This is a genomic window from Streptomyces sp. YGL11-2 (assembly GCF_050054615.1).
Lineage (GTDB): Bacteria > Actinomycetota > Actinomycetes > Streptomycetales > Streptomycetaceae > Streptomyces.
In genome coordinates, this window is record NZ_JBNHIN010000001.1 from 110,989 (window position 1) to 168,659 (window position 57,671).

The 57,671-nt window shown below is 72.1% G+C and carries 49 protein-coding genes (1 of these 49 running past the window's edge); 20 read left to right on the forward strand and 29 right to left on the reverse strand.

The window, feature by feature from the left end; all coding sequences use genetic code 11:
- The first annotated feature begins 28 nt into the window (after window positions 1-28).
- Window positions 29-802 (forward strand): ABC transporter permease, encoded by a 774-nt coding sequence (locus ACO1BR_RS00570; protein ID WP_426793019.1) that lies wholly within the window; start codon window positions 29-31, stop codon window positions 800-802.
- A 147-nt stretch (window positions 803-949) separates the two neighbouring features.
- Entirely contained in the window at window positions 950-1,942 is a 993-nt protein-coding gene (locus ACO1BR_RS00575) for a COX15/CtaA family protein (protein ID WP_426793020.1), read from the forward strand.
- Between the two features lie 6 nt (window positions 1,943-1,948).
- Here the strand turns inward: ACO1BR_RS00575 and ACO1BR_RS00580 are convergent, their stop codons facing one another.
- The 3 genes from ACO1BR_RS00580 to ACO1BR_RS00590 form a co-directional block, all read right to left on the reverse strand.
- The gene (locus tag ACO1BR_RS00580; RefSeq protein WP_426793021.1) at window positions 1,949-2,992 is read right to left on the reverse strand and encodes an amidohydrolase; all 1,044 of its coding nucleotides are present in this window, start codon (window positions 2,990-2,992) and stop codon (window positions 1,949-1,951) included.
- 132 nt (window positions 2,993-3,124) lie between these two features.
- Window positions 3,125-3,511, reverse strand: coding sequence for a hypothetical protein (locus tag ACO1BR_RS00585; RefSeq protein ID WP_159504443.1), 387 nt, complete (start codon window positions 3,509-3,511; stop codon window positions 3,125-3,127).
- Window positions 3,512-3,570: 59 nt separating this feature from the next.
- Window positions 3,571-4,521, reverse strand: a complete 951-nt coding sequence (locus tag ACO1BR_RS00590) for a heme o synthase (protein WP_426793022.1) — start codon at window positions 4,519-4,521, stop codon at window positions 3,571-3,573.
- Window positions 4,522-5,008: 487 nt separating this feature from the next.
- On the opposite strand from ACO1BR_RS00590, the gene tkt reads away from it, so the two are divergent.
- From tkt to pgl, 5 genes are read left to right on the forward strand one after another with little or no spacing between them, the layout of a single operon-like run.
- The gene (tkt, locus tag ACO1BR_RS00595) at window positions 5,009-7,111 is read left to right on the forward strand and encodes a transketolase (protein ID WP_426793023.1); all 2,103 of its coding nucleotides are present in this window, start codon (window positions 5,009-5,011) and stop codon (window positions 7,109-7,111) included.
- Window positions 7,112-7,145: 34 nt separating this feature from the next.
- Window positions 7,146-8,264 carry a transaldolase gene (tal, locus tag ACO1BR_RS00600; protein ID WP_426793024.1) on the forward strand — a complete coding sequence of 373 codons (1,119 nt, stop codon included), beginning with the start codon at window positions 7,146-7,148 and terminating at the stop codon, window positions 8,262-8,264.
- Between the two features lie 6 nt (window positions 8,265-8,270).
- Entirely contained in the window at window positions 8,271-9,803 is a 1,533-nt protein-coding gene (gene zwf / locus ACO1BR_RS00605) for a glucose-6-phosphate dehydrogenase (RefSeq protein ID WP_426793025.1), read from the forward strand.
- A complete protein-coding gene (gene opcA / locus ACO1BR_RS00610) occupies window positions 9,800-10,864 on the forward strand; it encodes a glucose-6-phosphate dehydrogenase assembly protein OpcA (RefSeq protein WP_426793026.1) in 1,065 nt (354 codons plus the stop codon). Before zwf ends, opcA begins: the two co-directional genes overlap by 4 nt.
- Entirely contained in the window at window positions 10,861-11,643 is a 783-nt protein-coding gene (gene pgl / locus ACO1BR_RS00615; protein WP_426793027.1) for a 6-phosphogluconolactonase, read from the forward strand. Before opcA ends, pgl begins: the two co-directional genes overlap by 4 nt.
- 60 nt (window positions 11,644-11,703) lie before the next feature.
- On the opposite strand, the gene pgi is transcribed toward pgl, so the two are convergent.
- The 13 genes from pgi to ACO1BR_RS00680 all read right to left on the reverse strand — a co-directional run bounded on the left by pgi (window position 11,704) and on the right by ACO1BR_RS00680 (window position 26,134).
- The gene (pgi, locus tag ACO1BR_RS00620; protein ID WP_426793318.1) at window positions 11,704-13,359 is read right to left on the reverse strand and encodes a glucose-6-phosphate isomerase; all 1,656 of its coding nucleotides are present in this window, start codon (window positions 13,357-13,359) and stop codon (window positions 11,704-11,706) included.
- A gap of 57 nt (window positions 13,360-13,416) precedes the next feature.
- Window positions 13,417-14,691 (reverse strand): MFS transporter, encoded by a 1,275-nt coding sequence (locus ACO1BR_RS00625; protein ID WP_426793028.1) that lies wholly within the window; start codon window positions 14,689-14,691, stop codon window positions 13,417-13,419.
- 394 nt (window positions 14,692-15,085) lie between these two features.
- On the reverse strand, window positions 15,086-15,421 hold the full coding sequence (locus ACO1BR_RS00630; protein ID WP_016578660.1) for an RNA polymerase-binding protein RbpA: 336 nt from the start codon (window positions 15,419-15,421) through the stop codon (window positions 15,086-15,088).
- A 154-nt stretch (window positions 15,422-15,575) separates the two neighbouring features.
- Window positions 15,576-15,812 carry a preprotein translocase subunit SecG gene (gene secG, locus ACO1BR_RS00635; protein ID WP_159504435.1) on the reverse strand — a complete coding sequence of 79 codons (237 nt, stop codon included), beginning with the start codon at window positions 15,810-15,812 and terminating at the stop codon, window positions 15,576-15,578.
- A 142-nt stretch (window positions 15,813-15,954) separates the two neighbouring features.
- Complete coding sequence (tpiA, locus tag ACO1BR_RS00640; RefSeq protein ID WP_426793319.1) at window positions 15,955-16,710, reverse strand: triose-phosphate isomerase; 756 nt, start codon at window positions 16,708-16,710, stop codon at window positions 15,955-15,957.
- A gap of 39 nt (window positions 16,711-16,749) precedes the next feature.
- Window positions 16,750-17,961, reverse strand: a complete 1,212-nt coding sequence (locus ACO1BR_RS00645) for a phosphoglycerate kinase (RefSeq protein WP_426793029.1) — start codon at window positions 17,959-17,961, stop codon at window positions 16,750-16,752.
- A 127-nt stretch (window positions 17,962-18,088) separates the two neighbouring features.
- Window positions 18,089-19,093, reverse strand: a complete 1,005-nt coding sequence (gene gap / locus ACO1BR_RS00650; protein WP_426793030.1) for a type I glyceraldehyde-3-phosphate dehydrogenase — start codon at window positions 19,091-19,093, stop codon at window positions 18,089-18,091.
- A gap of 252 nt (window positions 19,094-19,345) precedes the next feature.
- Window positions 19,346-20,335: a DNA-binding protein WhiA gene (whiA, locus tag ACO1BR_RS00655; RefSeq protein ID WP_030282946.1), complete on the reverse strand. Its 990-nt coding sequence runs from the start codon at window positions 20,333-20,335 to the stop codon at window positions 19,346-19,348.
- The gene (locus ACO1BR_RS00660) at window positions 20,326-21,387 is read right to left on the reverse strand and encodes a gluconeogenesis factor YvcK family protein (protein WP_426793031.1); all 1,062 of its coding nucleotides are present in this window, start codon (window positions 21,385-21,387) and stop codon (window positions 20,326-20,328) included. The genes whiA and ACO1BR_RS00660 overlap by 10 nt, the downstream gene beginning before the upstream one ends.
- Window positions 21,384-22,274, reverse strand: a complete 891-nt coding sequence (rapZ, locus tag ACO1BR_RS00665; protein WP_159509878.1) for an RNase adapter RapZ — start codon at window positions 22,272-22,274, stop codon at window positions 21,384-21,386. Before rapZ ends, ACO1BR_RS00660 begins: the two co-directional genes overlap by 4 nt.
- Before the next feature lie 101 nt (window positions 22,275-22,375).
- Entirely contained in the window at window positions 22,376-24,484 is a 2,109-nt protein-coding gene (gene uvrC, locus ACO1BR_RS00670) for an excinuclease ABC subunit UvrC (protein WP_426793032.1), read from the reverse strand.
- Between the two features lie 185 nt (window positions 24,485-24,669).
- Entirely contained in the window at window positions 24,670-25,539 is an 870-nt protein-coding gene (locus ACO1BR_RS00675; protein WP_426793033.1) for a hypothetical protein, read from the reverse strand.
- 4 nt (window positions 25,540-25,543) lie between these two features.
- Window positions 25,544-26,134: a papain-like cysteine protease family protein gene (locus tag ACO1BR_RS00680; protein ID WP_426793034.1), complete on the reverse strand. Its 591-nt coding sequence runs from the start codon at window positions 26,132-26,134 to the stop codon at window positions 25,544-25,546.
- Window positions 26,135-26,373: 239 nt separating this feature from the next.
- Here ACO1BR_RS00680 and ACO1BR_RS00685 point away from each other — a divergent pair, with 239 nt between their 5' ends.
- On the forward strand, window positions 26,374-27,354 hold the full coding sequence (locus ACO1BR_RS00685) for a hypothetical protein (protein WP_426793035.1): 981 nt from the start codon (window positions 26,374-26,376) through the stop codon (window positions 27,352-27,354).
- A 27-nt stretch (window positions 27,355-27,381) separates the two neighbouring features.
- On the opposite strand, the gene ACO1BR_RS00690 is transcribed toward ACO1BR_RS00685, so the two are convergent.
- Window positions 27,382-27,795: a Rieske (2Fe-2S) protein gene (locus tag ACO1BR_RS00690; RefSeq protein ID WP_159504426.1), complete on the reverse strand. Its 414-nt coding sequence runs from the start codon at window positions 27,793-27,795 to the stop codon at window positions 27,382-27,384.
- A gap of 35 nt (window positions 27,796-27,830) precedes the next feature.
- A complete protein-coding gene (locus ACO1BR_RS00695) occupies window positions 27,831-28,061 on the reverse strand; it encodes a hypothetical protein (protein ID WP_426793036.1) in 231 nt (76 codons plus the stop codon).
- A gap of 159 nt (window positions 28,062-28,220) precedes the next feature.
- Between ACO1BR_RS00695 and ACO1BR_RS00700 the strand changes: the two genes are divergently transcribed.
- Both ACO1BR_RS00700 and ACO1BR_RS00705 read left to right on the forward strand, forming a co-directional pair.
- On the forward strand, window positions 28,221-29,282 hold the full coding sequence (locus ACO1BR_RS00700) for a LacI family DNA-binding transcriptional regulator (protein ID WP_426793037.1): 1,062 nt from the start codon (window positions 28,221-28,223) through the stop codon (window positions 29,280-29,282).
- Window positions 29,279-30,238 carry a carbohydrate kinase family protein gene (locus ACO1BR_RS00705; protein ID WP_426793038.1) on the forward strand — a complete coding sequence of 320 codons (960 nt, stop codon included), beginning with the start codon at window positions 29,279-29,281 and terminating at the stop codon, window positions 30,236-30,238. The genes ACO1BR_RS00700 and ACO1BR_RS00705 overlap by 4 nt, the downstream gene beginning before the upstream one ends.
- Before the next feature lie 86 nt (window positions 30,239-30,324).
- On the opposite strand, the gene uvrA is transcribed toward ACO1BR_RS00705, so the two are convergent.
- Window positions 30,325-33,366, reverse strand: a complete 3,042-nt coding sequence (uvrA, locus tag ACO1BR_RS00710; protein WP_426793039.1) for an excinuclease ABC subunit UvrA — start codon at window positions 33,364-33,366, stop codon at window positions 30,325-30,327.
- 243 nt (window positions 33,367-33,609) lie between these two features.
- Complete coding sequence (locus ACO1BR_RS00715) at window positions 33,610-34,344, reverse strand: TetR/AcrR family transcriptional regulator (RefSeq protein ID WP_426793040.1); 735 nt, start codon at window positions 34,342-34,344, stop codon at window positions 33,610-33,612.
- A gap of 77 nt (window positions 34,345-34,421) precedes the next feature.
- On the opposite strand from ACO1BR_RS00715, the gene ACO1BR_RS00720 reads away from it, so the two are divergent.
- The 3 genes from ACO1BR_RS00720 to ACO1BR_RS00730 all read left to right on the forward strand — a co-directional run bounded on the left by ACO1BR_RS00720 (window position 34,422) and on the right by ACO1BR_RS00730 (window position 37,599).
- Window positions 34,422-35,972, forward strand: a complete 1,551-nt coding sequence (locus ACO1BR_RS00720) for an FAD-dependent monooxygenase (RefSeq protein WP_426793041.1) — start codon at window positions 34,422-34,424, stop codon at window positions 35,970-35,972.
- A 222-nt stretch (window positions 35,973-36,194) separates the two neighbouring features.
- The gene (locus tag ACO1BR_RS00725) at window positions 36,195-36,932 is read left to right on the forward strand and encodes a maleylpyruvate isomerase family mycothiol-dependent enzyme (RefSeq protein ID WP_426793042.1); all 738 of its coding nucleotides are present in this window, start codon (window positions 36,195-36,197) and stop codon (window positions 36,930-36,932) included.
- A 10-nt stretch (window positions 36,933-36,942) separates the two neighbouring features.
- Complete coding sequence (locus tag ACO1BR_RS00730; RefSeq protein ID WP_426793043.1) at window positions 36,943-37,599, forward strand: MBL fold metallo-hydrolase; 657 nt, start codon at window positions 36,943-36,945, stop codon at window positions 37,597-37,599.
- A gap of 58 nt (window positions 37,600-37,657) precedes the next feature.
- Here ACO1BR_RS00730 and ACO1BR_RS00735 read toward each other — a convergent pair whose 3' ends face one another.
- Window positions 37,658-38,668 carry a TerC family protein gene (locus tag ACO1BR_RS00735; protein WP_426793044.1) on the reverse strand — a complete coding sequence of 337 codons (1,011 nt, stop codon included), beginning with the start codon at window positions 38,666-38,668 and terminating at the stop codon, window positions 37,658-37,660.
- 480 nt (window positions 38,669-39,148) lie between these two features.
- Window positions 39,149-41,290: an excinuclease ABC subunit UvrB gene (gene uvrB, locus ACO1BR_RS00740; RefSeq protein WP_426793045.1), complete on the reverse strand. Its 2,142-nt coding sequence runs from the start codon at window positions 41,288-41,290 to the stop codon at window positions 39,149-39,151.
- A gap of 535 nt (window positions 41,291-41,825) precedes the next feature.
- Here uvrB and ACO1BR_RS00745 point away from each other — a divergent pair.
- The 3 genes from ACO1BR_RS00745 to ACO1BR_RS00755 all read left to right on the forward strand — a co-directional run bounded on the left by ACO1BR_RS00745 (window position 41,826) and on the right by ACO1BR_RS00755 (window position 44,055).
- Complete coding sequence (locus ACO1BR_RS00745; RefSeq protein WP_426793046.1) at window positions 41,826-42,710, forward strand: glycerophosphodiester phosphodiesterase; 885 nt, start codon at window positions 41,826-41,828, stop codon at window positions 42,708-42,710.
- Between the two features lie 88 nt (window positions 42,711-42,798).
- A complete protein-coding gene (locus ACO1BR_RS00750) occupies window positions 42,799-43,398 on the forward strand; it encodes a methylated-DNA--[protein]-cysteine S-methyltransferase (RefSeq protein ID WP_426793047.1) in 600 nt (199 codons plus the stop codon).
- 114 nt (window positions 43,399-43,512) lie between these two features.
- Window positions 43,513-44,055, forward strand: a complete 543-nt coding sequence (locus ACO1BR_RS00755) for a DUF1697 domain-containing protein (protein ID WP_426793048.1) — start codon at window positions 43,513-43,515, stop codon at window positions 44,053-44,055.
- An 87-nt stretch (window positions 44,056-44,142) separates the two neighbouring features.
- Here the strand turns inward: ACO1BR_RS00755 and ACO1BR_RS00760 are convergent, their stop codons facing one another.
- Entirely contained in the window at window positions 44,143-44,535 is a 393-nt protein-coding gene (locus ACO1BR_RS00760) for a type II toxin-antitoxin system PemK/MazF family toxin (RefSeq protein WP_201305158.1), read from the reverse strand.
- Window positions 44,536-44,755: 220 nt separating this feature from the next.
- On the opposite strand from ACO1BR_RS00760, the gene ACO1BR_RS00765 reads away from it, so the two are divergent.
- On the forward strand, window positions 44,756-46,186 hold the full coding sequence (locus ACO1BR_RS00765; protein WP_426793049.1) for a WGR domain-containing protein: 1,431 nt from the start codon (window positions 44,756-44,758) through the stop codon (window positions 46,184-46,186).
- A 10-nt stretch (window positions 46,187-46,196) separates the two neighbouring features.
- Here ACO1BR_RS00765 and ACO1BR_RS00770 read toward each other — a convergent pair whose 3' ends face one another.
- The 4 genes from ACO1BR_RS00770 to ACO1BR_RS00785 form a co-directional block, all read right to left on the reverse strand.
- Entirely contained in the window at window positions 46,197-46,838 is a 642-nt protein-coding gene (locus tag ACO1BR_RS00770; protein ID WP_426793050.1) for a uridine kinase, read from the reverse strand.
- Window positions 46,839-46,879: 41 nt separating this feature from the next.
- On the reverse strand, window positions 46,880-47,329 hold the full coding sequence (locus tag ACO1BR_RS00775) for a hypothetical protein (protein WP_426793051.1): 450 nt from the start codon (window positions 47,327-47,329) through the stop codon (window positions 46,880-46,882).
- 99 nt (window positions 47,330-47,428) lie between these two features.
- Window positions 47,429-48,310, reverse strand: coding sequence for an IclR family transcriptional regulator domain-containing protein (locus ACO1BR_RS00780; protein WP_426793052.1), 882 nt, complete (start codon window positions 48,308-48,310; stop codon window positions 47,429-47,431).
- An 87-nt stretch (window positions 48,311-48,397) separates the two neighbouring features.
- Complete coding sequence (locus ACO1BR_RS00785) at window positions 48,398-49,342, reverse strand: quinone oxidoreductase family protein (protein ID WP_426793053.1); 945 nt, start codon at window positions 49,340-49,342, stop codon at window positions 48,398-48,400.
- An 848-nt stretch (window positions 49,343-50,190) separates the two neighbouring features.
- Between ACO1BR_RS00785 and ACO1BR_RS00790 the strand changes: the two genes are divergently transcribed.
- Window positions 50,191-51,846 (forward strand): FAD-dependent oxidoreductase, encoded by a 1,656-nt coding sequence (locus tag ACO1BR_RS00790; RefSeq protein WP_426793054.1) that lies wholly within the window; start codon window positions 50,191-50,193, stop codon window positions 51,844-51,846.
- Between the two features lie 300 nt (window positions 51,847-52,146).
- Window positions 52,147-53,871 carry a CDP-glycerol glycerophosphotransferase family protein gene (locus tag ACO1BR_RS00795; RefSeq protein WP_426793055.1) on the forward strand — a complete coding sequence of 575 codons (1,725 nt, stop codon included), beginning with the start codon at window positions 52,147-52,149 and terminating at the stop codon, window positions 53,869-53,871.
- A 141-nt stretch (window positions 53,872-54,012) separates the two neighbouring features.
- Here ACO1BR_RS00795 and ACO1BR_RS00800 read toward each other — a convergent pair whose 3' ends face one another.
- Entirely contained in the window at window positions 54,013-56,166 is a 2,154-nt protein-coding gene (locus tag ACO1BR_RS00800; protein ID WP_426793056.1) for an NB-ARC domain-containing protein, read from the reverse strand.
- A gap of 286 nt (window positions 56,167-56,452) precedes the next feature.
- Here ACO1BR_RS00800 and ACO1BR_RS00805 point away from each other — a divergent pair, with 286 nt between their 5' ends.
- Entirely contained in the window at window positions 56,453-57,529 is a 1,077-nt protein-coding gene (locus tag ACO1BR_RS00805) for an RNA ligase (ATP) (protein ID WP_426793057.1), read from the forward strand.
- 35 nt (window positions 57,530-57,564) lie between these two features.
- Here ACO1BR_RS00805 and ACO1BR_RS00810 read toward each other — a convergent pair whose 3' ends face one another.
- Window positions 57,565-57,671, reverse strand: the end of a protein-coding gene (locus tag ACO1BR_RS00810) for a helicase-associated domain-containing protein (RefSeq protein WP_426793058.1). Its footprint extends 1,825 nt past the window's final position; the window shows 107 of its 1,932 coding nt (coding positions 1,826-1,932); its start codon lies off the right edge, out of view; the stop codon is at window positions 57,565-57,567.

Below are 57,671 nucleotides of genomic sequence, written 5' to 3' on the forward strand. Positions count from 1 at the left end.
TGGAGCTCACGGGGAAGGAGCTGCGCGCATGACCGCCGGGACCGGAACGTTCGCCCCTCGGCCGGGTGCCGCCCCGCTGCCGCGGATGATCCGCGCACAGGCGGCCCTGGAGACCAGGATGCTGCTGCGCAACGGTGAGCAACTGCTGCTGACCGTCGTCATCCCGACGCTGCTGCTGGTGCTGTTCTCCGCCGTCGACATCATCGACACCGGGGCCGGGAAGTCGGTGGACTTCCTCGCGCCGGGCATCCTGGCGCTCGCCGTGCTGTCCACCGCCTTCACCGGCCAGGCCATCGCGACCGGCTTCGAGCGCCGCTACGGGGTCCTCAAGCGGCTGGGCGCCTCACCGCTCCCCCGCTGGGCGCTGATGGCGGCGAAGACCTGCGCGGTACTGGTCACCGAGGTCCTCCAGGTCGTCCTGCTGACGGTCGTCGCCTTCGCGCTGGGCTGGTCGCCGCACGGCAACCCCGTCTCCGTCGTCCTGCTGCTCCTGGTGGGCACCGCGGCGTTCTCGGGCCTGGGCCTGCTGATGGCCGGCACCCTCAAGGCGGAGGCCACCCTGGCCGCCGCCAACCTGGTCTTCCTGCTGCTCCTCGTGGGCGGCGGCGTCATCGTCCCCCTGGCGAAGTTCCCGGAGGCCGCACAGACGGTGCTGGGGCTGCTGCCGATCTCCGCGCTCTCCGACGGGCTGCGCACGGTGCTCCAGCACGGGGCCGGGATCCCCTGGGGAGACCTCGGCACCCTGGCCGTCTGGGCGGTACTGGGCCTGGGCGCCGCGGCGAAGTTCTTCCGTTGGGAGTAGGCCGCCCGCGGCCCGTCCCCGGCCGGAACCGCCGGACCGGGCCCGCCTACGCCCCCACCTCGGCGAACATCCTCCCCACCGCCGGCCGGACGCGGCAAACCGGACCCTCGTGAAAACACGCACAAGCCGTTGCCTACGATGGCACCCGTGCCGAACACGCTGAATCCCCTTGAGCTGATCGCCCGCCGCTGGCAGCCGTCCGCCCGCTTCGTCGAGCGCGCGGCACTCGCCACCGTCGTGATGGCCGTGGTCATCGTCGTGACCGGCGGTGCGGTCCGGCTGACCGAGTCCGGGCTGGGCTGCTCGACGTGGCCCCAGTGCACGCCGGACAGCCTCACCCCGACCGCCGAGATGGGCATCCACGGCCTCATCGAGTTCGGCAACCGCCTGCTGACCTACGTCCTGTGCGGCTTCATCGGGCTGTTCATCGTGGCGGCACGGGCCCGCGCACCGCGCCGCCGCCCGCTCACCCGGCTCGGCTGGGCGCAGTTCTGGATCGTGATGGGCAACGCGGTCTGGGGCGGCATCGTCGTGCTCACCGGCCTGAACCCGTACCTCGTCGCCGCGCACTTCCTGCTCACCAGCGCCCTGCTGACGGTCTGTGTCCTTTCCTGGCAGCGCGCCAAGGAGGGCGACGAGGAGCCGCGCGACCTGGTGTCCCCCGCGGTCCGGCAGCTCTCCTGGGTGCTGGTGGCGGCGGTGGCCGCACTGACGGTGATCGGCACGGTCGTCACCGGCACCGGACCGCACGCGGGCGATGCCCGCCAGGTCCACCGGATCCCGCTGAACTGGCAGGAGGTGACCCAGCTCCACGTCGACTTCGTCTACATCGTCGTCGGGCTGACCGTCGCCCTGTTCTTCACCCTGCGCGCGGTCAAGGCGCCGCAGGCCCCGCGCCGCGCCACCCTGGCCCTGTTCGCCGCCCTCGCCTTCCAGGGCGTCGTCGGCTACGTCCAGTACTTCCTGAGCCTGCCGACGCTGGTCGTCGGGCTGCACATGTTCGGCTCGACGCTGGTCTGGATCGCGGTGCTGCGGGTCTTCCTGACGCTGCGCGACCGTGGCTCGGTGCCCGCCGCGCCGGGCGCACTCGCCGACGGCGAGGCCGCACAGACCCTGCCGTCCGCCACCGCCGCGGCCTAGGAACACCTACGCCGCGGGGACCAGCCCGTAGACCCGCCGGGCGGTGCCCGAGCCGACCATCTCGGTGATCCGCCGCCCGTCCGAGGCGGCGCACAGCCCCTCGGCGGTCCACTCCCCCATGACGCGTGCCATGGCGCGTAAGAAGAACCGCGCGCCGGTGACGTAGAGCTCGGGCAGCCCGCGCGCTCCGGAGGAGAACAGCAGCTTGCCGAACGGGGCCTGGCCGAGGGCCTCTTCGGGGTCCGGCCCGGTGTCCGCGTAGACATGGGAGTGCACGGCGGCGAGCTGCGCGGCCCGCCGGTGGTGCGGGGCCTCGGGCAGTAGGACGAGATCCGAGCCGAGGCCGGCGGTGGCCCGCAGGAAGTCCGCCAGGGGCCGTGGATCGGGGCAGTGCAGCTGGACCGGAAGCCCGGTCGCCACCGCGCTCCACAGCAGGTGCCGGACGAGCGCCGGCTCCGCCAGCCGGTCCCCGGGGCGGCGCCCGCGCAGCCAGCGGTCGGCGGCGCGCCGCACCTCGCCGCCGTCCGGGGCGCGGCCCTCGCAGTACGTGGCGCCGGAGGCGAACGCGGTGGCGTGCTGGGCCGCGGCGTACAGGGCTTCCGCGGTGTAGCCGATGAAGGAGTCGACGCTGCCGGAGGTGTCGGCGACCTGCTCGGCGAGCGGTTCGAGCCGGACCACCTCGTGGGCGCGGGCCTCGGCGGCGGCGGACAGTTCGGCGGCCGAGGTCAGTTCGCTGCGGGCGCCGGTCTCCAGCAGGTACGTGCCGATGCCGGCGCCGCGGAGCAGCAGCCGGCCGGCGTGGAAGGCGCCCACCTCGCGCCGGCGGGCCAGATAGCGCACCGGCGGGCAGTGCGGCTCCAGGCCGAGCAGCGGGGGGCACCAGCGGCGTATCGCGAGGCCGGTGCGGGTGTCGAAGTAGCTGGTGCCCGCGGGCGCCGGGCCCTGGGCGCCGACCGCGGTGGCCAGGTGCGCCTCGAAGGACCCGAGGCCCAGTTCTCCGTGGACGGCGCCGTGGCTGTACTGGTCGACGAGCGGTGGCAGTCCCTCCATCCGCCCCTCCCAGCCGTCAGCCCGCCAGGCGTGGCCGAAGCGCCGCGCCTGGTGGGCTTAACGGGCGAGCGGGTGGTGAGGTAGCGGGCGGCGCGCCCCGGCGCACGGCACCGGGGGGCGTCCACGGGGGCGTCACGGGTTGGCCGGGCCGCCCACCTGGATGCCTGCCATCCGGGACCACTCGTACGGGCCGGTGCGGACCTTGGCGGCCAGCTCGCCGTCGAAGTCGTCCTGGAGCGTGATGCCGGCCAGGTCCGCGGCGCCCTTGGCGCTGTCGTAGCTGTCCGCCACGAGGTTGCCCCACTCGCCGTTGGCGCCGACCAGCGCGATGCGGGTGCGCCCGCGGCCGATGTGCGCGAGCTGGCCCTCGGCGCTGCCGCCGTGCGTCTTGGCGAAGGCGCGGATCTGCCCGGCGAGCTTGGCCGTCCGCTTGTCGGCCCGCGTGTCCGCCGTGGTCGCGGACGCCGCGCCGTCCGCCGCCTGCTCGTCCGCCTGCTGGGTGTCTGCCATGAACAGCATGCTACCCGCGGGTAATGGAACGAGGAAGGCTTGCCGGGAGTGACGCTCGGCGCAGGAACTCAGCGCAGGAACGGGTCCACGGCGACGGCGACGAACAGCAGCGAGACATAGGTGATGGACCAGTGGAACAGCCGCATCTCCTTGAGCTTGGCGCCCGTGATCCCGGCCTTGGCGCGGGACTGGAGGGCGTGCGCCTCACGGAGCCAGAACGCGCCGCAGGCGACCGCGACCGCGGTGTAGAACCAGCCGGTGTAGCCCAGCGGTTGGAGCAGCAGCGAGACGGCGACCATCACCCAGCTGTAGACGACGATCTGCCGGGCGACGACCTTGTTGCCCGCGACGGCCGGCAGCATCGGCACGCCGACCCGCTTGTAGTCGTCCGTGACCTTCATCGACAGCGGCCAGTAATGCGGCGGCGTCCAGAAGAAGATGACGAGGAAGAGGACGAACGAGGCCCAGGAGACGGAGTTGGTCACCGAGGACCAGCCGATGAAGACGGGCATGCAGCCCGCGATGCCGCCCCAGACGATGTTCTGCGACGTGCGCCGCTTGAGGATCATCGTGTAGACGACGACGTAGAAGAGCAGCGCCCCGAGGGACAGCATCGCCGACAGCGGGTTGACGAGGAACCAGAACCAGGCGGTGGAGCCGACCGCGAGGACGGTCGCGAAGACCAGGCACTCGCGCGGCGAGACCATGCCGGTGACCAGCGGGCGCTGGGAGGTGCGGTCCATCATCGCGTCGATGTCGCGGTCCAGGTACATGTTGTACGCGGCGGCGCCGCCGGCGGAGAGATAGCCGCCGACGCAGGTCGCCAGCACCAGCCACAGGTCCGGCACCCCGCGGGCCGCCAGGAACATCACCGGCACCGTGGTCATCAGCAGCAGCTCGATGACCCGCGGCTTGGTCAGCGCCACGAACGCCTTGAGCCGGGGGCCGAACGGCCGGTCACCGGGACTCCCGGGGACCTGAGAGAGCGCCCCCGCAGGACGGGATTCGACGGCCGTCACGCACACCCCTGGAAGTAACGTCAGCGGCGTGAGCCGCGGAGATAAGGCCAGCAAGCCCCGTCGGCGTGGTGACCCGGTGGGGCTTGCGCTTACCACGCCACTTTAGACGTTGGCCATACGGCGATCTTCGCGGGGGTGCCGTCGTGTTGGCCCGCCCGCCGCGGGGTGACGGCGGGTGGCTCCCGGAGGAATGTCCCAAGGATCCCCCGAGCTTTCCCCGGCCGTTCGCCCGGCTTTCGGGAGGCGAACGCGACGGCCGCCCGGCAGTCTGGTCGTATGGCGTCGCCCCCTGGCGCCGGGAATGCCTGAAGTGCCGATTCAGTTGCCCGAAGCGACAAGTTCTCGTGACCGCGGCCTACCCGACTGAGCGCCGTTTCCACCGACTGAGCGTCGAAAAGGCGCGTGCATTCACGGGGGTAGGCTCGACACCGCCTGGCGGACATACCGTCCGCGGCATTCGACATGTGGAGAGGAGCCCTGACTCAGGGTGAGCAACAAGCCGACCACCACAGATTTCGAGTGGACCGAACTGGACCAGCGGGCTGTGGACACCGTCCGTGTGCTGGCCATGGACTCCGTGCAGAAGGTCGGTAACGGCCATCCGGGTACGGCCATGAGCCTGGCTCCCGCCGCCTATGTTCTCTTCCAGAAGCTGATGCAGCACGACCCCGCGGACCCGGACTGGACCGGCCGCGACCGGTTCGTCCTCTCTGCCGGCCACTCCAGCCTGACGCTCTACATCCAGCTCTACCTGGCCGGCTACGGCCTGGAGCTCGACGACCTCAAGAGCTTCCGCACGTGGGGCTCCAAGACGCCCGGTCACCCGGAGTACGGCCACACCGCCGGCGTGGAGACCACCACCGGCCCGCTGGGCCAGGGCGTCGCCAACGCCGTGGGCATGGCGATGGCAGCGCGCTACGAGCGCGGCCTGTTCGACCCCGACGCGCCGCAGGGCACCTCGCCCTTCGACCACATGGTCTGGGCCGTCGCCGGTGACGGCTGCCTCCAGGAGGGCATCGCCGCCGAGGCGTCCTCCCTGGCGGGCCACCAGAAGCTGGGCAACCTCGTCCTGCTGTGGGACGACAACCACATCTCCATCGAGGGCGACACCGAGACCGCGGTCTCCGAGGACACCCTCAAGCGCTACGAGGCGTACGGCTGGCACGTCCAGCGCGTCGAGCAGCTGCCCAACGGCGACCTGGACCCGGCCGGGCTGGCCAGGGCCCTGGAGGCCGCCAAGGTCGAGACCGAGCGCCCCTCGTTCATCGCGGCCCGCTCGATCATCGCCTGGCCGGCCCCGAACGCCCAGAACACCGAGGCCGCGCACGGCTCCGCGCTGGGCGCCGAAGAGGTCGCCGCCACCAAGCGCGTGCTGGGCTTCGACCCGGAGCAGGACTTCGAGGTCGCCGGCGAGGTGCTGGCGCACACCCGTGCCGCCCAGGACCGCGGTCGCGAGGCCCGGGCCAAGTGGGAGAAGTCGTTCGCCGCCTGGCGCACCGCCAACCCCGAGCGCGCCGCCGAGTTCGACCGGATCGCCGCGGGCGAGCTGCCGGAGGGCTGGCAGGACCACGTCCCCGCGTTCGAGACCGGCAAGTCCGTGGCCACCCGCGCCGCGTCCGGCAAGGTGCTGCACGCGCTGGGCGCGATCATCCCCGAGCTGTGGGGCGGTTCCGCCGACCTCGCGGGGTCGAACAACACCACGATCGACAAGACCTCGTCGTTCCTGCCGGAGGGCAACCCGCTGCCGGGCGCCGACCCGTACGGCCGCACCATCCACTTCGGTATCCGCGAGCACTCCATGGCCGCGGAGATGAACGGCATCACGCTGCACGGCAACACCCGTGTGTACGGCGGCACCTTCCTGGTGTTCTCCGACTACATGCGCAACGCCGTCCGGCTGTCCGCACTGATGCACCTGCCGGTGACGTACGTGTGGACGCACGACTCCATCGGCCTGGGCGAGGACGGCCCGACCCACCAGCCGGTCGAGCACCTGGCCTCGCTGCGCGCCATCCCGGGCCTGAACGTCGTGCGCCCGGCCGACGCCAACGAGACCGCGATCGCCTGGCGCGAGATCATGCGCCGCTGGACGAAGGAGTTCGGCGTGGGCGCCCCGCACGGTCTGGCGCTGACCCGTCAGGGCGTGCCGACCTACGAGGCCAACGAGGACACCGTCAAGGGCGGTTACGTCCGCTTCGAGGCCGAAGGGGCCGACGGCCGGACCGCCGAGCCGCAGGTCGTGCTCATCGCCACCGGTTCCGAGGTGCAGCTGGCCGTCGCGGCCCGCGAGCAGCTCCAGGCCGAGGGCGTCCCGACCCGCGTGGTGTCGATGCCGTCGGTGGAGTGGTTCGAGGAGCAGGACCAGGAATACCGCGACAGCGTGCTGCCGCCGTCGGTCAGGGCCCGTGTCGCCGTCGAAGCCGGCATCGGCCTGACCTGGCACCGCTACGTCGGCGACGCCGGCCGGATCGTTTCCCTGGAGCACTTCGGCGCCTCGGCCGACGGCAAGCTCCTCTTCCGCGAGTTCGGCTTCACTCCCGAAGCGGTGGCCGACGCCGCCCGGGAATCGCTGGCCACCGCCGCGCGCTGACGCCCGTATACGACAAGTAGGAGATGCAGAACCCATGACAGACGCACTCAAGCGCCTCTCCGACGAAGGCGTCGCGATCTGGCTGGACGACCTGTCGCGCAAGCGCATCACGTCCGGCAACCTCGCCGAGCTGATCGACCAGCAGCACGTCGTCGGTGTCACGACCAACCCGTCGATCTTCCAGAAGGCGATCTCCGCGGGCGACGGCTACCGCCAGCAGGTCCACGACCTCGCCACCCGCAAGGTCACCGTCGACGAGGCCATCCGCATGATCACGACGGCGGACGTCCGGGACGCCGCCGACATCCTGCGGCCGGTCTTCGACGCCACCGGCGGCCAGGACGGCCGGGTCTCCATCGAGGTCGACCCGCGCCTGGCGCACAACACCGAGGCGACCATCGCCGAGGCCAAGCAGCTGGCCTGGCTCGTGGACCGCCCGAACACGCTGATCAAGATCCCGGCCACCAAGGCGGGTCTGCCGGCCATCACCGAGGTGATCGGCCTGGGCATCAGCGTCAACGTCACGCTGATCTTCTCGCTGGAGCGCTACCGCGAGGTGATGGACGCCTACCTGGCCGGCCTGGAGAAGGCCAGGGCCGCGGGGCTGGACCTGTCCCTGATCCGTTCGGTGGCCTCGTTCTTCGTGTCCCGGGTGGACACCGAGATCGACAAGCGCCTGGAGAAGATCGGCACGGACGAGGCCAAGGCCCTCAAGGGCAGGGCCGCCCTGGCCAACGCGCGCCTGGCGTACCAGGCGTACGAGGAGGTCTTCGGCACCGAGCGCTGGGCCGCCCTCGACAAGGCGGGCGCCCACAAGCAGCGTCCGCTGTGGGCCTCGACCGGTGTGAAGGACCCGGCGTACAAGGACACCCTGTACGTGGACGAGTTGGTCGCCCCGGGCACCGTCAACACCATGCCGGAGGCCACGCTCCAGGCCACCGCCGCCCACGGTGAGATCACCGGCGACACGGTGCGCGGCACCTACGCCGGCGCCCAGGCCGACCTCGACGCGCTCGCCGCACTCGGGATCTCGTACGACGACGTCGTGCAGCTCCTGGAGGACGAGGGCGTGGAGAAGTTCGAGGCCGCCTGGAACGACCTGCTCAAGTCGACGGAGGCGGAACTGGCGCGCCTCGCTCCCTCGGAGGGCTGATCTCCCTTGTCTGGTTCACACGGAGCTAACCCGCTCCGTGACGCCGCGGACCGACGGCTCCCGCGTATCGCGGGGCCGTCGGGCCTGGTCATTTTCGGCGTCACGGGCGATTTGTCCCGTAAGAAGCTGATGCCCGCGGTCTACGACCTGGCGAACCGGGGGCTGCTGCCGCCGGGCTTCTCGCTGGTCGGCTTCGCCCGCCGCGAGTGGGAGGACGAGGACTTCGCGCACGAGGTGTACGAGGCCGTCAAGCAGCACTCCCGCACGCCGTTCCGCGAGGAGGTCTGGCAGCAGCTGGTCCAGGGCTGCCGCTTCGTCCAGGGCAACTTCGACGACGACGAAGCCTTCGAGACGCTCAAGGACACCATCAACGAGCTCGACAAGGCGCAGGGCACGGGCGGCAACTTCGCCTTCTACCTGTCGGTGCCGCCGAAGTTCTTCCCCAAGGTCGTCCAGCAGCTCAAGAAGCACGGGCTGGCCGACCAGAAGGCGGACTCCTGGCGCCGCGCGGTCATCGAGAAGCCGTTCGGCCACGACCTGGCGAGCGCCCAGGAACTCAACCGGATCGTCCACGAGGTCTTCCCGCCCAACGAGGTCTTCCGGATCGACCACTACCTGGGCAAGGAGACGGTCCAGAACATCCTGGCGCTGCGGTTCGCCAACACGATGTTCGAGCCGCTGTGGAACCGCAGCTATGTCGACCACGTCCAGATCACCATGGCCGAGGACATCGGCATCGGCGGCCGGGCCGGCTACTACGACGGCATCGGCGCCGCCCGCGACGTCATCCAGAACCACCTCCTCCAGCTGCTCGCGCTGACCGCCATGGAGGAGCCCGCCTCCTTCGAGGCGGACGCGCTGGTCGCGGAGAAGACCAAGGTGCTGGGGGCCGTCCGGCTGCCCAAGGACCTCGGCAAGGAGACTGTCCGGGCGCAGTACACGGCCGGCTGGCAGGGCGGCGAGAAGGTCGTCGGCTACGCCGAGGAAGACGGCATCGACCCGAAGTCGAAGACCGACACCTACGCCGCGATCAAGGTCGGGATCGACAACCGCCGCTGGGCGGGCGTCCCCTTCTACCTGCGGACCGGCAAGCGCCTGGGCCGTCGGGTCACCGAGATCGCGGTGGTCTTCCAGCGCGCCCCGCACTCCCCGTTCGACCACACCGCCACTGAGGAGCTGGGGCAGAACGCCCTGGTCATCCGGGTACAGCCGGACGAGGGCGTGACCGTGCGGTTCGGCTCCAAGGTGCCCGGCACCTCGATGGAGGTGCGCGACGTGTCGATGGACTTCGCGTACGGCGAGTCCTTCACGGAGTCCAGCCCCGAGGCGTACGAGCGGCTGATCCTCGATGTGCTGCTCGGCGACGCCAACCTCTTCCCGCGCCTGGAGGAGGTCGAGCTCTCCTGGAAGATCCTCGACCCGATCGAGACGTACTGGGACAAGCACGGCAAGCCCGCGCAGTACCCGGCGGGCACCTGGGGCCCCGACGAGGCGGACGAAATGCTCGCACGAGACGGACGGAGCTGGCGTCGGCCATGAAGATCGATCTGACGGAAACCACGGCCAGCAAGATCAACAAGGCGCTGGTCCAGGGCCGCCGCGCCGTCGGCACCCCGGCCATCGGCATGGTGCTCACCCTCGTCATCGTCACCGACGAGGAGAACGCCTACGACGCCCTGAAGGCGGCCAACGAGGCGTCCCGCGAACACCCTTCGCGCACCCTCGTCGTCATCAAGCGGGTCAGCCGGTCGCCGCGCGACCGCGCCAAGGCCCGCCTGGACGCCGAGGTGCGGGTCGGCACGGACGCCGGCACCGGCGAGACGGTGGTGCTGCGGCTGTACGGCGAGGCGATCGACCACGCGCAGTCCGTGGTGCTGCCGCTGCTGCTGCCGGACGCCCCGGTGGTGGTCTGGTGGGCGGTCAACGCCCCGCTGAACCCGGCCAAGGACCCGCTCGGCGCGCTGGCGCAGCGCAGGGTCACCGACGCCTACGCCTCCGAGGAGCCCATCCGGGAGCTGTCCGCGCGCGCCGACACCTACACCCCGGGTGACACGGATCTGTCCTGGACCCGGATCACGCCCTGGCGCTCGATGCTGGCGGCGGCGCTCGACCAGTCTCCGTGCACGGTCACCTCGGCCGTGGTCGAGGGCGAGGAGTTCAACCCGAGCTGCGAGCTGCTCGCCATGTGGCTCGCCAGCAGGCTGGACGTGCCGGTACAGCGCACCGTTTCGGCGGGCCCCGGGCTCACCGCGGTACGGCTGGAGTCCAGCGGCAGCGGAACGATCGTCCTGGACCGCCCGGACGGCTCGCTGGCCACCCTCTCCATGCGCGGCCAGCCGGACCGCGCGGTGGCGCTCAAGCGCCGGGAGACCTCCGAGCTGCTCGCCGAGGAGCTGCGCCGGCTCGACCCGGACGACATCTACGCCGCCGCGCTGAAGTACGGCGTGGAGCGGATCGGCGAGCCGGACGGGCAGCCGGCGGCACCGGCCGCGGCGGACCGGCAGGCGGCACCGGTGGCCGGCACGTCCGCGGACGCGGGCACCTCCCCGGCCAAGGCGGCGGCGAAGAAGGCGCCCGCCAAGAAGGCAGCCGCCAAGTGAGCACTCCGCAGGTCGTCGTCCACCGGGACAAGGAGCTGATGGCCAAGGCCGCGGCGGCCCGGCTGATCACCAAGATCGTGGACGCCCAGGCGGCCCGCGGCTCCGCCTCGGTCGTGCTGACCGGCGGGCGCAACGGCAACGGGCTGCTCGCGGCCCTCGCCGAGGCGCCCGCCCGGGACGCCGTCGACTGGTCCCGGCTGGACCTCTGGTGGGGCGATGAGCGGTTCCTGCCGGACGGGGACCCGGAGCGCAACTACACCCAGGCCCGCGCGGCGCTGCTGGACGGCGTCCCGCTCAACCCTGCGCGGGTGCACCCGATGGAGCCGGCCGGTGGCCGCTTCGGCAACGACGCGGACGCGGCGGCCGAGGAGTACGCCCTCGAACTCGCCGCCGCTGCCGGGCCGGAGGACCACGGTCCGGTGCCGTCCTTCGACGTGCTGCTGCTGGGCGTCGGCCCGGACACCCATGTCGCCTCGCTGTTCCCCGAACTGCCCGCGGTCTACGAGCGGGACCGGACGGTGGTGGGCGTGCACGGCGCGCCCAAGCCGCCGCCGACCCGGATCACGCTGACCCTGCCGGCGATCCGCGCGGCACGCGAGGTGTGGCTGCTGGCGGCCGGCGAGGACAAGGCCGGGGCCGCGGCGATCGCGCTCTCCGGTGCCGGGGAGGTCCAGGCACCGGCGGCCGGTGCGCGGGGCCGCAGCCGGACGCTGTGGCTGCTGGACGAGGCGGCGGCCTCCCAACTGCCGCGCAGCCTCTACCCGCCGGCGTCGTCCTGAGCCGCTGACACGCCGACGGCCCCACACCCTCCGCGGGTGTGGGGCCGTCGGCGTACGGGATCAACGCCCGCGCAGCTCGCGGTACTTGCCGACCAGGCCGGCGGTGGACGCGTCCAGGCCCGGCACGTCGGCGCCCTCGGTCAGCGCCGGCTCGACGCGCCTGGCCAGCACCTTGCCCAGCTCCACGCCCCACTGGTCGAAGGAGTCGATGTTCCACACCGCGCCCTGGACGAACACCTTGTGCTCGTAGAGCGCGATCAACTGGCCCAGTACGGACGGGGTGAGCTCCGACGCCAGGATCGTGCTGGTGGGGTGGTTGCCGCGGAACGTCCGGTGCGGCACCAGCTCCTCGGCCACGCCCTCGGCGCGCACCTCGTCGGGCGTCTTGCCGAACGCCAGCGCCTGGCCCTGCGCGAAGAGGTTGGCCATCAGCAGGTCGTGCTGGGCGACCAGGCCAGGCCGGAGGTCCTCGACCGGCCGGGCGAAGCCGATGAGGTCGGCCGGGATCACCTTCGTGCCCTGGTGGAGCAGCTGGTAGTAGGCGTGCTGGCCGTTCGTGCCGGGCGTGCCCCAGACGACCGGGCCGGTCTGCCAGTTGACCTGATGGCCCTGACGGTCGACGGACTTGCCGTTGGACTCCATGTCCAGCTGCTGGAGGTAGGCGGTGAACTTGGAGAGGTAGTGGCTGTACGGCAGCACCGCGTGCGACTGGGCGTCCCAGAAGTTGCCGTACCAGATCCCCAGCAGGCCCAGCAGCAGTGGGACGTTCTCCTCCGGCGGGGCGGACTGGAAGTGCTCGTCGACGAGATGGAAGCCGGCCAGCATCTCGCGGAACCGCTCCGGGCCGATCGCGATCATCAGCGACAGGCCGATCGCGGAGTCGTACGAATAGCGACCGCCGACCCAGTCCCAGAACTCGAACATGTTGACCGTGTCGATGCCGAACTCCGCGACCTTCTCGGCGTTGGTCGACAGCGCCACGAAGTGCTTGGCGACGGCTTCTTCGCCACCGGTGCCCAGGCCGCTGAGCAACCAGTCGCGGGCGGAGGTGGCGTTGGTGATCGTCTCGATGGTGGTGAAGGTCTTCGAGGCGATGACGAACAGCGTCTCCGCCGGGTCCAGATCGCGCACCGCCTCGTGCAGATCGGCGCCGTCCACGTTGGACACGAAGCGGAACTGCATGTCCCGGTGGGTGTAGGCGCGCAGCGCCTCGTACGCCATCGCCGGGCCCAGATCCGAGCCGCCGATACCGATGTTGACGACCGTTTTGATGCGCCGGCCGGTGTGGCCCTTCCAGTCGCCCGAGCGCACCCGGTCGGCGAAGGTGGCCATCTTCGTCAGGACGTGCTGCACCGCGGGTACGACGTTGACGTCGTCGGACGTGATGACGGCCGAGCCGGGCGCGCGCAGCGCGGTGTGCAGCACGGAGCGGTTCTCGGTGATGTTGATCTTCTCGCCGCGGAACATGGCGTCCCGCAGCTCGGCCACCCCGGTCCCCGCGGCCAGCTCGCGCAGCAGCCGCAGCGTCTCGTCGGTGACCAGGTGCTTGGAGAAGTCCAGGTGCAGATCGCCGACCTGGAGGGTGAACCGCCGGGCGCGGTCGGGATCCTTGGCGAACAGCTCGCGCAGGTGCACCTCCCCCAGCTGCTCGCGGTGCTTGCGCAACGCGGTCCACTCGGGCAACTGGTCGAGCCTGCTGCGGCCTTCTGCGTTCATCTCGGACATCAGCCTTCTTCGTCTCGTAGCGGCCCCGCCATCCTCCAACTTAATTGATCAGGGCACGGTATGAGGTATCTGTCCGCTGTCGGACGAAGTGCTGTCGCCGGCCCGAACAGCCGGTATCAGCACGAGGGTGCCCAGCCCCACCAGCGCGGCGGCCAGCAACGCCGGGGCGTTGGCCCCCAGGGTCGCGGCGACCGCGCCGCCGAGCAGCGCGCCCAGCGGCGTCCCCGCGATGGAGACCGTTCGAAACGCGGAGCTGATCCGGCCCACCATCCCCTCCGGGCTGCGCTGCTGGACCACCGTCGTCTCCAGGACGTTCCACACGGCGCCGGCGAAGCCGAACAGGCCCAGCGCCAGGGCCGCGGGCCACAGTGCGCGCACCGTCCCGAAGGACACCAGCACCGCGCTCTGCAGCAGCCCGGCGAGAAGGAGCGTGCGGGCCCGGCCGCCGGCCGCGGCGACCATCTGGCCGGCCAGCAGCCCGCCGAGCACCGTCCCGGCGCCGTATCCGGTCGTCACCACGGCATAGCCGACGTCCCCGGCGCCCAGCCAGCCCCTGACGATCACGACGAGCGTCGCGATCAGCGCGCCGATGCCGATGTTGCCCAGCGCCACGGACAGGCAGAACGCGCGCAGCACCCGGTCGCGCCACAACGCCCGTATGCCGTCGGCGATTTCGCGCCGGAGGGTGCGCCCGGCGGCGGCCCGCGGCCGGGGCGGCGCGGCGGTCCGCAGCGAGGCCACCAGGGCGGCGGCGACGAGATAGGTCGCCGCGTCGGCCGCGAAGGGCAGCGCGGCGGCCGACCCGATCAGCGCCGGCGCCACCGGCCCGCCGACGAACCGGCCGACCAGCTCCTGGCCGGTTATCAGACGGGCGTTGGCGGTCCCCAGCGACTCCTTGGGCACCACCGACGGCAGCAGGGCCGTGGCGGCGTTGTCGAAGAGCGTCTGGAGGGTCGTCAGTGCGAACGCCAGCGTCAGCAGCAGGCCGATCCGGGCCCGGCCGAGCGCGACCGCCAGCGCGAACCCGGCCACCAGCAGCCCGCGCAGCACATCGACCGCCCACATCGCCCGCCGCTGGTCGACCCGGTCCGCGACCGCGCCGCCCATCAGCCCGAAGAACAGCCAGGGCAGGAAGCCGCAGACGGTGACCAGCGAGATCAGCAGCGGCGAATCCGTGAGCCCGTAGGCGAGCAGCGGCAGCGCCGTGCCGCGCAGCGCGTCGCCGAAGCGGGAGACGGCCGCCGCGCACCACAGCCGCCCGAACCCGCCCCGCCAGGCGAGCGCCCCAACTCCCGCCGCACCGCCCGCTTCCGTGCTCGTCATGCCACCCCCCGTACGCCTCCTCCGACCGCTGAACCGCCTGCGGATCCGCGGCAGCAGCGCCTACGAAAGACCGTACGGGCGAGCACTGACAACGGGCCTCGGGCACCTTCCCGATCCGCTGCCTCAGAACGTCCGCAGGCGCCCGGCGGCGCCGTGACGGCGCCTCGCCCAGGGGGCTTGACCGGTGCGGACCACGCGAACGGCCCGGCCGGAGGGGGTGTCCCNCGGGCACCTTCCCGATCCGCTGCCTCAGAACGTCCGCAGGCGCCCGGCGGCGCCGTGACGGCGCCTCGCCCAGGGGGCTTGACCGGTGCGGACCACGCGAACGGCCCGGCGGGAGGGGGTGTCCCTCCGGCCGGGCCGTTCGTGGTGCGTTCTCGTCCGCTGCCGTCCGTCAGATCTCGCCGCGGAGCTTGGCGAGCGCCTCCGCCAGGATCGCCTCACCGTCGGCGTCGCTGCGGCGCTCCCGGACGTAGGCGAGGTGGGTCTTGTACGGCTCGGTGCGCGGCGGGTCCGGCGGGCTGTCCCGGTCCTTGCCGGCCGGGAAACCACAGCGCGGGCAGTCCCAGGTGTCCGGAACCTGCGCATCGCCGGCGAAGCTGGGCTGCGTCTCGTGCCCGTTGGAGCACCAGAAGGAGATGCGGATGCGCGGCGCGGACTCGCCACGCTCGGCCTCCCCCATCGGCCCCGCCCCGACCCGACTTCCTCGGATCGCGTTGCCACTTGCCACGGTCGTAACTCCCTGCGTAATGGTGCTGCAATGCCTCTCACAGCCGCGCGCTGCGGGCGCCCCAGTCTACGTAAGGCCCAACGCGCGTCCAGTGACACGAGTTACCCGTCCCAGGACGCTGCCTTTCATGATAGGCCGCGTCTCCGACGGTATGTCAGCTGCCGAGCTTCATCAGGACGCCGAGCACGACAATGCACGCGAACCAGAGCAGACCGATCACGATGGTGATGCGGTCGAGGTTCCGCTCGGCGACCGAGGAGCCGCCGACAGAAGACTGCATACCGCCACCGAACATGTCGGACAGGCCGCCGCCCTTCCCCTTGTGCATGAGCACCAGCATCATCAGCAGCACGCTGAAGATGATGAGGGCGATCGAGAATCCGATGACCACGGCTGGACCAACTCTCTAGGACTGACGGACGGAACGTGCCGGCCTTCCACCGAAGACCAATGGTGCGGGGCCGGGAGCGGCGCTCAAGCCGCCGGACCCGGCCCCGACAGGGTACGACGGGCCGGGCCCGTCGTCATAGCTGCTACTGATCGCGGAAGCGGACGATCTTCACGAATTCGTCCGCGTCCAGCGCCGCGCCGCCGATCAGGGCGCCGTCGACATCCGGCTGCGCCATGATCGCCGCGACGTTGCCGGACTTGACCGAGCCGCCGTACTGGATGCGGACCTTGTCGGCCAGCTCCTGGCTGTACAGCTCGGCGAGGCGGGCGCGGATGGCACCGCAGACCTCCTGCGCGTCCTCGGGCGTGGCGACCTCGCCGGTGCCGATGGCCCACACCGGCTCGTAGGCGATCACGATCGTCTCGGCCTGCGCGGCGGGGACGTCCTTCAGACCGCCGTCGAGCTGGGCGAGGGTGTACGCGACCTGCTGGCCGGCCTTGCGGACGTCCAGGCCCTCGCCGACGCACAGGATCGGGGTCAGGCCGTGCTTGAAGGCGGCCTTGACCTTGGCGTTGCAGATCTCCTCGTCCTCGCCGTGGTACTGGCGGCGCTCGCTGTGGCCGACGGCCACGTACGTGCACTTGAGCTTGGCCAGCATCGCGCCGGAGATCTCACCGGTGTACGCACCGGAGTCGTGCGCCGAGAGGTCCTGGGCGCCGTACTTGATCTTGAGCTTGTCGCCGTCGACCAGGGTCTGCACCGAGCGCAGGTCGGTGAAGGGCGGCAGGACCGCGACCTCCACGGCGTCGAAGTCCTTGTCGTTGAGGGCGAAGGCGAGCTTCTGGACGTGGGCGATGGCCTCCAGGTGGTTGAGGTTCATCTTCCAGTTGCCCGCCATCAGCGGGGTACGGCCGTTGTTGAGCGCGTTCACGGTGGTTCAGTCCTCCAGTGCGGCGAGGCCCGGGAGCGTCTTGCCTTCGAGGTACTCAAGGCTGGCGCCGCCGCCGGTCGAAATATGGCCGAAAGCATTCTCGTCGAAGCCGAGCAGGCGCACCGCGGCGGCCGAGTCGCCGCCGCCGACGACGGTGAAGGCCGACGAGTCCAGCAGCCCCTGCGCGACGGCCTGGGTGCCGCCCGCGTAGTCGGGGTGCTCGAAGACGCCCATCGGGCCGTTCCAGAAGACGGTGCCCGCGTCGGCAAGCTTCGCGGCGTAGAGCTCGCGGGTCTTCGGGCCGATGTCCAGGCCCTCCCGGTCGGCCGGGATGGCGTCCGCGGCGACGACCGCCCAGTCGGCCGGGGCCTTGGTCTTCAGGTCCGGGAATTCGGCCGAGACCAGTACGTCGACGGGGAGCACGAACTCCACACCGTGCTTCTCGGCCTCCGCCAGGTACTCCAGGCAGACCGGGATCTGGTCCTTCTGGAGCAGCGAGATGCCGACCTCGTGGCCCTTGGCCGCCAGGAAGGTGTACGCCATGCCGCCGCCGACCAGGATGCGGTCGGCCTTCTTGAGCAGGTTGTCGATGACCGCGAGCTTGTCGGAGACCTTGGCGCCGCCGAGCACCACCACGTAGGGGCGCTTGACGTCGTCGGTGAGCTTCTTCAGGACACCGACCTCGGTGGCGATGAGGTCGCCGGCGGCGTGCGGCAGCCGCTTGGGCAGGTCGAAGACCGAGGCGTGCTTGCGGTGCACGGCACCGAAACCGTCGCCGACGTAGAGGTCGGCGAGCTCGGCGAGCCGGTCGGCGAAGGCACCGCGCTCGGCGTCGTCCTTGCTGGTCTCACCCGCGTTGAAGCGGAGGTTCTCCAGGACCGCCACCTGGCCGTCGGCCAGTCCCGCGGTCACCTCCCGGGCGGACTCGCCGACCGTGTCGGTCGCGAACGCCACGTTCGTGCCGAGGATTTCGCCGAGCCGCTCGGCCGCGGGGGCCAGCGAGAAGGCGGGGTCCGGGGCGCCCTTGGGACGGCCCAGGTGGGAGGCGACGATCACCTTGGCGCCCAGCGCGCTGAGCTTGGCGATCGTCGGGGCGACGGCGCGGATCCGGCCGTCATCGGTGATGGTGGTGCCGTCCAAGGGGACGTTGAGGTCGGCGCGGACGAAGACCCGCTTGCCCGCAACGCCCTCCTTGGCGAGATCGTCGATCGTCTTCATGTGAAGTGACTCCGTTGTAGTCCGTCAAGGGACCTTATCCGCCATGGGACGGGGCCCGTACGACGCGTTCTCGCGCCCTACGGGCCCCGTCCTCACATTCCGGTGCCGTGCCCGCCGTCGGGCAGGGTCAGAGCTGGCCGCCGACGAAGACCGTGAGGTCCACGAGACGGTTGGAGTAGCCCCACTCGTTGTCGTACCAGCCGACGACCTTGACCTGCTTGCCCTGGACCATCGTCAGCTGCGAGTCGAAGGTGCAGGAGGCCGGCCAGTTCACGATGTCCGAGGAGACGATCGGGTCCTCGGTGTACTCCAGCACGCCCTTCAGCTGGCCCTCGGCGGCCTTCTGGAAGGCGGCGTTGATCTCGTCCTTGCTGACCTCGCGGTCGAGCTCCAGCACCAGGTCGGTGACCGAGCCGGTGGGGACCGGGACGCGCATGGCGATGCCGTCCAGCTTGCCCTTGAGCTGCGGGAGGACCAGGGCGGTGGCCTTGGCGGCACCCGTCGAGGTCGGGATGATGTTCTCCGCGGCGGCGCGGGCGCGGCGCAGGTCCGAGTGCGGGAAGTCCAGGATGCGCTGGTCGTTGGTGTACGCGTGGACCGTGGTCATCATGCCCTTGACGATGCCGAAGTTCTCGTCGAGAACCTTGGCCATCGGCGCCACGCAGTTGGTGGTGCAGGAGGCGTTGGAGATGACGTGGTGGTTGGCCGCGTCGTACTTCTCCTGGTTGACGCCCATCACGATCGTGATGTCCTCGCCCTTGGCGGGCGCGGAGATCAGGACCTTCTTGGCGCCGGCGGCGAGGTGCTTGGCGGCGTCGTCGCGCTTGGTGAAGATGCCGGTCGACTCGATGACGATGTCGGCGCCCAGCTCGCCCCAGGGGAGCTTCGCCGGGTCACGCTCGGCCATCGTCTTGAAGGTCTGGTCGCCGACGGTGATGGTGTCGTCGGTGTGGCTGACGTCCTGCTTGAGGCGACCCAGGATGGTGTCGTACTTCAGCAGGTGGACCAGGGTGGCGTTGTCGGTCAGGTCGTTGACACCGACGATCTCGATGTCCGCACCCTGCTCCAGGAGCGCGCGGAAGTAGTTGCGACCAATGCGGCCGAATCCGTTGATGCCTACGCGGATCGTCACGAACCGATCTCCTCGTTGGTACGCCGGTTTTGGTTACCGGCGAGCTGTATGGGCTGTCCCCGACCGCCTACGACCCTACCCCCTGGAAGAGACGTACGTGACATTGACATCGGCGCCCAAAGATGCTCAGGTGAGCGGCTTCGAGCCCCTCTGTCGTACGCACCCACGCGCCGCCCCACGGCGTCCGCACGCACGCGCCCCCGGCACCCAATGCGGGTGCCGGGGGCGCGTGGGGGCGAGGGGCGCTCCGGGTCAGCCGACCATCCCGTCGGCGAGCTCCTCGGTGAGGTTGGATTCGGTGCCCGGGATGCCGAGGTCCTGGGCGCGCTTGTCGGCCATCGCCAGCAGCCTGCGGATCCGCCCGGCGACCGCGTCCTTGGTCAGCGGCGGATCGGCCAGGGCGCCCAGCTCCTCCAGCGACGCCTGCTTGTGCTCCATGCGCAGCCGGCCGGCCGCCGCGAGGTGCTCGGGGACCTCTTCGCCGAGGATCTCCAGGGCCCGCTGGACCCGGGCGCCGGCGGCGACCGCGGCGCGCGCGGAGCGGCGGAGGTTGGCGTCGTCGAAGTTGGCCAGGCGATTGGCGGTGGCCCGGACCTCGCGGCGCATCCGCCGCTCCTCCCAGGCGAGCACCGACTCGTGGGCGCCGAGCCGGGTCAGCAGCGCGCCGATCGCATCACCGTCACGGACGACGACGCGGTCCACTCCGCGCACCTCGCGGGCCTTGGCGCCGATGCCGAGCCGGCGAGCCGCGCCCACCAGCGCGAGGGCGGCCTCGGGACCGGGGCAGGTGACCTCCAGGGAGGAGGAGCGGCCGGGCTCGGTCAGCGAACCGTGCGCCAGGAACGCGCCGCGCCACGCGGCCTCGGCGTCGCAGGTCGCACCGGAGACCACCTGCGGGGGCAGGCCCCGGATGGGACGTCCGCGGCCGTCGACCAGGCCGGTCTGCCGGGCCAGCTGGTCGCCGCCGGCCACCACGCGGACGACATAGCGGCTGCCGCGCCGCAGCCCGCCGGGGGCCATCACCACCAGGTCGGAGGAGTGCCCGAAGATCTCCAGGATGTCCTTGCGCAGCCGCCGGGCGGCGATGCCCGTGTCCAGCTCCGCCTCGATCACAATGCGGCCACTGACCAGGTGCAGACCACCCGCGAACCGCAGGATCGACGAGACCTCCGACTTCCGGCAGCAGGTCCGGGTGACGGGAAGCCGGGAGATTTCGTCCTTCACCGCAGCCGTCATCGCCATGGGCCGATCCTTCCATGCATCCGAAAAATACGGTCGTACGCGGCTGCCAGCAGTTCCGGGTCGTGCCGGTCGGGAGCTGCGCCGGCACCGGGCCGGGCGTCGTCTCCTTGTGCGGCGACCACGGCCAGCTCGACCTCGCTGCCCACCAGCTGCTTGGCGGCAACCGTCAGACCGTCGATGTCGGGCACCGCGGCCTTGTCGGCCAACACCACGTCGAAGGCGAGTTTAGGGGCGTGTCGGGCCAAAACCTCCAAATGACGCTGCGGGGAGAAGCCATCGGTTTCGCCGGGCTGCGGCGCGAGGTTGAGTGAGAGCACCTTCCGGGCCTTGGTCTCCTCCAGGGCCTCGCGCAGTTCGGGCACCAGCAGATGCGGGATGACCGAGGAGAACCACGAACCGGGGCCCAGCACCACCCAGTCGGCGTCGCGCACCGCGGCGACCGCTTCGGGGACGGCCGGCGGGTCCTCGGGGACGACGTGGACGGACTGCACCTCGCCGCGGGTGAGCGCGACGGTGGCCTGGCCGCGGACCGTGGAGATCGCGTCCGGGTACTCCGGGTCCAGGCCCTTGACCTGGGCCTGGAGCTCCAGCGGCACCGCCGACATCGGCAGGACCCGGCCGTGCGCGCCCAGCAGCCTGCCGACCAGGTCCAGCGCCTGGACGTGGTCGCCGAGCTGCTCCCACAGGGCGACGATCAGCAGATTGCCGACCGCGTGGTCGTGGAGCTCGCCCTCGCTCGTGAAGCGGTGCTGGATCACCCGGGCCCAGGTCTGGCCCCAGTCGTCGTCACCGCACAGCGCGGCCAGCGCCTTGCGCAGATCGCCGGGCGGCAGCACCCCCAGCTCGTCGCGGAGCCGGCCGCTGGAGCCGCCGTCGTCGGCGACGGTGACCACGGCGGTCAGGTCCCCGGTGATGCGGCGCAGGGCGGCCAGCGAGGCGGACAGGCCCATACCGCCGCCGAGCGCCACCACCTTCGGGGTGGCTCCCTTCGACGTACGGCCGCTGGGGACGAAGCGGCGGACCCTGCGCAGCCGCGGCGTACGGGCGGTCACTCGCGCCCCATGTCCCGGTGGACGACTACCGTTTCGACACCTTCGGACACCAGCCGACGGGCCAGCTTCTCGGACATCGCGACGCTGCGGTGCTTGCCGCCGGTGCAGCCCACGGCGATGGTCACATAGCGCTTGCCCTCGCGGCGGTAGCCCTCGGCGACCAGCCGCAGCAGTTCGGCGTACCCGTCCAGGAACTCCTTGGAACCGGGCTGGTTGAAGACGTAGTTGGAGACCTCTTCGTTCAGGCCCGTGAAGGGGCGCAGCTCGGGGACCCAGTGCGGGTTGGGGATGAAGCGGCAGTCGACGACCATGTCGGCGTCCACCGGGAGGCCGTACTTGAAGCCGAACGACATGACCGTGGCGCGGAGTTCGGGGACCTCCTCGCCGGCGAACTGGGCGTCCAGCTTGGCGCGGAGCTCGTGGACGTTCAGGCTGGAGGTGTCGATGACCAGGTCGGCGTCACCGCGCAGTTCGCGCAGCAGATCGCGCTCGGCGGCGATGCCGTCGACGATCCGGCCGTCGCCCTGGAGGGGGTGCGGGCGGCGGACCGACTCGAAGCGGCGCACGAGGGCCTCGTCGGAGGACTCCAGGAAGACGATGCGGCGCTTGACGTTCTGCGCGTCGAGGGTGGCCAGGGATGCCTTGAGGTTGGCGAAGAAGCGACGGCCGCGGACGTCGACGACGACGGCGATCTTGGCGACGTTGCCCTGCGAGCGGGCGCCCAGCTCGACCATCGGCGGGATCAGCTCGGGCGGGATGTTGTCGACGACGAACCAGCCGAGGTCCTCCAGGCACTTCGCGGCCGTGCTGCGGCCGGCGCCGGACATGCCGGAGATGATCACCAGCTCGGGGATCGCGGCGCTCTCGCCCTGGTCGGCTTCGCGCATCGTGCCCGTACTCACCTGTGCACCATCTCTCTCGGAATCTCTCTCGGATCTATCGGATCGCTCGGATCGCTCGGGTTCTTGCCTGTCGTGCGGTGTGCTGCTCATCGGTCCTGCCCCCGTTCTGCTGACAACGCGGCCGGCGGGGCCTCGTCATCTTCAATGATCTCTCCTGTGGCGGTGTTCACCGCCGGGGCGGACGGCGCCGCCGCGGCCAGCGCCGCGGCGACCGTCTCGGCGGTCTTGCGGCCGACCCCCGGGACCTCGCAGATCTCGTCGACCGTCGCGGCCCGCAGCTTCTTCAACGAACCGAAGTGCTTCAGGAGTGCCTGGCGGCGGGTCTCGCCCAGCCCCGCGACGGCGTCGAGCGGGGACGCCTTCAGCCGTTTGGTGCGCTTGCTGCGCTGGTACGTGATCGCGAAGCGGTGCGCCTCGTCGCGGACCCGCTGGAGCAGATAGAGCCCCTCGCTGCTGCGCGGCAGCACGACCGGGTCGTCCTCATCGGGCAGCCAGACCTCTTCGAGGCGCTTGGCCAGGCCGCAGACCGCGACATCGTCGATCCCGAGCTCGTCCATGGCACGGCGGGCCGCCGCCACCTGGGGGGCGCCGCCGTCGACGACCACGAGCTGGGGCGGATAGGCGAACCGCTTGGGGCGGCCGTCGTCGTCGGTGAGGCGGCCGTCCACAGCGTCCGGGGCGCCGTCGACCTCCGTGGGGGCACCGGTCTCGGCGGCGGCGCCGGCTTCCGTGGGGACGCCGTCGGCCTCCGCGGGGACGGCGTCGGACGGCTCCTGCGTCCACTCCCCCGACTTCTGCTTCTCCTGGAGGTAGCGCTTGAAGCGGCGACCGATGACCTCGTGCATGGAGCGCACATCGTCCTGCCCCGCGAAGCCCTTGATCTGGAAGCGGCGGTATTCGCTCTTCCGGGCGAGACCGTCCTCGAACACCACCATCGAGGCGACGACGTCATCGCCCTGGAGGTGCGAGATGTCGAAGCACTCGATACGCAGCGGGACCGTGTCCAGGCCGAGGGCCTGGGCGATCTCCTCCAGGGCGCGGGAGCGGGTGGTCAGGTCGGAGGCGCGCCTGGTCTTGTGCAGGGCGAGCGCCTGCTGGGCGTTGCGCCCGACCGTGGCCATCAGGTCCTTCTTGTCGCCGCGCTGCGGGATACGCAGCGAGACCTGGGAGCCGCGGCGCTGGGAGAGCCACTGGGCGATCGGCTCGACCGGCTCGGGCAGCGCCGGGACCAGGACCTCCTTCGGAACCGCGTCGCCCTGCTCCTCCCCGTACAGCTGCTGGAGGGCGTGCTCCACGAGGCCGGCGGTGGTGACGGCCTCGACCTTGTCAGTGACCCAGCCGCGCTGGCCGCGCACCCGGCCGCCGCGGACGTGGAAGATCTGGACGGCGGCTTCGAGTTCGTCCTCGGCGACGGCGACCAGGTCGGCGTCGGTGGCGTCGGCGAGCACCACGGCGCTCTTCTCCATCGCCCGCCGGAGCGCGCCTATGTCGTCCCGCAGCCGGGCGGCGCGCTCGTACTCCATCTCCTCGGCCGCCTCCTGCATCCGGCGCTCCAGGCGACGGAGGTACGCGCCGGTGCGGCCGGCCATGAAGTCGCAGAACTCCTCGGCGAGTTCGCGGTGCTCCTCGGGGGAGATCCGGCCGACGCAGGGGGCCGAGCACTTGCCGATGTAGCCCAGCAGGCAGGGGCGGCCGATCTGGGCGGAGCGCTTGAAGACGCCCGCGGAGCACGTCCGTACGGGGAAGACGCGCAGCATCAGGTCGACGGTCTCGCGGATGGCCCAGGCGTGCCCGTACGGGCCGAAATAGCGCACGCCCTTCTTCTTGGCGCCGCGCATCACCTGGACACGGGGGAACTCTTCGTTGAGCGTCACCGCGAGATACGGATAGCTCTTGTCATCGCGGTACTTGACGTTGAACCGGGGGTCGAACTCCTTGATCCAGGTGTATTCGAGCTGGAGCGCCTCGACCTCGGTGGAGACCACGGTCCACTCGACGGAGGCGGCGGTGGTGACCATCGTGCGCGTACGCGGATGGAGGCCGGCCAGGTCCTGGAAGTAGTTGGCCAGGCGCTGGCGCAGGCTCTTGGCCTTGCCGACGTAGATGACCCGGCCGTGCTCGTCGCGGAATTTATAGACCCCCGGCGAGTCGGGGATCTGTCCCGGCTTGGGTCGGTAGCTGCTGGGGTCTGCCATGCCCACCACCCTACTGACCGCCACTGACAATCACGGCGCCAGTCGGCGGGGGTGGGGGGTGGGACGAGGAGGGGGCGGGGGAAGAATTCCGGCCGGCGGCCGACGAACGAGCGGCCGACCTCCCGCCCCCTCCGCCCCACCCCCTCAGCGGTGCCTCAGCACCTCCTCAGCGCTTCTCCGACCCCTCAGCGCTCCCTGCGCCGCCGCAGGGCCGCCGCGCCCGACAGGCCCAGGGCGAGCAGGGCCGCGACGCCCGCCACGGTGGAGGCGGCGGCGACCGGGATGCTGTCGCCGGCCACCGTGTCGGCCGCGACGGGGCTGCCCGCGGCCCGGGCCGCGGCATCCGCTGCGGGGCCCTGCGCGGCATCCGGGCCGTAGCCGCCCGCTTCGCCCCTCTTGTCGTACGCGGAGCCGGGGAGCTTGTCGCCGTACGCCTTCTCGACGCGCTTCCGGTAGGCCGCGACGGTGGTTCCGCGGTCGCCCACGGCCTTGCGGGCAGTCGCGTCCAGGGGCTCGATGCGGTCGCCGCGCTGGACGTACCAGGCGTCGATCTGCGGCTCGTGGAAAACCGTTCCCGCGGCGTCCCGGACGGCTCCGGCCGCGGCGTAGCGGGTCTCGTCGTCGCCGCTGGCGATGTTGACGACCGTCCACGCGGTACCCCGCTGCACGGTCCACACGGACGCCGTGCGGCCGTCGCCGGCGACCGCCTTGCTGGCAAGGAACTCCAGCCGGGCGACGGGGGCGTCGGCCTTGCCGCGGACGAAGTCCGGCGACAGGACGTAGACCGGGACGGTGGCGCCCTCGATGTGCGGGGCGGTGCGCGCGGACACCGCGGCGCGGGAGCCGCCGCGGGCCTTGTCGGCGGCGAAGAAGCGGGTGAGCTCCGCCACGGTCGCGGGGGCGGCGGCCACATCGTGGGCGGCGGCCACGCTCGCCCGGGCCGGGACCGGCGGGGCGGGTACCTGGGCGGCCAGCGCGGTGCACGGGGCGAGGCCGACGAGGGCGGCGGCGAGCGTCCCCGTGGCGGCGGCACGTACGGCGGTGCGCTTCGTCATGGCCTCAGGCTCCTATCCGGTAGAGGGAGTGCGTCCAGGAGAAGGAGCTGCCGTTCACGTAGTAGTCGAAGTCGCCCCAGTTGTACCGGTTGTTGGAGGCCCATGGGTCGCCCCAGTACACCCAGTTCCTCGACGTGTCGTAGCCGTAGAGGACGTGCATGTGGCCACCGCCGGAGGACCACTGGATGCGGGTCTCGATGGGGCGGTTGGCGTTGATCTCGTTTTGCACGGTGCCGTAGCGGAGATAACCGGCCACATACGAGCCAGAATTGATGCCCATCCAGTCGAATGCGGTCTGCACGTTTCCGAGCGTGGCCTGGTTGTTGGGGCAGTCGGCGCCCTGCTGACGGTCGAAGGCGGCGTTGCAGAACTGGGTCTGGCTGTAGTTCCGGCCGAACCAGGACGCGATGGTGTTGCCGGATCCGGCCCAGCACCAGTTGGTCTTCTCCTGGGCCTGCATGCTGATGTCGAGGCGGTTGGCGGCCTGCGGAGCGGCAGCCGCCGTCCCGGGGAGCGCGGCCAGCGCCGCCGCGGTGAGCGCCGCGGCCGACAGCCATCTGCGGCGCGAACGGCGGACGAGGAGTGCACGGGTCATGGCGTTCCTCCCGAACGTGGGGTGAGGGGGGAGAGGAGCGCATCCGGATGCTGCTGAGGAGCATCGGGTGTTGTCGCAGGCAGGTCAACACGCTTCAATGCGAGGTGACACGGGGGTGTGGACGAACGGGCCTGGATGTGAACGGCTGGTGCCCGGCGTACTGCAGTGAAACGGCAGGGAGAGCGCGCGCCGTGTGAACCGGTTGTGAACGTTCACCTGCGCGCCGGAGGATCGAGGCAATGGCACAAAACACTCCCGACATCGCACAGAACATCCCCGATATCGCCCAGAACACCCCCGAATCAGCCGAGCTGGCACAACTGCTGCGTACCGGTCCGTTCCATCTGGCCCTGCGCAGCGCGCTCACCGCACGCGGTCTCGCGCTCACCCGCGTCCAGCACAAGCTCGCCCAGCGCGGGATCAACATCGGAGTGACCAGCCTCAGTTACTGGCAGCAGGGCGCGCGCCGGCCGCAGCGCCCCGAGTCGCTGCGGGCGGTGCGCGCCCTGGAGGAGGTCCTCGGGCTGCCCGCACGGTCGCTGCACCGCCTCCTGGTACCCGAGGACGGCGCCCACCCGGACGCCGGCCGGCCGGCCGGCCGCGCCTACCGCTCGCTGGTGGCGCCGGCTGGCTCCCTCCAGCAGCTGTTCACCGAGCTGGGGACCCCGGCGGACGGCGGGCTGCACACCGTGGGGCACCACGAGCGGGTACGGATCGGGGCACACCGCGAGCTGAGCGAACGGGAGTCGCTCCAGGTGGTGCGCGCCCACCGGGACGGTGTCGACCGCTACATCGCCATCCACCGCGGCGACGCGGGCTGCGATCCGGCCCGGGTGCGGGTGCGGGCCGCGGACAACTGCCGGCTGGGGCGGGTGCGCGGCGACGCGGAGACCGGGGTCGTGGTCGCCGAGCTGCTCTTCGACACCCGGCTGCGCGCCGGGGACACCCATGTCTTCGGCTACGCCTTCGAGGACGGCAGCGGCGGCCCGAGCGCCGAGTACGTGCGCGGTTTCAGCTTCGCCGGCGGCCAGTACGTCCTCCAGGTGCGCTTCGACGAGGCGGCGCTGCCGGTGCGCTGCCACCGCTTCACCCAGGCGTCGGCCGGCGCCCCGCGCGGCGGCCGGCAGGAGCTGACGCTCAGCGGGCGGCACCACGCCGTCCACGTGGTGGAGCAGGGCGTACGGCCCGGAATCGTGGGGATCGCCTGGGACTGGAGGTGAGCCGGGCGGCGCGCCCCGTACGGCCGCTCAGCCGGCGATCAGCTTGCCGCCCTGGGCCTTGACCGGCACCTCCGGCAGCGGCTCGGCCGCCGGGCCCTGGATGACCTGGCCGGTGGTCACGTCGAAGCGGCTGCCGTGGCAGGGGCAGCTGCCCTCCTTCTTCTGGACCTCGGACAGGATGCAGCCGGCGTGGGTGCACTTGGCGCTGAAGCACTTGAACTCGCCCTTGGCGGGCTGCGAGACGACCAGCCGGTCCTCGCGGTACAGCTTGGCGCCGCCGACCGGGACATCGGCGGCGGCCCCCAGATCGACGGGCTTGGTGGGCACCGCCGACGCGTCCGCGCCCGAGCCCCCCGACGAGCAGGCCGCCAGCCCGAAGCCGGCGGCACCGGCGAGCGCGGCCCCGCGCAGTACGGTTCGGCGGGCGGGGGGCTGGCTCATGGCTGCTCCAGGAGGGCGCGGGGCGGCGGCTGCCGTCAGTGGATTCCGGTTCCCGACGATACCGGCACGGATTCCCCCGCCTCCGCGGGGCCCCGGCGCCCGCCGAGCGGCTCTGCCCCCGCCGCCGCGTCGTCGCTGCGCAGCCCGGGCGGCACCGTGCGGGTCTCCGTGCTGCGCCCCGTTTCCACCGGCCGGCGCGGGCTCTCCGGCCGGATGACGATGCCCGGCGCCGGGACCGCGGCCGACACCAGGCCCCGGCCGGTCATCCGGCGCGGGCACCGGCACCGGCAGTAGGGGAACCAGGCAAACGTAAACGCTTACGCAAGCGTTTACGTTTGGTCTCCGACGGACGTACTGTGAGGGACTTCGGCCGGGCGGACGCGACCTGCACCCCGTCCGCTCCGAGTCGGGGAGGAAAGAGCCGGATGACGACGATGGTGGATGTGGCACGGTGCGCGGGCGTCTCCGTCGCCACGGTCTCGCACGTGCTGAACGACACCCGGCCGGTGCGCCCCGGCACCCGGGCCGCGGTGCTGGCCGCCATCGACGAGCTCGGCTACACCCACAACACCCTCGCCCGCTCGCTGGTCACCTCCCGCACCCGCTCCATCGGCCTCGCGGTGTCCGCGATCAGCAACCCGTACTTCACCGAGATCCTCCAGGGCGTCGAGGCCGGCGCCCTGGAGGCCGGCCACAGCCTGCTGATCGCCGATCCGCACGACGATCCGCGGCACGAACGCAAGGTCGTCCAGCTGCTGCACGAGCGGCGGGTGGACGGCATGATCGTCGCGCCGTCCGCGGAACCCGCCGAGATGGTCGGGTACCTGGCCCGGTGCAAGGTGCCCACCGTGTTCCTGGACCGGCTGGTCGGCCACGGACACGACCAGGTCTGCGCCGAGAGCACCGGACCGGTGCGCCAACTCGTCGAGCACCTCGCCGACTTGGGGCACACCCGGATCGGCCTGGTCGCCGGGCTGCCCGGCCTGAGCACCACCACCGAGCGGGTCCAGGGCTACCGCGAGGGGCTGCGCGCCCGCGGGCTGCCGTTCGTGCCCGAGCTGCTGGCCGGCGGCAACTCCGCGGCGGCGGGCGCCCCGGACGCCACCCGCCGGCTGCTCGCCGCAGCGCAGCCGCCCACCGCGATCATCACCGCCAACAACGCGATGACGATCGGCACCCTCCAGGCCCTGCGCGACCTGGGCCTGGAGGTGCCCCGCGACATCGCCCTGGCCTGCTTCGACGACTTCTCCTGGGCGGATCTCTTCACGCCCCGGCTGACCGCGATCGCCCAGCCCAGCAAGGAGCTGGGAGCCGCGGCGGTCCGGCTGCTGCTGGCACGCCTGGACGACCCGGACCGGCCGCCCCGTACCGTCCGCCTGCCCTGCGCGTTCGTGCACCGCACGTCGTGCGGCTGCCCCGAACCCGCTCCGTCCGCCATGCCCCCGGCCGGCTCCCCGGCCGCTGAGGAAAGGACCCGCACCCTGTGATCGTCGTCGCCGGCGAGGCGCTGATCGACCTCGTACCCAGCCAGCAGGAACCCTCCCCGCAAGGCCAGTTGCCGGCGCTGCTGCCGCGGCGCGGCGGTGGTCCGTACAACACCGCGATCGCGCTGGGGCGGCTGGGCTCACCCGCCGCGTTCTGCTCGCGGGTCTCGACCGACGCCTTCGGGGAGTCGCTGCTGCACGGGCTGCGCGGCAGCGGGGTGGACACCTCGCTGGTGCAGCGCGGCCCGGAGCCGACCACGCTCGCCGTCGCGGACATCAGCGCGGACGGCTCGGCCGGTTACGGCTTCTACGCGGACGGCACCGCCGACCGGCTCTTCACCCTGCCGCCGGCGCTGCCCGAAACGGTCCGGGCGCTCTCGCTGGGCACCTGCTCACTGGTGCTGGAGCCGGGCGCGAGCGCATACGAGGCGCTGCTCCAACGGGAGGCGCGGCGCGGGGTGTTCACCGCGCTGGATCCCAATGTCCGGCCCGGTCTGATCCTCGATCCGGACGCCTATCGGGCCCGCTTCCGCTCCTGGCTGCCGCATCTCTCCCTGCTCAAGCTGTCCGAGGAGGACGCGCTCTGGCTGGCGGGGGCTGGGCGGGACGCCGACCGGGGCACGGTCACCGCTGCCGCGTGGGAGTGGCTGAGCGCCGGGCCCGCGGCGATCGTGATCACCCGGGGCGGGGACGGGCTGACGGTGCTCAGGAAGGGTGGTGGTGAGCTGACCGTTCCCGGTGAGCGGGTCGCCGTCGTCGACACCATCGGCGCGGGCGACACCGTCAACGCGGCGCTGCTGCACCGGCTGGCGGCCCATGACGCGCTGGCGTACGGCCCGCTCGCCCACCTCGCCGCCGACGCCTGGGGGGACGTCCTCCGCTTCGCCGCCCGGGCCGCCGCCGTCACCTGCTCGCGGGCGGGGGCGGAGCCGCCGTTCGCCGCGGAGCTGGCGGCGTAGCGGCGGCCCGACGGGCGGGCCCGGAACGCGCCACGGGGGCGGAGCCCCGGGCCCGACCCGGCTCCACCCCCGTCGCTGACGGTGCGTCAGGAGGCTCGGCGAGCCCGCGTCGTCGTCTTCTTGGCGGCGGCCTTCTTCGCCGCCGGCTTGGACGCGGCGGTCCCGGCGGCGGCCGACCTGGTCACGGCCTTCTTCGCCGCGGCGTTCGCGGCCACCGTCTTCTTCGCGGCGGACTTCCGGGCGGCCGGCTTCTTGGCCGCCCCGGTCACCGGTGCCGCGTCGCTGACCCGGTCGCCGAGGATCTCCCGCAGGAACTTGCCGGTGTGGCTGGCCGGGATCGAGGCGATCTGCTCCGGGGTGCCCTCGGCGACGACCGTGCCGCCGCCGTTGCCGCCCTCGGGGCCCATGTCGATGACCCAGTCCGCGGTCTTGATCACATCGAGGTTGTGCTCGATGACGATGACCGTGTTGCCCTTGTCGACCAGCCCGGACAGCACCGTGATGAGCTTGCTGATGTCGTCGAAGTGCAGACCGGTGGTCGGCTCGTCGAGGACGTAGACGGTGCTGCCGGTGGAGCGCTTCTGGAGCTCGCTGGCCAGCTTGACGCGCTGCGCCTCACCACCCGAGAGGGTCGGCGCGGACTGGCCGAGCCGGACGTATCCGAGGCCGACCTCATGGAGCGTCTTGAGATGCCGGGCGATGGTCGGCACCGCCTCGAAGAAGCTCAGCGCCTCCTCGATGGGCATGTCCAGCACCTCGGCGATGGACTTGCCCTTGTAGTGGACCTCCAGCGTCTCGCGGTTGTAGCGCGCGCCGTGGCAGACCTCGCACGGTACGTACACATCCGGCAGGAAGTTCATCTCGATCTTGATCGTGCCGTCGCCGGAGCAGTTCTCGCAGCGACCGCCCTTGACGTTGAAGGAGAAGCGACCCGGCAGATAGCCGCGGACCTTCGCCTCCATCGTCTCCGCGAAGAGCTTGCGGACGTGGTCGAAGACGCCGGTGTAGGTCGCCGGGTTGGAGCGCGGGGTGCGGCCGATCGGCGACTGGTCGACATGGACGACCTTGTCGACCAGGTCGTCGCCGGCGACCCGGGTGTGCCGGCCGGGCACCGACTTGGCGCCGTTGAGCTCGCGCGCGAGGTGGGTGTACAGGATGTCGTTGACCAGCGTCGACTTGCCGGAGCCGGAGACGCCGGTGACGGCGGAGAGCACCCCGAGCGGGAAGGAGACGTCGATGTCGCGGAGGTTGTTCTCCTTCGCGCCGTGGACCGTCAGCTGCCGGGCCGGGTCGGCGGGGCGGCGGATGTCGGGCGTCGCGATGGCCTTCTTGCCGGACAGATACTGGCCGGTGATCGACTCCTTGTTGGCCAGCAGCTGCTTCATCGGGCCGCTGTGGACGACCTTGCCGCCGTGCTCGCCGGCGCCCGGGCCGATGTCGACGACCCAGTCCGCGACCTTGATGGTGTCCTCGTCGTGCTCCACGACGATCAGGGTGTTGCCCATGTCGCGCAGCCGCACCAGGGTCTCGATCAGCCGGTGGTTGTCGCGCTGGTGCAGGCCGATCGACGGCTCGTCGAGGACGTAGAGCACGCCCACCAGGCCGGAGCCGATCTGGGTGGCGAGGCGGATGCGCTGGGCCTCGCCACCGGAGAGGGTGCCGGCCGCGCGGTTCAGCGAGAGGTAGTCGAGGCCGACGTCGACCAGGAACTTCAGCCGCTCGTTGACCTCCTTGAGGACCCGCTCGGCGATGGTCTTCTCGCGGGCGTTCAGCTTCATCGAGCGCAGGAAGTCGGCGCAGTCGCTGATCGACATGCCCGCGACCTCGGCGATCGACTTCTCCTGGACCGTCACGGCGAGCACGATCGGCTTGAGCCGCGTCCCCTCGCACGTCGGGCAGGGCACCTCGCGCATATAGCCCTCGAAGCGCTCCCGGCTGCTGTCGCTCTCCGCTTCGCTGTGCCGCCGCTTGACGAACGGCACGGCGCCCTCGAAGGCGGTGGTGTATGCCCGCTCGCGGCCGTAGCGGTTGCGGTAGCGCACCTCGATCTGGGTCTTGTGGCCGTACAGCAGGGCCTTCTTGGCCCGCTGCGGCAGCCCGGCCCACGGGATGTCCGTACGGAATCCGAGGGCGTCGGCGAGCGCGCCGACCAGCCGGCCGAAGTAGTCCTTGGTGTGTCCGCCGGACCAGGGGTGGATGGCGCCCTCGTCCAGCGAGCGGTCCTCGTCGGGGATGATCAGCTCGGGGTCGACCTCCATGCGCGTGCCGATGCCGGTGCAGTCCGGGCAGGCGCCGAAGGGCGAGTTGAACGAGAAGGAGCGCGGCTCCAGCTCCTCGAAGGAGAGGTCGTCGTAGGTGCAGTAGAGGTGCTCGGAGTACATCCGCTCGCGCTGCGGGTCGTCGGCGTCCAGGTCGACGAAGTCCAGGATGACCATGCCTCCGGAGAGCCCGAGGGCGGTCTCGACGGAGTCGGTGAGCCTCCGCTTGGCGCTCTCCTTGACCGTGAGGCGGTCGACGACCACCTCGATGGTGTGCTTCTCCTGCTTCTTCAGCTTCGGCGGCTCGGCGAGATGGATCGTCTCCCCGTCGACGCGGGCGCGGCTGTAGCCCTTGGTCTGGAGGTCGGAGAAGAGGTCGACGAACTCGCCCTTGCGCTCGCGCACCAGCGGGGAGAGCACCTGGAACCGGCTGCCCTCGGGGAGCTCCAGGACCTTGTCCACGATGGCCTGCGGCGACTGCCGGGCGATCGGCCGCCCGCACTCGGGGCAGTGCGGCTTGCCGATACGGGCGAAGAGCAGCCGGAGGTAGTCGTAGACCTCGGTGATCGTGCCGACCGTCGAGCGCGGGTTGCGCGACGTCGACTTCTGGTCGATCGAGACCGCGGGGGACAGGCCCTCGATGAAGTCCACATCGGGCTTGTCCATCTGCCCGAGGAACTGCCGGGCGTAGGAGGAGAGCGACTCGACATAGCGCCGCTGCCCCTCGGCGAAGATCGTGTCGAAGGCGAGCGAGGACTTGCCCGACCCGGAGAGCCCCGTGAAGACGATGAGGGAGTCGCGGGGGAGGTCGAGCGAGACGTTGCGGAGATTGTGCTCGCGAGCGCCACGGACGATGAGACGGTCGGCCACGCCGGTCGGCACCTTTCTTGGAGAGGGTCGGGAGCCGCGGGGCTGCGTCCGCCGCACGGTGAATGAGCAGAGGCGGCGGAGCGGAGCGGGGCCCCCGACCAAGGGTAGGGGGGCCTCCACGGCAGTGTCTTTGTGATGCCATACACGAGCCTATAGCACGCGCATTCGATTTACGGGCCTCGCAAGCCCTCTTCACCCAAACGTGTGGCAGCCCCGTACCCTTCCCGCCCCTCCGACCAGGCGTTACGCCATCCGACTCCCGGCGGACCCGCCCCCGGCACCGTCCGGCAGCGCCCGCTCCAGCGCGTCGAAGGTGCGCCGGATCACCGCCTCCTGGTCAACGGCCACCGCGTCCGCGGAGTCACCCGCCAGCGCCCGGGCCGCGGCTTCCGCGTACGCCGCCCGGCACCCGGCGATGACCAGCGCAGCGGCCAGCCGGTGGTCGTACCCGGGCCGTTCGGCATCGCCCCCGGCGGCCTCGGCCAGCAGCCCGGCCAGCGTGCGCTCGATCTCCTCGACCGCCTCGCGCGCCCGCGCCCGGAGCGCCGGCGCATCCAGCACCGTGCGCCAGAAGTGCTCGAACCCCTCCCCCACCGCACCCAGCGGATGCCGCCGCCCCAGCAGGTCGAGCAGCAGCCGGCGCAGCGCGGCCAGCGGCGACTCGTGCGCGCCGCGCCCGCGGACCGCGCGGACGATCAGCTCCGCGGCCTCCGGGATCCGGTCGAGGAAGAGGTCCTCCTTCCGCGGGAAGTAATTGAAGACCGTCATCGTGGACACCTCGGCGGCGCGGGCGACCTCGGCCACGGTGACGTTGTCGAAGCCGCGCTCGATGAAGAGCAGCGTCGCCTCCCCGGAGATCCGCTGTCGGGTGCGCAGCTTCTTGCGCTCGCGCAGCGTCAGCCGCCCGTCCTCCTCCGCGCGCCCGGCCTCCGTCTCGGCACCGGCCGCCGCACCGCCGTCCCGCTCGTTCTCCGCCACCAAGCCTCCCACCTGCCCGGGAACCATTCCCAGAAAATTGTAGCTGGAACAAATTTTTAGTCACTACACTCATACGCATGACACATGACGCAGACGTAGTCGTGGTGGGGGGCGGCCCGGTGGGGCTGATGCTCGCCTGCGAACTGGCACTGGCGGATGTCCGGGTCACCGTCCTGGAACGGCTGACCGACGTGGACCCGACGATCAAGGCGGGGGCCATCAACTCCCCCAGCGCGGAAGCCTTCTACCGGCGCGGGCTGCTGCCCGCCCTCCGGGAGGTGCAGGACGCCGCCATGGAGCGGTTCAGCTCCTTCCTGCGGCAGCGGCAGGCCGCGGGCGTCTCCGGGGTGACGCCGGCGCCCCGGTTCGCCGGGCACTTCGCGGGCATCATGCTGCGCGGCGATCTCCTGGACGAGTCCGACCCGGACTTCGGCACGCCCGGCCCCGCCGCCGAGGTCGGCCTCATCCCCCAGGACGCCCTGGAGCGCGTGCTCGCCGCCCGCGCCGCCGAGTCGGGCGTCACCCTGCGGCGCGGAGTGAAGCTGACCGGCTTCGACACCGAGGAGGACGGTGTCACCGTCCACACCTCGGAGGGGTCGCTGCGCACCGGCTGGCTGGTGGGCTGCGACGGCGGCCGCAGCACGGTGCGCCGGCTCGCCGGATTCCCGTTCCCCGGTACGGACCCGGAGATCACCGGCCATCAGGCCGTCGTGGAGATGACCGGCTCCGAAGCCCTGGGCGCCGGCTGGAACTGGACCGGGACCGGCACCTACGTCCACGGGCCGACGCCCGGCCGGATCCTCACCGTGGAGTTCGACGGACCGCCCGCGGACCGTGACGCGCCCATCACCGCCGAGGAGTTGCAGACCTCGCTGCGCCATGTCTCCGGCGTCCAGGACGTCACGATCACCGAGGTGCACACGGCCACCCGCTTCACCGACAACGCCCGCCAGGTGCCCGAGTACCGGCGCGGCCGGGTGCTGCTGGCCGGCGACGCGGCGCATGTCCACTCGCCGTTCGGCGGCCAGGGCCTCAACCTCGGCATCGGCGACGCGATGAACCTCGGCTGGAAGCTGGCCGCCACGGTGCACGGCTGGGCTCCGGAGGGGCTGCTCGATACCTACACCGCCGAGCGGCACCCCATAGGCGCCTGGGTGCTGGAGTGGACCCGGGCCCAAGTGGCGCTGATGCGGCCCGAATCCCACGCCCGGGCGCTGCGCGAGGTGATCGCGGAACTGTCGCTGACCAGCGCCGCCACCACCTTCTTCGCCAAGAAGATCTCCGGCGTCTGGCAGCACTACGACCTGCCCGGCAGCCATCCGCTGACCGGCCGGACCGCCCCCGACCTGGAGCTGTCCGACGGCAGCCGGCTCGCGGACCATCTGCACGGCGGCCAGGGCCTGTTGCTCGATCTGACCGGCGACCCCGACCTGCCCAAGCGCGCGACGGGCTACGGCCGCCGGGTGCGGGTCCTGACGGCCGACTGCCCGCAGCGGCCGGAGCTGGCCGGCCTGCTGGTGCGTCCGGACGGCTGCACCGCCTGGGCCGCCGACGCCCCGGGGGCGTACGACGAGCTGGACGCGGCGCTGCGGCGGTGGTTCGGAGTGCCCGACGGCACGGTGGCCTGAGGGGACCGGACGCCGGCGGGGCCGGTGCGGGGCGCGGCGCCCCGGCGGAAGGGGTCCGGGGGGGCCTCGGACGGGCCCCGGGGCATCGCACCGCGGGGGGCGGCGCCCCGCCCGCCCCTTCCGCGCCCTGCGCACCACCCGCGCCGCCGGCACCACCCCGCATCCGCCCGGACCGCCGCCGGCCGACTCCCGAACTCGCCTTCCTGGCGCTAGCGTCGGAGCATGACCACCCCTGACTTCCCACGCGATGTGGCCGCCGTCCACGAGGCCACCGACCGGCTCCTGATCTCGCTGAGCAAGCTCGACGACGACGCGATCGGCGAACCGTCCCTGCTGCCCGGCTGGACCCGCGGCCATGTCCTGGCCCATCTGGCACGCAACGCGGACGCCCTGGTCAACCTCCTGACCTGGGCCCGTACGGACGTCCGCACCCCGATGTACGCCAGCGCGGCGGCGCGCGACGGCGATATCGAGCGGGACGCCGACCGCCCGCTGGCGGCCCATCTGGAGGACCTGCGGGAGAGCGCGGCCCGGTTCGCGGCGGCGGCGCAGGCGCTTCCGGAAGACCGCCGGGCGTTCCGGGTCGAGATGCGCAACGGCGTGGTCGAGCGGGCCGACCGGCTGGCGCTGCGCCGGCTGGCCGAGGTCGAGCTGCACCACGTCGACCTCGGTGTCGGCTACGCCGTGGAGCAGCTGCCGCCCGCCTTCCTGGACAACGAGCTGGACTTCCTGGCCACCGTGAAATTCGCCGGGCACCCGGCCCTGCCCGCCCTGGAGCTGCGGACCGGCGACGGCCGCACCTGGCGCACCGGGCGCACCGGCTCCGGTGACGGCACCGAGGCCGCGCCCGTGGTGGTGACCGGCCCGGCCACCGCCCTGGTCGGCTGGCTGACGGGGCGTGCCGACGGTGCCGGACTGGACACCCAGGGCTCGCCGTTGCCGGTCATCCCGCCGCTCTAGAGTTGATCCCATGGGTTACAGCGGAGCAGTGAAGGTCGGCGGACCGGCCGACGTGCATGAGCTATCCGACCTGATGATCTCGAAGGTCGCGGTCGGTCCGATGAACAACAACGCCTATGTGCTGCGGTGCCGTGCGACCGACGAGCAGCTGCTGATCGACGCCGCCGCCGAGCCGCACACCCTCCTGACCCTGATCGGCGACAGCGGCCTCGCGTCCGTGGTCACCACGCATCAGCACGGCGACCACTGGGGCGCGCTGCGCGAGGTGGTCGATACGACGGGTGCGCGGACGTACGCGGGGCGGTACGACGCCGAGGGGATCCCGGTCCCCACGGACGTCCTGCTCGACGACGGCGACACGGTCACGGTGGGCCGCGTGAAGCTGACCGCGCGGCATCTGGCCGGGCACACCCCCGGCAGCGTCGCGCTGGTCTACGACGACCCGCACGGCGCCCCGCACCTGTTCACCGGGGACTGCCTGTTCCCCGGCGGCGTCGGCAACACCTGGGGCAGCGCCGAGCGGTTCACCAGCCTGCTCGACGACGTGGAGACCAAGCTCTTCGGCCGGCTGCCGGACGAGACCTGGGTCTATCCGGGCCACGGCGCCGACACCACGCTCGGCGCCGAGCGACCGCATCTCGTGGAGTGGCGCGAGCGCGGCTGGTAGCGGCGGAGCCCGCAATTCCGGGCCCGGCGGCGCAAATCCGGCCGCCGGGCCCGGTGCGTCAGCCGCGGACCTGCTCGCCGGCCGCCACGGCCGCCGGGTCCTGCCCGGCCGCCGCCTCGGCCGCCGCCTGCCGCTTCGAGGCCCGCAGGCTGGTGACGGTCGTGACGACCAGCACCGCGCAGATGACGCCCAGCGAGACCGGGATGCTGATCTCCGGGACGGCCACCCCGGACTCGTGCAGGGCGTGCAACACCAGCTTGACGCCGATGAACCCCAGGATGACCGACAGGCCGTACGAGAGGTGGACCAGCTTCTTCAGCAGCCCGCCGATCAGGAAGTACAGCTGCCGCAGGCCCATCAGGGCGAAGGCGTTGGCCGTGAAGACGATGTACGGGTCCTGGGTGAGGCCGAAGATCGCCGGGATGGAGTCCAGCGCGAACAGCACATCGGTGGTGCCGATCGCCAGCATCACGATCAGCATCGGCGTCATCAGCCGGCGGCCGTTCTCGACCACGAACAACCTGGTTCCGTGGTAGCGGTCGACCGACGGGAAGCGCCGCTCGACCGCCTTCAGGAAGCGGTTCTCCTCGAACTCCTCGTCCTCCTCCCCGACACGCGCCTCCTGGACGAGCTTCCAGGCCGTCCAGATGAGGAACGCACCGAAGAGGTAGAACACCCACGAGAAGTTGGCGATGATCGCGGCGCCCGCGCCGATGAAGCCGGCCCGCAGTACGAGGGCGATCAGCACGCCGACCATCAGCACCCGCTGCTGGTAGATCGCCGGCACCGCGAACTTGCCCATGATCAGGACGAAGACGAAGAGGTTGTCGACGCTCAGCGACTTCTCGGTGATGAACCCCGCGAAGAACTCGCCGGCCGGCGCGCCCCCGCCGAACACCAGCAGGCCGAGCCCGAACAGCGCGGCGAGCGCGACCCAGACGGCGGTCCAGACTCCGGCCTCCTTGAGGGAGACCTCATGGGGTTTGCGCCCGCCGATGAAGAAATCGACGGCGATCAGGGCACCCAGACCGAGGATGGTCAGCACCCACAGGGTCAGGGAAACGTCCACTGCTCCTCCGGCATGGTCGTACGGCACACACAGCGTCGTCGCTGCCGGGGGTCTCGGGCCCCTCGCACAAAGAAGGGTAAAGGAAAGCCATGGGACAGTAAAGGAAAGCCCAAAATGCCTGTTCAAGTGGGGTGCGCTGAGCAGGGCCCTCTGCCCGGCGACGGGTACTGGTGCCGTCATCAGAGCCGGGACGGGTGCCCCTGCCGTCATCGGGGGTGCACCCCGACTGCGGGCCCCGTCGACAGGCCCCCATCGGCCGGCGGGCCCCATCGGCCGGACGGCGCGCCAGGTCGGCGCACGGTCGTCGAAGCCGTGCGGGAGCCATGGACGTTCAGCGGATGCGCGCCGGGATCGCGATCCGGCGGCAGCGCGTCCGCGGCGCGAGGGCGCACCGCCATCTGGGGCAGACCCGCCCGTCGGGCCGCGCCACCGCCCAGGGCCTGGCCGGCTTGAGAGCCGGCGGGCGCGCCCCCTTGCCCCCTACTTCACTCCGGCCTCCCTCATTTGCCGCAGCTCCTTCTTCAGTTCGCCCACCTCGTCACGGAGCCGGGCGGCGACCTCGAACTGCAGCTCGGCCGCGGCGGCCCGCATCCGCTCCGTCATCTCCTCGATCATCTCGGCGAGTTCGGCGGCGGGGCGGTCCGTCAGGGGCGCGGCGGCCTTGCCGCCCTTGCCCTTCGCCGCCTTGCCGGCCTTCCCGCCGAGCGCCGGGACGGGTGCCTTAGTCTTGCCGTCCTTGGCGTCGGCGCCCTTGCGGTAACCGGAGCCCAGCAGTTCCTGGGTGTCGATCTCCTCGCGGGCGATGGTGGCGACGATGTCGCCGATCTTCTTGCGGAGCGGCTGCGGGTCGATGCCGTTCGCCTTGTTGTACGCGAGCTGCTTCTCGCGGCGGCGGTTGGTCTCCTCGATGGCCCTCTCCATCGCCGGGGTGACCTTGTCGGCGTACATGTGCACCTGGCCGGAGACATTGCGCGCCGCGCGGCCGATCGTCTGGATCAGCGCCGAACCGGACCGCAGGAAGCCCTCCTTGTCGGCGTCCAGGATGGCCACCAGGGAGACCTCGGGCAGGTCCAGTCCCTCCCGCAGGAGGTTGATGCCCACCAGGACGTCGTACTCCCCCGCCCGCAGCTCGCGCAGCAGCTCCACGCGCCGAAGGGTGTCCACATCGCTGTGCAGATAGCGGACCTGGATGCCGAGCTCCAGGAAGTAGTCCGTCAGGTCCTCGGCCATCTTCTTGGTGAGGGTGGTGACGAGGACGCGCTCGTCCTTCTCGGTGCGCTTGCGGATCTCGTGCACCAGGTCGTCGATCTGCCCGTCGGTGGGCTTGACGACCACCTCCGGGTCGACCAGGCCGGTCGGCCGGATGATCTGCTCCACGAAGCCGTCGCCGCGGGCGAGCTCGTAGGGGCCGGGCGTCGCGGACAGATAGACGGTCTGGCCGATGCGCTCCAGGAACTCCTCCCACTTCAGCGGCCGGTTGTCCAGGGCGGACGGGAGCCGGAAGCCGTGCTCGACGAGGGTCCGCTTGCGGGAGGCGTCACCCTCGTACATGGCGCCGATCTGCGGGACGGTGACATGCGACTCGTCGATGACCAGCAGGAAGTCGTCCGGGAAGTAGTCGATGAGAGTGTTGGGCGCGGAGCCCGGTTCGCGGCCGTCCATGTGCATCGAGTAGTTCTCGATGCCCGAGCAGGAGCCGATCTGGCGCATCATCTCGATGTCGTAGGTGGTGCGCATCCGCAGCCGCTGGGCCTCCAGCAGCTTGCCCTGCTTCTCCAGGGTGGCGAGCCGGTCCACCAGCTCCGCCTCGATCCCGGCGACGGCCCTCTCCATGCGCTCGGGGCCCGCGACGTAGTGGCTGGCGGGGAAGATGTACAGCTGCTGGTCGTCGCTGATGACCTCGCCGGTGAGCGGGTGGAGGGTGGACAGCGCCTCGATCTCGTCGCCGAACATCTCGATCCGTACGGCCAGCTCCTCGTAGACCGGGAAGATCTCGATGGTGTCGCCGCGGACCCGGAACGTGCCGCGGGTGAACGCCATGTCGTTGCGGGTGTACTGGATGTCGACGAAGCGGCGCAGCAGCTGGTCGCGGTCGATCTCGTCGCCGACCTTCAGGGGCACCATCCGGTCGACGTACTCCTGGGGCGTGCCCAGGCCGTAGATGCAGGACACCGACGCGACCACGACGACGTCGCGCCGGGTGAGCAGCGAGTTCGTCGCGGAGTGGCGCAGCCGTTCGACCTCCTCGTTGATGGAGGAGTCCTTCTCGATGTACGTATCGGACTGCGGGACGTACGCCTCGGGCTGGTAGTAGTCGTAGTAGGAGACGAAGTACTCGACGGCGTTGTTCGGGAGCAGCTCGCGGAATTCGTTGGCGAGCTGCGCCGCGAGGGTCTTGTTGGGCGCCATCACGAGGGTCGGGCGCTGCAGCTTCTCGATCATCCATGCGGTGGTCGCCGACTTGCCGGTGCCGGTCGCACCCAGCAGGACGACGTCCTTCTCACCCCCGCGGACGCGCCGCTCCAGCTCGGCGATGGCCGCCGGCTGGTCACCACTGGGCTGGTACGAGCTGACGACCTCGAAAGGCGCCACCGTGCGTTCGATCTTTGATACGGGCCGCATGGGGTCCACCGTACGACCCGCCACTGACAATCGGCGCCACGCATGCTCTGACCAGCGGTTTTGCGGTGGGGATGAGGGGCATCGGCGAGCTGCGGCGGCGCGGCGGCCGGCCGGGACACTGCCGGTTCCCGCTCCCGATCGCCCCGGCTGATCCGCCGCCGGACCGCACGCCCGGTAGCGGCATGACCGGTCAGGAAGCCGGCAGGGCCCCCGCCGGTGCATCCGGCCGCCGCGCTGCGCCATCGGTGCGACGGGTAAAACCATTCAAGCGCGCGAAGGGTGACGATCCGTCGGCCGAGATGCGCGGATGCCGCGGCTCCGGCAAGTTGGACGACGTCGGGGCGTACGTCAGCTGCACGGTCATTCCGGGCATCCTGCGGCTACGGCGCCCTGCACGGAACACCGGCCACTTCTCGTTCAGCGCCCGGCCACCGCCCGACTCCCCCGCTTCGGCCCGGCTGCGAGCCTCCGTCCGTCCGCCCCCGTTCACCTCACTTCACGTCAGCTCACTTCCACGACGTCACGAGGAGTCCGTATGCGTATTCGCCCCGTCACCACCGTTGCCACCGGTGCGCTCATGGGTCTGTCCGCGCTCGTCCTCTTGCCGGCCGGTGCCCAGGCCGCGTCCCATGGGCACGCGCCGGTGGTGGTCGGCCACCGCGGCGCCGCGGCGTACGCGCCCGAGAACACCCTCGCCTCGATCGACACGGCCCGCCGGCTCGGCATCACCTGGGTCGAGAACGACGTCCAGCGCACCAAGGACGGACAGCTGGTCGTCCTGCACGACACCTCGCTGGCCAGGACGACCAACGTCAGGAAGCTGTTCCCGCGCCGCTCCCCGTGGAACGTCGGTGCCTTCACACTCCACGAGATCGAGAAGCTCGACGCGGGCAGCTGGTTCGGCGCGAAGTTCAAGGGCGTGCGGGTGCCCACCCTCAGGAAGTACCTGAACGAGGTCGACCACAACAGGCAGCGGCTGCTGATGGAGCTCAAGAACCCGGAGCTCTACCCGGGCATCGAGCGCCAGGCCCTCCAGGAGCTGCGCCGCGACGGCTGGCTGGACCGGCGGCACATCAAGCACCGTCTGATCGTCCAGAGCTTCAACGCCGACAGCCTCAAGAAGGTCCACCAGCTGAACCCGGCCCTCACCACGGGCTTCCTCGGCAGCCCGCCGGTGGCCGACCTCCCCAAGTACGCGAGGTTCTGCGACCAGATCAACCCTCCGCACACGGCCGTCACCCACCAGTACGTGCACGCGGTGCACGCGCTGCGGGGCCCGCACCGCTACCGCCTGGACCTCTTCGCCTGGACCGTCGACGACCGCCCGTCCACCCTCAAGTACGCCGACCTGGGTGTCGACGGGATCATCAGCAACAAGCCCGACGTGGTGCGCGACGCGCTGGACGACGGCGACGACTGAGCACGCCGGGGCGACGCGAGCGGGCCGGGGCACCGACCGTCGGTCCGTTTCCGGCCGCGTTGTCGGTGGCGCGCCCTACCCTGATCTCGTGACGAACTCAGAGCAGGTTCCAGGCCCGGCGACGTCGCCGGACACGGGTCCGGAGGCGGCCCACCCGGCCCGCCGCGACTGGGGCCGGACGCGCGTCGAGACCCCCATCGGGCCGCTGCTGCTCGCGGCGACCCGGGAGGGGCTGGCCCAGGTCGTGTTCCATGCCGACGAGCGCGTGGCCCGGCGCGCGCAGGCCCGTCTGGAGCACGCCTTCGGTGGACCGCCGGCCTCGGGGATACCCCACCTGGCGACGGCCGTCGCCGAGCTCGGCGCGTACTTCGCCGGTGAGCTGCGGGCCTTCACCGTCCCGCTGGACTGGTCGCTGTCCTCCGGGTTCAACGCCCGAGTGCTGCATGCACTGGCCGACGGCGTCCCCTACGGCAGCGTGGTCGGCTATCAGGACCTCGCCGACCGGGTCGGGGAGCCGGGCGCCGCCCGCGCGGTGGGGGCGGCGATGGGTTCCAATCCGCTCCCGGTGGTCGTCCCGTGCCATCGTGTGGTGGCCAGCGACGGCGGTATCGGCGGCTTCGGCGGGGGGCTGGAGACCAAGCGGCTGCTGCTGGCCCTGGAGGGCGTCCTCCCGGCCCCTCTCTTCTGAATCTCTTCTCCTCTCTTCCCATGTCTTTCGATCTCTTCCGATCCTTCCTGATCCCGCCCGTTCCTCGCGGAGACCGTTCCGTGAGCCGAGAACCGCTCCATGAAGGGCCGTGCCATGTCCCGTCAGATCGCCCTGCTCCGCGGCATCAACGTGGGAGGCCACAATTCCTTCCCCAAGGCCCGCCAGCTGGAGCTGGCGCGGTCCCTGGGCTTCGAGGACGTCCAGGTGCTGCTGCAGACCGGGAACATCGTCTTCGCCGACCCCGGCACGCCGCCGGAGGAGACGGCCCGGGCGATCGAGGCGCGGATCTCCGCCGAGCTGGGTTTGTCCGTGCCGGTGGTCGTGCGGACCCGCGACGAGCTGGCCGCCGCGGTCGCCGCGAACCCCTTCCCGCTGGCCGTGCCGGAGCCCAAGAGCCTGCATGTGACGTTTCTGTCGGCGGTGCCGTCCGACACGGCCAGGCTGGACGCGCTCGACCCCGCCGCCTTCGCTCCGGACCGGTTCCGGCTGGTCGGACGCGAGCTGTTCCTGTGGTGCCCCGATGGCGTCGGCCGCTCCAAGCTGGCCGAGGCGGTGGGCCGCGCACGGCTCGGGGTGACGGCCACGGCGCGCAACTGGAACACCGTCACCAAGATCCTCGCGCTGGCCGACGCCTGACCCGGCTGCCGCCCGTTCCCCGGACGCGCGTCCCGGGGCCGGCCGCGGAGTGCGGGAACGGCCCCGGTACGGCGCCTCGGCGGTCCCTCAGCGCCAGCCGTAGACCTCGCGCAGCCGGTTGGTGACGAGGTGGAAGCGCCCCCGGTCCAGTGCGCACGCCTCACGGCGCATCCCCGCCGGGTGCACCCGCAGCACCCGGTCCACGGCGATCCAGGAGTCGCGCCCCTCGCGGTCCCAGGGGCCGGAGCCGATGGCCACCCAGTCCCGGTCGTCGTTGTGCCGCTTGCTGGACAGCTGCACGGCCAGCAGCGTCCCGGCGGCCTCCCGGGCCACGACCAGTACCGGCCGGTCCTTGCCCCGGCCGTCGTTCTCCTCGTAGGGGACCCAGGTCCAGACGATCTCGCCGGGGTCCGGGGCGCCGTCCGGGTCGGGGGCGTAGGTCATCGTCACGGCGCCGACGGCGCGCGGCCGGGCCTCCACGGTCGCGGTGGGGCCCTGGCTGCCGGGCGGCGGCGGGTGCACGCCGGCCGCGGCGGGTGAGTGGAGCGAGTTGGATGCAGTCACCCCCTCACGCTAGCCGCCTCGCCGAATCCGCTGTTCAGCGGTGTGCGTTCGGTCGTCCGCGGTCGATTGTCAGTGGTCGCCCGTACGGTTTTTCACAGCGGGGGACGGTCGCTGTGACCGCCCGGGAGGGAGCGCCATGTCCGAGACCACGACGTATCTGGAGCTGTCCCAAGAGGACGGCGGAGCGCACAAGTTCTATGAGGTCGCGGTGCACGACACCGTCGTCTCGGTGCGCTACGGACGCATCGGCGCGGCCGGCCAGTCGCAGACCTCGGCGTTCCCGACGCGGGAGAAGGCGCAGGCCGCGGCCGCCAGGAAGATCGGCGAGAAGATCCGCAAGGGCTATGCGCCGGCCGTCCAAGGGCAGCGCACCGCCAGGCCGGTGACGCGCCGCCAGGTAGGGTCGGCGCCGTCGACGGCACGGGCGGTCGCGCCGGTGCTGTGGCGGTTCCGTACGGGCGCCGCCGCGTTCGGCATCCATGTCGCGGAGGACCGCTGCTGGGTGGGCAATCAGAACGGCGAGGTCTTCACGCTCGGCCACGACGGCGAGGTGCTGGCCCGCTATCAACTCCCGGACGGCGTCAAGTGCCTGGTGGCGGACGACTTCTGGATCTACGCCGGCTGCGACGACGGGACGGTCTACGACCTCTCCTCCAAGCTCCCGTTCGCCGCCTACGTCATCGACCGGGACACCGACATCTTCTGGCTGGACATCCGCGAGGGCGTCCTCAACGTCGCCGACCGCAACGGCACGCTGACGGTGATCGACCACGAGGACGAGTACCAGTGGTCACGCCGCAGCAGCGGCACCGACGCCTGGATGGTCCGACGCGACGAGCACGCCGTCTACCACGGCCACCACCGCGGCGTGACGGCGTATGCGGCAGACGGCAGCGGCGAGTTGTGGCACACCCCGACCACCGGCGCCGTGCTGTTCGGCTGGCAGGAGGACGACGCCGTCTACGCGGGCACCGACCGGCGCGTCGTGCAGCGGCTGGCGAAGGGCGGCGGGGCGCTGGAGGCCACCTACCACTGCGACGCGGTCGTGTACGCGTGCGCCACCGCCCCGGGCGGCCGGTATGTCTTCGCTGGCGACTCGGCCTCCTCGGTGTACTGCTTCGCCCCGGACGGCACCCGCCTGTGGAAGCTGGGCACCGGCGGCGGATCGGCGCTGTCGATGCAGTATCTGGACGAGAAGCTGTATCTGGTCACCACCGACGGCTCCCTGGTGTGCGTGGACGCGGGCGATGCGGCCGTCGCCGCCGCCCGCGCAGGCACCGTCCCGGTCGCCCGGGATGTGAAGTCGGCCGCCGCACTGCCCACTTACACCCCGTCCGCGACGGTCGAGACGGTGGCGCACGCCTCGGCCTCGGGGATCGTCGTGGAGTGCCTGCAGGAGGGCGGCCGACTGCGGGTGCATGTGGTCTCCGAGGGCTACGAGCCGTCCTGGAACGTCCAGTTCCCGCGCCACATACGCCGGCCCGGGGTGCGGTACGTCGTCGAGGGGCTTTCCCCCGCCTCGGGCGGGTTCTACCGCGTGCGGGGCGAGATCCGGCAGCTCCGCTGAGGCCGCCCGGTCAGCCGGCCGGGCCGCTCCAGGCCGGCCGGAGCGGATCGTCGGCCCGTACGACGACATCCGCCGCTTCCTCGGGCCGGGTCTCGGCGTCGTAGCGCGCGAACGCCGGCAGTGTCCACCGTTCGCCCTCGGGGGTGCGGCGGGCGAGCGCGGCCGGCGACAGCTTCAGGTGCACGGAGAGATCGAAGGGAAACCAATGTCCGAGCAGCAGCGGACCGTGCAGCAACAGCACGCCGCCGGGCGGCAGTTCGACGTATGCACTGCGCGTCGCGCGGTCCGCCACCGGATCCCACAGGTCCGGCAGCACCCGCCCGGTGCCGCCCGGATCCAGCGGCTGGAACACCTCGCGCCACAGGGCCTGCCGGTCGAACCACTCGTCGTGGTAGGCGTCCGGGTCCTCGCGCCCGTATTCCAGCCGGAGCGAGGCGGGGCGCAGAAAGCCGTGGGTGCCGGCCTTGTGCACCGGCCGCCCCCGGAGCCGCAACGCCTCCGCGAGCCGCCCGGCCAGGACTTCGGGGGACGCGGCGGGAGCCCCGTCGACCGCCACCCGCAGCCAGGGACTCCCGTCCTTCGCCGTCGTCGCGGCGATGCGCCCGGCGAGCGCTTCGGTCAGCCGTTCCCAGGTGATCGCTTCGAGCCGCACCCGGCCATTCTGCCCGGCCGCCGGGTGCCGGGCGCGCGGGGTCAGCCGGAGGGCGGCCGGTGGCCCGGCGAGCCGAAGCTGCCGCCGGAGATGATGCCGGCCTGGATCACCGGTGCGTTCACCGTACCGCCGCTGATGGTGTTGTGGACGTCCCGTAGCGTGACGCCCTCCCGCCGAGGGGCCACCTCGTCGAGCAGGGCCCGCAGTTCGGCCGCCGCTTCGGGGTCCTCGCTCAGCAGCCGCCGCAGCCGCGCCTGCCAGACCGCGGTCACCCCCGTCACCACGGCCTCGTCGCCGTCCTGGCGGGCGATCGCCACATCGGTGCTCGCCGCCTCCAACTGCTCCTCCAGGGCCGCGTCGTCGTCCGTGCCCCGGCGCCGGGCGAGGAAGGCCGCCATCCGCCGGCGGACCGCGGCCCAGCCCTCCGTGGCCATCTGCTGCACCAGCGTCGTCGCCCCCGCCGTGGCGAGAGCCACCAATTCCGCTTCCATCAGACCCCCTTGTACGTGGTGTGTGCGTGGTCCTGCTGCCGGTGCCACGGTAGAGAGGCGAGCCGCGTCATGAACAGCGGGCGGGCCGGGTGGCGCGGTTCAGGCGTCGTCCGCGGCCGGGCGGGCCGCTCCGTAGCGGCTGAGTTCGGCCGCCGCCTCCTTCGTCGCCTCGATCACGCTGCCGGGGGCCACGGGCATGACGGACTTGAGCTTGAGCAGCAGCACCGCTCCCATGATCGAGCCGTCCCACATGATGGGCGCCGCGCAGGAGTTCCAGCCGGCCATGCACTCCTCGTAGCCGAGCGCGTATCCGAGGTCGCGGACCTCCGCCAGGGAGCCCAGCAGGGCGTCGTTGTGCCGGTAGACGCCGGGGCCGGCCTGTTCGGGGACGGGTTCGGCGAGCACCCGCTGCTGCAGGACCGCCGGCAGGTAGGCGAGGATCGTCCGCCCGGAGGCGCCGGTGCGCAGGGAGCGGGTCACGGACAGCACGTCGCGCGGCGTCATGCCCAGTTCGGCCAGGTCGGAATCGCCGACGGCCATGTCGACGCACTGCCGCTGCGCGCCGGAGAACGGCGCCACCATGTAGAGGAAGGCCAGCCCGTTGTCGGTGGCCGCGCGCAGTTCGCGGAGCACCGTCTGGGCGCCGTCGAGGCGGTGGTCGAGGGCGGTGAAGGCGAGTTGGGCGGCGGAGGTCCGCAGCCGGTAGAGGCCGCGGTCCACCCGCTCGAAGATCCGCTGGTAGATCCCGGACTGCAGGATCCGGTAGACGACGGAGTCGTCCAGGCCGGTGACCTCGGCGATCTCCCCCGGTCCGTGGGCGGATCCGCCGAGTTCGGCGAAGGCCGCCTGGACGAGGAAGACCCGCTCGGCATGGCTGGATCCGGACGTCCGGGAACCGGTGGACGGCGTGTTCCCGGACCGGCCGGCGTGCCGCGCGGCGTCCGGAGCGGTGGACTGCGATGCCGTGATGCGACGGCCCATCGTGTGCTCTCTCCCCTGGCAGTGGTCCGCGCCCGAAGGCGCACGGCATGTGCGGTGCGAGCCGCCCCGCGCCCCCTGTCGCGGGGGCTATCGGGCGACGTCGAGGGCGAGTTTCCCGGTCGGGGTGCGGGCGGCGAGGTCGTGGTGCGCCCGTGCCGCGTCCCCGAGGGCGTAGGTGGTGCCGGTCAGCGGCTTGAGGGAGCCGTCGGCGGCGGCGTCGAACAGCGCCCGCATGGAGGTGGGCAGTGCGGTGCGGTCCGCGTAGAGCTGGGGCAGCCAGAAGCCGGAGACGGTGATGGAGCGCTCCATCAGGTCCCGGGTGGACACGCTCGCCAGTTCGCCGCCGGCGAAGCCGTAGACGGCCAGCCGGCCGCGCGGGGCGACGGCGGCCAGGGTCCGGGCGAAGGTGGCGCCGCCGGTCATCTCCAGCGCCGTCTCGACGGGGCCGCCGGCCGCTTCCAGGATGCGTTCCGTCAGGTCGTCGGCGGTCGAGTCGACCACGGCGTGGGCGCCCAGTTCCTCCACCAGCCTGCGCTTCTCGGCGGAGCCGGCGAGGCCGATGACCTTCGCGCCGGCGCGCGCGGCGAGTTGGACGGCCAGCGAGCCGACCCCGCCGGCCGCGGCCGGTACGACGACGGTCTCGCCCGCGGTGACGCACAGCGCGGTGAACAGCAGATGCCAGGCGCTGTTGCCCTGCAGGGCCAGCGCGACGGCCTGGGCGTCGGTGACGGCGTCGGGCACGTCCCAGGTGACGCGGCGGTGCAGCAGCGCCCGTTCCGCGTATCCGCCGCCGCGGGTGAGCCCGACGACGCGGCGTCCGCCGTCCGTGGTCCCGACGACCTCGTTGCCGGGGATGTACGGCAGCTCGACGGGCGCGAGGTAGGAGTCCCCGCGTACGTGCACGTCCGCGTAGTTGATGCCGGCCAGGGTCACGTCGACCGGCGTGTGCCCGCCGCGGGGCTCCGGCTCGGGGACGTCCTCCAGCCGCAGCACGTCCGGGCCGCCGAATTCTCGCATCACGATCGCGCGCACGACTCTCCCTCGGGTTCTCCAGTGCGGTGCTCGCACAGGGTAGGCACGGCGTCCACCCGACCGCGGTCACCCGATCATTTCGCGCCAACCATCCGGACTTTCTTGGACCAATGTCGTTCGCCTTCTGCCTCATTGCGATCGGCTTTCTCGCGTCGCGAGAAAAGAGCGAGGCGCTTTCCGCCCATTACGCCGTTTTGCTTCGGATCTACCCAGCGGTATACGGCGGATGGCTCCCACACATCCCTCACTCGCATTCGGGTACCGGAAGTGATCGCCGCCGCCTACGATCCGGTCGTGTGTCCGCCGTTGACCAGATGTGACGGCTGCGTTCCCAGAGGCGGAGCGCGTTGCGCGAGGCAATGGTGCTCACCCACCCCACCCGGTCTTCCGGGCGGGGAGTGGCGGAGGGCGTGGCCGGGCAGGTGGCGGGGCGGACACGGCCTGAGGGGGAATCATGATGGGGAAATCGGGGGGCGGGGGGGGGGGGGGGGGGGCGGGGGGGGAGGCCCCCCGGGGCCCAAGCCGCCGAGATCGGCCCCGCCCCAGTAAGCAGCCAGGCCCAAGTGATCAGCCAGGCCCCAGTGAGCAGCCATGCCACGGGCTCAGGCGCGAGCCCCGGGCTCAGGCGCGGGCCACGGTCTTCTTCCCGTCCCCGCCCCCGCCCCCATCGGCCTCGGCGTCCGAGGCCGGGGCGGGGGCCNGTCGCTGACGGCGCACTTCACCGCCGCCACCGACGCCGTCATCGCCGCCGCGCGCCGCCGCTCCCGGCCGTATGCCGCACCGCCCTTTCTGGACGCGGCCCGGTCCCACCCGGGAATCGCGCGCCACCGCCGAGAAGGGGACTGCCCATGAACGCGTCGAGCAGCACCGGCAGCGCCGGGCTCCAGTTCACGCACCCGCATCTCGCCGTGGTCCTCGGCGGCGGCTTCACGGGCATGCTCGCCGCCGCGGCGCTGTCCGAGCACGCCGATGTGATCGTGGTCGAGCGGGACCGGCTGCCGCGGACTCCCACACTGCCGACGGACCTTCCGCAGCCCCGGCACGCCCATCTGCTGGCGGCGGAGGGCGCCCGGGTCGTGGAGGGTGTGCTGCCCGGCGCGGCCGAGGCGTGGCTGGCCGAGGGCGCCCGCCGGATCGCGGTGCCGCCGGAGCCCGCCGCCCCCTCCGCGCAGGGCCGGTTAGGCCGCCGGGCGCGCCCGCGGTATGTGTTCGCCTGCTCCCGCGATCTGCTCGACCGGGTCATCCGCCGGCAGGTGCCGGCGCTCCCCGGGGTCACGGTGCTCGACGGCACGGAGGCGGAGCGGCTGACGGGCACCGGAGAGCACGTCACCGGGGTGCAGGTCCGCGACACCACCACGGGCGAAACGTATCGTCTGGATGCCGACCTCGTCGTCGACGCCACCGGCCGCCGCTCCACCACTCCGGACCGGCTGGCGGCCCTGGGCCTGCCGGCCGCCCCGGAGGAGGTCCGGGACTTCGGGCTCGTCTCCGCGACCCGCATCTTCCGCGCGCCTCCCGGAGCGGACAACATCCCCGTGATCACCGCCCGTTCGGACCGCGGCGCGCGCGTCCTGGACGGTGCGCATGGCGGCCCGGCCCCGGAATGGCCGTATCCGGCCCGGACGGCGACGCTGGTACCGATCGAGGACGGCCGCTGGCTGGTCACGCTCACCGGTGGCGGCACCGGTGGCGAACGGCCCTCGGAACGTGCCGACCGGTTCGTGCCATTCGCCCGTGCGATCGGGGACTCCGTCATCGGTGACCTCATCGCCGACGCCGAGCCACTGAGCGAGGTACGGCTGACCCGCGACACCGCCGCCCGCCGCCACCGCTACGAGCAACTGCCGTGCTGGCCCACCGGGTTCCTCGCCCTGGGCGGCGCGGTGGCCTCGGTCACCCCCGACTGCGGGCAGGGACTGTCGATCGCCGCGCACTGCGCCGCCGCGCTGCGCGAGGCGGTGCGGCGGTACGGCATGGACGACCCCGCGCTCGCCCGCAGCGTGCAGCGGGCCATCGGCCGTATCGTGCAGGCACCCTGGGACCTGGCCGCCGGCGAGGACCTCTCCTCCGGCACCGGCGAGCCGTCGCCGTCCCCGGCCTCCCGCTTCGTACGCGGTGCCCTGCACGGCGTGCTGGGCGGCACCGGCGGCCGGCCACCGGTCTGCCGGGCCTACGTCGATGTGGTGACCCCCGCCGCTCCCGTGGCCCGGCTGCCGCGCCCGGTGGCCTCGGCTCCCGTGCCGTCCGCCGCCGCGTCCCCGCCCGGGGTGCGATCACCGGGCTCGGGCACTCCCGGGGCGCCGTCCTCCGTCTCGGCCATGCTGACCGCTTCTGCCGCCGCGGCGCGCGGGGGCGCCGCGCCCGGCCCGGCGCAGCCGTCGGCCGCCGCCGCAGGCGGCGACGAACCGGCTCCCCGCAGGCTGCCCCGTCCCCTCGGGTTCGGGCCGACCGGCCTGCGGCGGCGCATCGGCGGCGCGGGCCGGCGCAAGCCGGGCGGCGGCTGACGTCGGGGCACCTGGCGGCCCCGTCGCGCGGGCCCTGAACTACGGTGGGGCGCCGGGAGACCTTCCAAGGGCAGTGGCGGCACCCGCCCCGTCACGGCCAGTTCCTTCACCAGCAGGGGGTTGCGGACACCGGTGTTGCGCGCTAAACGAAACCTGGCCGCGAACCGCGAACCGCGAACCGCGAACCGCGAACCGCGAACCGGGGGCGGGTGCTGGAGCGGGTGCGGGTGCGCTTGCGGGTGCCCGTGTGCGGAGGGGCGCGACACCGCTGAGGGGCTGCTGCCGCCGCTGCGGGTGCCCGTGGGCGAGGACCCCGAGCGCTGGCGGACGTTTCCCGGTGAGCGCCTCGTGGTGGCCGTCGCGCGGACCGTCACCTCCACCGTCCGGGTCCTCGACGTCCTCCGCCCGGTGCTGCGCGACGACCCGCGGGTCTCCCTGGTCTTCGCCTTCGACCCGACCTCGGCCTTCAACGACGGTGTGCACGACCTGCTCCGCTCGGTCGGCGCGCGCATCCTGCCCTGGCAGCAGTTCGCTCGGATCCGCCCCGACCTGATCATCACGGCCTCCGAGAACGCCGACCTCGCCGCGCCGCACCACACCGCGCCCGTCCTGGTCCTTCCGCACGGCGTCGGCTTCCACAAGGTCGTCCCGGACTCCCGCAGCGACCGCGACCGGCTCGCCGGGGTCGTACCGGACGCCCTGCTCCGCAGTGGCCGAGCCCGGCTCGCGGTCTCCCATCCGGACCAGGCCGCCCAGCTCGCCGCCGCCCATCCGGCGACCTCCGGGCAGACCCTCCTCGTCGGCGATCCCTGCTATGACGCACTGCTCGACGGGCGGGCCCTGCGCGCACGCTACCGCCGGGCCCTCGGCGTCGGGGACGACCGGCGGCTGATCATGCTCAGCTCCACCTGGCGCGACGGCTCGGTCCTGGGCCGGGACGCCGGACTGCCTGCCCGGCTGCTGGCCGAACTCCCCCTCGACGACTACGCCGTCGCACTGATCACCCACCCCAACATCACCTCCGCCCACGGCCGTTACGCCCTCCACTCGCTCCTCGACTCGGCCCGTGCCGCGGGACTGCTGCTCGTCCCCCCGACAGCGGGCTGGCAGGCCACGCTGCTCGCCGCCGACCTGCTGATCGGCGACCACGGCTCGGTGACCTTCTACGGCGCCGCGCTCGGTACGCCCCTGCTGCTCGGTGCGTTCGGCGAGGACGAGGCCGTGGCGGGCACTCCCATGGCGGAGCTGGGCCGGATCGCGCCGCGGCTGGTCCCCGGGGCCCCGTTGCGGCCCCAGATCGAACGGGCCCTCGCTACCGGGCAACCGACCGGCGACGACACCGCCGACCGACTGCGGAAGCTCGGCGAGAACGCCTTCGCCGCCCCGGGCCGCGCCCTGGACCTGCTCCGGACCGCCGTCTACGGCCTCCTGCGCCTCCCGGAACCGGCCGGTCCGCCGCCCCCGCGCCGGGCACCGGAGCCGCCCGTTCCGCAGGGCCGTCCCGAGCCGGTCACCGCGACCTACCTGATCACCTCCCTCTCCGAAGAGCCGGACGGTCCACGGGTGTCGATCGAGCGCACCCCGGCCGCCGTCGCCGCCCATGCGTCCGTGGAGCGGGCCGACGCTCCCGAGGGCCCGTTCCGGCATCTCTCGTGCGCGGACGACGAGGAGGACCGGCAATGGCCGGAGAGCGCCTCCGTCCTGATCCGCCGCACACCGGCCGAGGGCACGGTGGCAGCCGATCGGTGGATCGAAGACACCCTCGCCCGCTACCCCGGCTGCCTGCTCGCCGCGGCCGCCGTCACAGGCCGCGGCTGCCGGGTCGGCCTCGCCGACGGCCGGACGGTCGAGGTGTCCGCCACCGGCCTCATGGACGACGCCGCCGTCCTGGCCGCCGCCGTCTACGCCTGCCTGCGCGCGGGGCGCCCCCTGGACGGCCTGGTCGCCCTCTCTCTCGGCGACCGCACGGAGGACGCCGCCCTCCACCTCACCCGGCGCACCCACCTGCCAGGCGCCACCGACTGACGGGTCAACTCCCCACACCCGCAGTGCAGTCCGGTCCGGTCCGGTTCCGGCCCTGACTTGCCCTGCCTTGTCCCGTCCCGGCCCTACCTTGTCCTGCCCTGTCCTGCCCTGTCCCCAAGGGACTGTCCGGGAGGGCGGGCGCTAGCCGCCCGCCTCCTCTCCCCCGTGCGCGGGATCCATGCCGTCCGCCTCGGCCAGCCTGCGGCGCAGCTCCACCGCGCGCGGCCCGCCGCCCGCCTCGTATATCTCCCACGCCCGCGTCACATACCGCCGCCACCGCGCCCGGTCGCCGCGCGCCTCGGCCAGCTCCGCCAGCGTCTCGCACACTTGCGCCTCATAGTGGACGGCGCCGCGCTCGCGCAGCATGCGCACGGCCTCCTCCAGCGCCGCCACCGCCTCCTCGCCCCGCCCCAGGTCGCGTCGCACGCCCCCGAGGGCGGCCAGCGCTCGCGCTCCCATCCGGCGGTCGTCGATGGCCAGGAACCGGGCGTGGGCGTCCTGGAGGGTGGTGTGCGCTTCGTCGGTGCGGCCGGCGGCGTGCTGTGCGCAGCCCATGAAATACAGGCCGATGGCGATGCCGCGTTCGTCGCCCGCGGCGCGGTAGTACGTCATCGCCTCCTCGTAGGTGGTGATGGCGCGGGCCGGATCGCAGCGGTCCCAGTAGCGGCCGGAGAACTCGCGGACGGAGGCCCGCAGCAGCGTGTGCCCGGACGCGTCGGCACGCTGGACGGCCGTGTCCAGTTCCTTGCGGGCCCGGCGCAGTTCGTCGCGGTCCATCAGCGGGCGGGACAGCAGCGCCCGCAGCCGGGCTTCGGCGGCCGGATTGCCGTCCGCCCCGGCGTGCCGCGCGCCCAGATCTCCGCTCTTGACCCAGTCGTTGAGGTATCTGCGGTTGAGGAAGAGCGCGGTCAGTGCCTCGGCCAGTTCCGCGACCTGGCGGTGCCATGCGTGGCCGGCGGCGGCCTGCTGCGCGGACAGCAGTTCGCCGCGCCAGACGTCGAGCCAGTCCAGCGCCTCCTCCCGGCTGCCGAAGGCGGTCGTCCGGTCCGCCTCGTCCAGCCGGTCGACGTAGGTGCCGATGCGCATCCGGCGGCCCATGACGGCCAGGTCGGCCTGGGCGGCGCGGGTGAGCAGATGGTCCACGGTGCGGCGTACGACCGCGGTGCGCTCGTCCTCGCACACGTCCCGGGCGGCCTGTTCGCGGGCGTGCAGCCGGACCAGGTCGTGGAACTCGTAGCGTCCGTCGGCCGCCACCGTGACCAGGCTCGCGGACTCCAGGACGTCGAGCCGTTCGGCTGCCGCGGCTACCTCCGTCCCGGCTGCGGCGGCGGCCGTCTCCGCGTCCCAGCGACGGCCGGGATACAGCCCCAGCAGCCGGTACAGCAGGGCGACGTCCTCGGGCAGTCCCGCGTAGGCGACCCCGAACACAGCGGACACGGCGCGCTCCCTTCCCCGGCGCAGGGCGTCCAACCGGCGCCGGTCATCGGCCAATTCATCGGCCAGTGCCGCTACGGGCAAACGTGGATGCATCACCAGGCGCGCGGCGGCGACCTCCAGCGCCACCGGCAGCCCGCCGCAGCTCGCCACGATCCGCTCGGCGGAGCCCTCCCCGGCCGCGGCGATGCGCTCCTCCCCGCACAGCCGGCGGAGCAGTTGCAGTCCGTGTTCCGGTGCCAGTGGTTCGAGCGGCATGAGGTGGGCCGCCCCTACCAGCTCACCGAGCACGGCCTGGCTCGTGGCGAGCACGACGCTGTCGGGGGCGCCCGGCACGAGTGCCCGGACCTGCGCCGGCTCGGTCACATCGTCCAGCACCATCAGCACCCGTTTGTCCGCCGTCCTGGTGCGGAGCATTGCGGTCAACTCGCCCAACGTGCCGTGCAGATAGCAGTCCTCGACGCCGAGCGCCCGCAAGCACCGGATCACGCCGGCGGAGACATCGCCTCCTGCCTGCGCGCGCAGTTCGGCGAAGTCGACGTAGAACTCGCCCCCGGGGAAGCGACCGCGCTCCTCCTGTGCCCATTTCCGTACGGCCGCGCTCTTGCCCACTCCGGGCAGCCCGCTGAGCACCGCCACTCCGCCGCCGTCGCCCACCCAGCCGTTGATGGCCGCCATGACCGGCTCGCGGTCGACGAACTGCCCCGACGCCGTCGGCACCTGCCGCGGCACCGGAATTTCGGGGCGCTCCGTCTGGATGTGCACACCGCCCTCGATCACCTCGGCCTGTATCACCGGCCCGTGTGCCGTCCCGCCGAAAACGTTCCGTACCCGGCTGTCGCCCGCCCCGTCGTCTCCCACCGCGTGCTCCCCCACTTCGGTCCCGTCCTCCGCCGCTGCCCTGCCGTCGGCAGAGCCTTCCGACGCCGTACCGGCCGTGTCGACGCCTTACCCGAAACGCTACTTGACGCCACTGACAACGCGACGCGGCGGACGTGGGGGCTCACGTCTCCGACCGCCACTCGGTCAGGGTCGGTCGCCAACGGTGAAATTGGGTCGCCGAGTTGTGGGGACCCGATCACAGTGGTGGTGGCGGAGCGCCGCACGGGGCGGCGCCCGATGTCGTACGCAGGAACGGGGAACGGGCATGTCGACGCTGCGCGTCACGGTCGAGGAACTGACGATTCACGAGCATCCCGACGCCGATGCGCTGGAGCTGGCGCAGGTGGGGCTGTACCGCGCGGTCGTCGCCAAGGGTGCCTACCGGACGGGCGACTTCGCCGTGTACGTACCCGAGCAGGCGGTGCTCCCGGAGGAGCTGGTGGCCGAGCTGGGCCTGACCGGCAAGCTCGCCGGATCCGCGGCCAACCGGGTCAAGGCGATCCGGCTGCGCGGCGAGCTGTCGCAGGGCGTCGTCTGCCGGCCCCGGGCGCTCGCGGGCGTGGATCTGGCGCAGGCGCACCGGGACGGGACCGATTTCGCGGCGCGGCTCGGGATCGTGAAGTGGGTGCCACCGGTGCCGATTTCGATGAGCGGGGCAGTGGAGCCGGCGCCCGATCTGCTGCCGTGGATCGATATCGAGAACCTGAAGCGGTATCCGGCGGTGTTTGCCGAGGGGGAGCCGGTGGCGGTGACGGAGAAGGTGCACGGTACAGCCTGCTGCCTGACCTACCGCGCCGAGGACGACGGCGTACTGGTGACGTCCAAGGGGCTGGGCGCGCAGCGGCTGGCGCTGACCGAGGATCCCGGGAACCTGTACTGGCGGGCGGTGCGCGGGCACGGCGTCGACCGGGTCGCGGCGGACATCGCAGGGGAGCTGGGAGCGTCGCGGGTCGGCGTCTACGGCGAGGTGTACGGCGACGGCGTCCAGGACCTCGGGTACGGCGCGGACAGCCGCCGTGGCACGCCCGCGTACGCGGTCTTCGACGTCGCGGTGGAGACCGGCGGGCGGGTGCGCTGGCTGGATCCGCAGGAGCTGACGGCGGTGCTGGACGGCCGGCTTCCGGTGGTGCCGACGCTGTTCAGCGGTCCGTATGACGCGCGGCGGGTGATGGAGCTGGCCGAGGGCCGCGAGACGCTGTCGGGGCGGGCGGTGCACATCCGGGAGGGCGTGGTGGTCCGAACACTGGAGGACCGCTACAGCGCGGAGTTGGGCGGTCGGGCCATCGCCAAGGTGGTGGGCGGCGCGTATCTGACCCGCAAGGGCGGCACGGAGTACGAGTAGCCCCGCGGGCCGCGCCGTCCCTGGGCGGAACCGGATCAGCCGCCTCCGGTCCGGGGGGATTCCTGGGGCTCCGCCGGGAGCCCCAGGAGCCGCCGGGCCAGGAGGAGCGGGGCGCCCGGATCGCGCGTGGGGGCGGGGGTCT

Bases quoted from the DNA above. Each gene is read 5' to 3' on its own strand.
- ACO1BR_RS00570 (WP_426793019.1), top strand. From the start codon at position 29: ATGACCGCCGGGACCGGAACGTTCGCCCCTCGGCCGGGTGCCGCCCCG.
- ACO1BR_RS00580 (WP_426793021.1), bottom strand. From the start codon at position 2,992: ATGGAGGGACTGCCACCGCTCGTCGACCAGTACAGCCACGGCGCCGTC.
- ACO1BR_RS00585 (WP_159504443.1), bottom strand. From the start codon at position 3,511: ATGCTGTTCATGGCAGACACCCAGCAGGCGGACGAGCAGGCGGCGGAC.
- tal (WP_426793024.1), top strand. From the start codon at position 7,146: ATGACAGACGCACTCAAGCGCCTCTCCGACGAAGGCGTCGCGATCTGG.
- opcA (WP_426793026.1), top strand. From the start codon at position 9,800: ATGAAGATCGATCTGACGGAAACCACGGCCAGCAAGATCAACAAGGCG.
- pgi (WP_426793318.1), bottom strand. From the start codon at position 13,359: ATGAACGCAGAAGGCCGCAGCAGGCTCGACCAGTTGCCCGAGTGGACC.
- ACO1BR_RS00625 (WP_426793028.1), bottom strand. From the start codon at position 14,691: ATGACGAGCACGGAAGCGGGCGGTGCGGCGGGAGTTGGGGCGCTCGCC.
- tpiA (WP_426793319.1), bottom strand. From the start codon at position 16,710: ATGGCGGGCAACTGGAAGATGAACCTCAACCACCTGGAGGCCATCGCC.
- ACO1BR_RS00645 (WP_426793029.1), bottom strand. From the start codon at position 17,961: ATGAAGACGATCGACGATCTCGCCAAGGAGGGCGTTGCGGGCAAGCGG.
- whiA (WP_030282946.1), bottom strand. From the start codon at position 20,335: ATGGCGATGACGGCTGCGGTGAAGGACGAAATCTCCCGGCTTCCCGTC.
- rapZ (WP_159509878.1), bottom strand. From the start codon at position 22,274: ATGCGCGAAGCCGACCAGGGCGAGAGCGCCGCGATCCCCGAGCTGGTG.
- uvrC (WP_426793032.1), bottom strand. From the start codon at position 24,484: ATGGCAGACCCCAGCAGCTACCGACCCAAGCCGGGACAGATCCCCGAC.
- ACO1BR_RS00675 (WP_426793033.1), bottom strand. From the start codon at position 25,539: ATGACGAAGCGCACCGCCGTACGTGCCGCCGCCACGGGGACGCTCGCC.
- ACO1BR_RS00680 (WP_426793034.1), bottom strand. From the start codon at position 26,134: ATGACCCGTGCACTCCTCGTCCGCCGTTCGCGCCGCAGATGGCTGTCG.
- ACO1BR_RS00685 (WP_426793035.1), top strand. From the start codon at position 26,374: ATGGCACAAAACACTCCCGACATCGCACAGAACATCCCCGATATCGCC.
- ACO1BR_RS00690 (WP_159504426.1), bottom strand. From the start codon at position 27,795: ATGAGCCAGCCCCCCGCCCGCCGAACCGTACTGCGCGGGGCCGCGCTC.
- ACO1BR_RS00695 (WP_426793036.1), bottom strand. From the start codon at position 28,061: ATGACCGGCCGGGGCCTGGTGTCGGCCGCGGTCCCGGCGCCGGGCATC.
- ACO1BR_RS00700 (WP_426793037.1), top strand. From the start codon at position 28,221: ATGACGACGATGGTGGATGTGGCACGGTGCGCGGGCGTCTCCGTCGCC.
- ACO1BR_RS00720 (WP_426793041.1), top strand. From the start codon at position 34,422: ATGACACATGACGCAGACGTAGTCGTGGTGGGGGGCGGCCCGGTGGGG.
- ACO1BR_RS00725 (WP_426793042.1), top strand. From the start codon at position 36,195: ATGACCACCCCTGACTTCCCACGCGATGTGGCCGCCGTCCACGAGGCC.
- ACO1BR_RS00730 (WP_426793043.1), top strand. From the start codon at position 36,943: ATGGGTTACAGCGGAGCAGTGAAGGTCGGCGGACCGGCCGACGTGCAT.
- uvrB (WP_426793045.1), bottom strand. From the start codon at position 41,290: ATGCGGCCCGTATCAAAGATCGAACGCACGGTGGCGCCTTTCGAGGTC.
- ACO1BR_RS00745 (WP_426793046.1), top strand. From the start codon at position 41,826: ATGCGTATTCGCCCCGTCACCACCGTTGCCACCGGTGCGCTCATGGGT.
- ACO1BR_RS00755 (WP_426793048.1), top strand. From the start codon at position 43,513: ATGTCCCGTCAGATCGCCCTGCTCCGCGGCATCAACGTGGGAGGCCAC.
- ACO1BR_RS00765 (WP_426793049.1), top strand. From the start codon at position 44,756: ATGTCCGAGACCACGACGTATCTGGAGCTGTCCCAAGAGGACGGCGGA.
- ACO1BR_RS00775 (WP_426793051.1), bottom strand. From the start codon at position 47,329: ATGGAAGCGGAATTGGTGGCTCTCGCCACGGCGGGGGCGACGACGCTG.
- ACO1BR_RS00780 (WP_426793052.1), bottom strand. From the start codon at position 48,310: ATGGGCCGTCGCATCACGGCATCGCAGTCCACCGCTCCGGACGCCGCG.
- ACO1BR_RS00790 (WP_426793054.1), top strand. From the start codon at position 50,191: ATGAACGCGTCGAGCAGCACCGGCAGCGCCGGGCTCCAGTTCACGCAC.
- ACO1BR_RS00805 (WP_426793057.1), top strand. From the start codon at position 56,453: ATGTCGACGCTGCGCGTCACGGTCGAGGAACTGACGATTCACGAGCAT.